The 56697-nt window shown below is 38.3% G+C and carries 59 protein-coding genes, 9 tRNA genes and 2 pseudogenes (1 of these 70 only partly in view); 49 read left to right on the top strand and 21 right to left on the bottom strand.

Annotation, left to right across the window (positions count from 1 at the left end; all coding sequences use genetic code 11):
- A protein-coding gene (gene tenA, locus AC1M9H_RS02910; RefSeq protein WP_481586851.1) for a thiaminase II crosses the window boundary here: on the bottom strand, positions 1 to 485 show its 5' portion. Its footprint begins 190 nt before the window's first position; only the first 485 of its 675 coding nucleotides appear in the window; its start codon is at positions 483 to 485; its stop codon lies beyond the left edge, outside the window.
- A 316-nt stretch (positions 486 to 801) separates the two neighbouring features.
- On the opposite strand from tenA, the gene AC1M9H_RS02905 reads away from it, so the two are divergent.
- The 4 genes from AC1M9H_RS02905 to AC1M9H_RS02890 all read left to right on the top strand — a co-directional run bounded on the left by AC1M9H_RS02905 (position 802) and on the right by AC1M9H_RS02890 (position 4610).
- Complete coding sequence (locus AC1M9H_RS02905; protein ID WP_179999088.1) at positions 802 to 1887, top strand: DUF475 domain-containing protein; 1086 nt, start codon at positions 802 to 804, stop codon at positions 1885 to 1887.
- Between the two features lie 172 nt (positions 1888 to 2059).
- Positions 2060 to 3424, top strand: a complete 1365-nt coding sequence (locus AC1M9H_RS02900; protein WP_035265762.1) for an MFS transporter — start codon at positions 2060 to 2062, stop codon at positions 3422 to 3424.
- Between the two features lie 51 nt (positions 3425 to 3475).
- Positions 3476 to 4051, top strand: coding sequence for a single-stranded DNA-binding protein (gene ssb / locus AC1M9H_RS02895; RefSeq protein ID WP_092766486.1), 576 nt, complete (start codon positions 3476 to 3478; stop codon positions 4049 to 4051).
- A gap of 154 nt (positions 4052 to 4205) precedes the next feature.
- Positions 4206 to 4610 (top strand): hypothetical protein, encoded by a 405-nt coding sequence (locus AC1M9H_RS02890; RefSeq protein ID WP_481612721.1) that lies wholly within the window; start codon positions 4206 to 4208, stop codon positions 4608 to 4610.
- A 115-nt stretch (positions 4611 to 4725) separates the two neighbouring features.
- Here the strand turns inward: AC1M9H_RS02890 and AC1M9H_RS02885 are convergent, their stop codons facing one another.
- The 4 genes from AC1M9H_RS02885 to kynU all read right to left on the bottom strand — a co-directional run bounded on the left by AC1M9H_RS02885 (position 4726) and on the right by kynU (position 9413).
- On the bottom strand, positions 4726 to 5787 hold the full coding sequence (locus AC1M9H_RS02885; protein ID WP_481612720.1) for a porin: 1062 nt from the start codon (positions 5785 to 5787) through the stop codon (positions 4726 to 4728).
- A 164-nt stretch (positions 5788 to 5951) separates the two neighbouring features.
- Positions 5952 to 6701 (bottom strand): alpha/beta hydrolase, encoded by a 750-nt coding sequence (locus tag AC1M9H_RS02880; protein ID WP_481612719.1) that lies wholly within the window; start codon positions 6699 to 6701, stop codon positions 5952 to 5954.
- 17 nt (positions 6702 to 6718) lie between these two features.
- Positions 6719 to 8119: an amino acid permease gene (locus AC1M9H_RS02875; RefSeq protein WP_180028467.1), complete on the bottom strand. Its 1401-nt coding sequence runs from the start codon at positions 8117 to 8119 to the stop codon at positions 6719 to 6721.
- A 40-nt stretch (positions 8120 to 8159) separates the two neighbouring features.
- A complete protein-coding gene (gene kynU, locus AC1M9H_RS02870) occupies positions 8160 to 9413 on the bottom strand; it encodes a kynureninase (protein ID WP_481612718.1) in 1254 nt (417 codons plus the stop codon).
- A gap of 141 nt (positions 9414 to 9554) precedes the next feature.
- Between kynU and gigD the strand changes: the two genes are divergently transcribed.
- From gigD to ahpC, 9 genes and pseudogenes are all read left to right on the top strand, one after another.
- The gene (gene gigD, locus AC1M9H_RS02865) at positions 9555 to 10007 is read left to right on the top strand and encodes an Lrp/AsnC family transcriptional regulator GigD (protein WP_092766480.1); all 453 of its coding nucleotides are present in this window, start codon (positions 9555 to 9557) and stop codon (positions 10005 to 10007) included.
- Positions 10008 to 10526: 519 nt separating this feature from the next.
- Positions 10527 to 10603 (top strand) — tRNA-Met (locus AC1M9H_RS02860).
- A gap of 241 nt (positions 10604 to 10844) precedes the next feature.
- Positions 10845 to 11057, top strand: a complete 213-nt coding sequence (locus tag AC1M9H_RS02855; RefSeq protein ID WP_035267602.1) for a cold-shock protein — start codon at positions 10845 to 10847, stop codon at positions 11055 to 11057.
- Entirely contained in the window at positions 11054 to 11254 is a 201-nt protein-coding gene (locus AC1M9H_RS02850; protein WP_092766478.1) for a hypothetical protein, read from the top strand. Before AC1M9H_RS02855 ends, AC1M9H_RS02850 begins: the two co-directional genes overlap by 4 nt.
- A gap of 345 nt (positions 11255 to 11599) precedes the next feature.
- The gene (locus AC1M9H_RS02845) at positions 11600 to 11821 is read left to right on the top strand and encodes a hypothetical protein (RefSeq protein ID WP_035267598.1); all 222 of its coding nucleotides are present in this window, start codon (positions 11600 to 11602) and stop codon (positions 11819 to 11821) included.
- 319 nt (positions 11822 to 12140) lie between these two features.
- Complete coding sequence (locus AC1M9H_RS02840; RefSeq protein ID WP_481612717.1) at positions 12141 to 14225, top strand: catalase; 2085 nt, start codon at positions 12141 to 12143, stop codon at positions 14223 to 14225.
- Positions 14226 to 14460: 235 nt separating this feature from the next.
- Positions 14461 to 14894, top strand: a pseudogene (locus tag AC1M9H_RS02835) (uroporphyrinogen decarboxylase/cobalamine-independent methonine synthase family protein); the annotation flags it as partial.
- Between the two features lie 112 nt (positions 14895 to 15006).
- A complete protein-coding gene (locus AC1M9H_RS02830) occupies positions 15007 to 15501 on the top strand; it encodes a flavin reductase family protein (RefSeq protein WP_481612716.1) in 495 nt (164 codons plus the stop codon).
- 421 nt (positions 15502 to 15922) lie between these two features.
- Positions 15923 to 16486, top strand: a complete 564-nt coding sequence (gene ahpC, locus AC1M9H_RS02825) for an alkyl hydroperoxide reductase subunit C (RefSeq protein ID WP_481609752.1) — start codon at positions 15923 to 15925, stop codon at positions 16484 to 16486.
- A 45-nt stretch (positions 16487 to 16531) separates the two neighbouring features.
- Here ahpC and AC1M9H_RS02820 read toward each other — a convergent pair whose 3' ends face one another.
- Positions 16532 to 17455, bottom strand: a complete 924-nt coding sequence (locus tag AC1M9H_RS02820; RefSeq protein ID WP_035267593.1) for a LysR substrate-binding domain-containing protein — start codon at positions 17453 to 17455, stop codon at positions 16532 to 16534.
- A gap of 122 nt (positions 17456 to 17577) precedes the next feature.
- The gene (gene ycaC, locus AC1M9H_RS02815; protein WP_035267592.1) at positions 17578 to 18204 is read right to left on the bottom strand and encodes an isochorismate family cysteine hydrolase YcaC; all 627 of its coding nucleotides are present in this window, start codon (positions 18202 to 18204) and stop codon (positions 17578 to 17580) included.
- A 300-nt stretch (positions 18205 to 18504) separates the two neighbouring features.
- Between ycaC and AC1M9H_RS02810 the strand changes: the two genes are divergently transcribed.
- From AC1M9H_RS02810 to AC1M9H_RS02800, 3 genes are all read left to right on the top strand, one after another.
- Positions 18505 to 19374 carry a pirin family protein gene (locus AC1M9H_RS02810; protein WP_035267590.1) on the top strand — a complete coding sequence of 290 codons (870 nt, stop codon included), beginning with the start codon at positions 18505 to 18507 and terminating at the stop codon, positions 19372 to 19374.
- Between the two features lie 447 nt (positions 19375 to 19821).
- Complete coding sequence (locus AC1M9H_RS02805; RefSeq protein ID WP_481612715.1) at positions 19822 to 21120, top strand: FAD-dependent oxidoreductase; 1299 nt, start codon at positions 19822 to 19824, stop codon at positions 21118 to 21120.
- Positions 21121 to 21128: 8 nt separating this feature from the next.
- Complete coding sequence (locus tag AC1M9H_RS02800) at positions 21129 to 21968, top strand: SAM-dependent methyltransferase (protein ID WP_481590132.1); 840 nt, start codon at positions 21129 to 21131, stop codon at positions 21966 to 21968.
- Positions 21969 to 22017: 49 nt separating this feature from the next.
- Here AC1M9H_RS02800 and AC1M9H_RS02795 read toward each other — a convergent pair.
- From AC1M9H_RS02795 to AC1M9H_RS02785, 3 genes are all read right to left on the bottom strand, one after another.
- Positions 22018 to 22093 (bottom strand) — tRNA-Thr (locus tag AC1M9H_RS02795).
- Positions 22094 to 22270: 177 nt separating this feature from the next.
- The gene (locus tag AC1M9H_RS02790) at positions 22271 to 22498 is read right to left on the bottom strand and encodes a hypothetical protein (RefSeq protein ID WP_035267585.1); all 228 of its coding nucleotides are present in this window, start codon (positions 22496 to 22498) and stop codon (positions 22271 to 22273) included.
- A gap of 206 nt (positions 22499 to 22704) precedes the next feature.
- Positions 22705 to 22795, bottom strand: a tRNA-Ser gene (locus tag AC1M9H_RS02785).
- 123 nt (positions 22796 to 22918) lie between these two features.
- Here AC1M9H_RS02785 and AC1M9H_RS02780 point away from each other — a divergent pair.
- Positions 22919 to 24799, top strand: a complete 1881-nt coding sequence (locus AC1M9H_RS02780) for a potassium transporter Kup (protein ID WP_481607229.1) — start codon at positions 22919 to 22921, stop codon at positions 24797 to 24799.
- Positions 24800 to 24870: 71 nt separating this feature from the next.
- Here AC1M9H_RS02780 and AC1M9H_RS02775 read toward each other — a convergent pair whose 3' ends face one another.
- The gene (locus tag AC1M9H_RS02775) at positions 24871 to 25233 is read right to left on the bottom strand and encodes a hypothetical protein (protein WP_481597201.1); all 363 of its coding nucleotides are present in this window, start codon (positions 25231 to 25233) and stop codon (positions 24871 to 24873) included.
- Positions 25234 to 25533: 300 nt separating this feature from the next.
- Between AC1M9H_RS02775 and AC1M9H_RS02770 the strand changes: the two genes are divergently transcribed.
- Together AC1M9H_RS02770 and AC1M9H_RS02765 are read left to right on the top strand one after the other, a co-directional pair.
- Complete coding sequence (locus AC1M9H_RS02770; RefSeq protein ID WP_481612714.1) at positions 25534 to 26577, top strand: DNA/RNA non-specific endonuclease; 1044 nt, start codon at positions 25534 to 25536, stop codon at positions 26575 to 26577.
- Between the two features lie 72 nt (positions 26578 to 26649).
- On the top strand, positions 26650 to 26895 hold the full coding sequence (locus AC1M9H_RS02765) for a hypothetical protein (protein ID WP_179999072.1): 246 nt from the start codon (positions 26650 to 26652) through the stop codon (positions 26893 to 26895).
- A gap of 39 nt (positions 26896 to 26934) precedes the next feature.
- On the opposite strand, the gene AC1M9H_RS02760 is transcribed toward AC1M9H_RS02765, so the two are convergent.
- On the bottom strand, positions 26935 to 27945 hold the full coding sequence (locus AC1M9H_RS02760) for an AraC family transcriptional regulator (RefSeq protein WP_481591882.1): 1011 nt from the start codon (positions 27943 to 27945) through the stop codon (positions 26935 to 26937).
- 199 nt (positions 27946 to 28144) lie between these two features.
- On the opposite strand from AC1M9H_RS02760, the gene AC1M9H_RS02755 reads away from it, so the two are divergent.
- The gene (locus AC1M9H_RS02755; protein WP_180028773.1) at positions 28145 to 28780 is read left to right on the top strand and encodes a sterol desaturase family protein; all 636 of its coding nucleotides are present in this window, start codon (positions 28145 to 28147) and stop codon (positions 28778 to 28780) included.
- Positions 28781 to 29047: 267 nt separating this feature from the next.
- Here the strand turns inward: AC1M9H_RS02755 and hisF are convergent, their stop codons facing one another.
- Entirely contained in the window at positions 29048 to 29806 is a 759-nt protein-coding gene (hisF, locus tag AC1M9H_RS02750) for an imidazole glycerol phosphate synthase subunit HisF (RefSeq protein WP_035267573.1), read from the bottom strand.
- A 114-nt stretch (positions 29807 to 29920) separates the two neighbouring features.
- On the opposite strand from hisF, the gene AC1M9H_RS02745 reads away from it, so the two are divergent.
- From AC1M9H_RS02745 to AC1M9H_RS02730, 4 genes are read left to right on the top strand one after another with little or no spacing between them, the layout of a single operon-like run.
- On the top strand, positions 29921 to 30871 hold the full coding sequence (locus AC1M9H_RS02745; RefSeq protein ID WP_481612713.1) for a homoserine kinase: 951 nt from the start codon (positions 29921 to 29923) through the stop codon (positions 30869 to 30871).
- Between the two features lie 24 nt (positions 30872 to 30895).
- Positions 30896 to 31519 (top strand): DUF1294 domain-containing protein, encoded by a 624-nt coding sequence (locus tag AC1M9H_RS02740; RefSeq protein WP_481612712.1) that lies wholly within the window; start codon positions 30896 to 30898, stop codon positions 31517 to 31519.
- 29 nt (positions 31520 to 31548) lie between these two features.
- On the top strand, positions 31549 to 31941 hold the full coding sequence (locus AC1M9H_RS02735; protein ID WP_481612711.1) for a DUF4870 family protein: 393 nt from the start codon (positions 31549 to 31551) through the stop codon (positions 31939 to 31941).
- A 26-nt stretch (positions 31942 to 31967) separates the two neighbouring features.
- Entirely contained in the window at positions 31968 to 32282 is a 315-nt protein-coding gene (locus AC1M9H_RS02730) for an antibiotic biosynthesis monooxygenase family protein (protein ID WP_092766466.1), read from the top strand.
- 2 nt (positions 32283 to 32284) lie between these two features.
- Here AC1M9H_RS02730 and AC1M9H_RS02725 read toward each other — a convergent pair whose 3' ends face one another.
- From AC1M9H_RS02725 to AC1M9H_RS02715, 3 genes are all read right to left on the bottom strand, one after another.
- Complete coding sequence (locus tag AC1M9H_RS02725) at positions 32285 to 33172, bottom strand: DMT family transporter (RefSeq protein WP_481612710.1); 888 nt, start codon at positions 33170 to 33172, stop codon at positions 32285 to 32287.
- Between the two features lie 53 nt (positions 33173 to 33225).
- A complete protein-coding gene (hisA, locus tag AC1M9H_RS02720) occupies positions 33226 to 33957 on the bottom strand; it encodes a 1-(5-phosphoribosyl)-5-[(5-phosphoribosylamino)methylideneamino]imidazole-4-carboxamide isomerase (RefSeq protein WP_035267561.1) in 732 nt (243 codons plus the stop codon).
- 129 nt (positions 33958 to 34086) lie between these two features.
- Positions 34087 to 34848: a hypothetical protein gene (locus AC1M9H_RS02715; RefSeq protein WP_179999052.1), complete on the bottom strand. Its 762-nt coding sequence runs from the start codon at positions 34846 to 34848 to the stop codon at positions 34087 to 34089.
- A gap of 556 nt (positions 34849 to 35404) precedes the next feature.
- Here AC1M9H_RS02715 and AC1M9H_RS02710 point away from each other — a divergent pair.
- Positions 35405 to 35833, top strand: a complete 429-nt coding sequence (locus AC1M9H_RS02710) for a helix-turn-helix domain-containing protein (protein ID WP_228133253.1) — start codon at positions 35405 to 35407, stop codon at positions 35831 to 35833.
- Between the two features lie 50 nt (positions 35834 to 35883).
- Here AC1M9H_RS02710 and hisH read toward each other — a convergent pair whose 3' ends face one another.
- Both hisH and hisB read right to left on the bottom strand, forming a co-directional pair.
- Positions 35884 to 36501, bottom strand: coding sequence for an imidazole glycerol phosphate synthase subunit HisH (gene hisH / locus AC1M9H_RS02705; protein WP_035267559.1), 618 nt, complete (start codon positions 36499 to 36501; stop codon positions 35884 to 35886).
- Positions 36501 to 37094, bottom strand: a complete 594-nt coding sequence (gene hisB / locus AC1M9H_RS02700) for an imidazoleglycerol-phosphate dehydratase HisB (protein WP_035267557.1) — start codon at positions 37092 to 37094, stop codon at positions 36501 to 36503. Before hisB ends, hisH begins: the two co-directional genes overlap by 1 nt.
- Before the next feature lie 93 nt (positions 37095 to 37187).
- On the opposite strand from hisB, the gene AC1M9H_RS02695 reads away from it, so the two are divergent.
- The 4 genes from AC1M9H_RS02695 to AC1M9H_RS02680 all read left to right on the top strand — a co-directional run bounded on the left by AC1M9H_RS02695 (position 37188) and on the right by AC1M9H_RS02680 (position 38934).
- A complete protein-coding gene (locus AC1M9H_RS02695) occupies positions 37188 to 37565 on the top strand; it encodes a GNAT family N-acetyltransferase (RefSeq protein ID WP_035267556.1) in 378 nt (125 codons plus the stop codon).
- Between the two features lie 172 nt (positions 37566 to 37737).
- Positions 37738 to 37813 (top strand) — tRNA-Phe (locus tag AC1M9H_RS02690).
- Between the two features lie 136 nt (positions 37814 to 37949).
- A tRNA-Phe gene (locus AC1M9H_RS02685) sits at positions 37950 to 38025 on the top strand.
- Between the two features lie 132 nt (positions 38026 to 38157).
- Positions 38158 to 38934 carry a class I SAM-dependent methyltransferase gene (locus AC1M9H_RS02680; protein WP_481586833.1) on the top strand — a complete coding sequence of 259 codons (777 nt, stop codon included), beginning with the start codon at positions 38158 to 38160 and terminating at the stop codon, positions 38932 to 38934.
- 6 nt (positions 38935 to 38940) lie between these two features.
- Here AC1M9H_RS02680 and AC1M9H_RS02675 read toward each other — a convergent pair whose 3' ends face one another.
- Entirely contained in the window at positions 38941 to 39363 is a 423-nt protein-coding gene (locus AC1M9H_RS02675; protein ID WP_179999046.1) for a GNAT family acetyltransferase, read from the bottom strand.
- A 270-nt stretch (positions 39364 to 39633) separates the two neighbouring features.
- On the opposite strand from AC1M9H_RS02675, the gene AC1M9H_RS02670 reads away from it, so the two are divergent.
- Positions 39634 to 40101: a hypothetical protein gene (locus AC1M9H_RS02670; protein ID WP_481612709.1), complete on the top strand. Its 468-nt coding sequence runs from the start codon at positions 39634 to 39636 to the stop codon at positions 40099 to 40101.
- A gap of 216 nt (positions 40102 to 40317) precedes the next feature.
- On the opposite strand, the gene AC1M9H_RS02665 is transcribed toward AC1M9H_RS02670, so the two are convergent.
- Both AC1M9H_RS02665 and argH read right to left on the bottom strand, forming a co-directional pair.
- Positions 40318 to 40587, bottom strand: coding sequence for an oxidative damage protection protein (locus AC1M9H_RS02665; RefSeq protein WP_035267550.1), 270 nt, complete (start codon positions 40585 to 40587; stop codon positions 40318 to 40320).
- 28 nt (positions 40588 to 40615) lie between these two features.
- Positions 40616 to 42046, bottom strand: a complete 1431-nt coding sequence (argH, locus tag AC1M9H_RS02660) for an argininosuccinate lyase (RefSeq protein WP_051586571.1) — start codon at positions 42044 to 42046, stop codon at positions 40616 to 40618.
- Between argH and AC1M9H_RS02655 the strand changes: the two genes are divergently transcribed.
- The 19 genes and pseudogenes from AC1M9H_RS02655 to AC1M9H_RS02565 form a co-directional block, all read left to right on the top strand.
- Entirely contained in the window at positions 42037 to 43191 is a 1155-nt protein-coding gene (locus tag AC1M9H_RS02655) for a sensor histidine kinase (protein WP_481612708.1), read from the top strand. The genes argH and AC1M9H_RS02655 overlap by 10 nt on opposite strands.
- Positions 43192 to 43243: 52 nt before the next feature.
- The gene (locus AC1M9H_RS02650) at positions 43244 to 43981 is read left to right on the top strand and encodes a LytR/AlgR family response regulator transcription factor (RefSeq protein ID WP_481595778.1); all 738 of its coding nucleotides are present in this window, start codon (positions 43244 to 43246) and stop codon (positions 43979 to 43981) included.
- A gap of 95 nt (positions 43982 to 44076) precedes the next feature.
- A complete protein-coding gene (gene hemC, locus AC1M9H_RS02645) occupies positions 44077 to 44997 on the top strand; it encodes a hydroxymethylbilane synthase (protein ID WP_481612786.1) in 921 nt (306 codons plus the stop codon).
- Positions 44998 to 45006: 9 nt separating this feature from the next.
- Entirely contained in the window at positions 45007 to 45789 is a 783-nt protein-coding gene (locus tag AC1M9H_RS02640; protein WP_481612707.1) for a uroporphyrinogen-III synthase, read from the top strand.
- Complete coding sequence (locus AC1M9H_RS02635) at positions 45786 to 46625, top strand: hypothetical protein (protein WP_481612706.1); 840 nt, start codon at positions 45786 to 45788, stop codon at positions 46623 to 46625. The genes AC1M9H_RS02640 and AC1M9H_RS02635 overlap by 4 nt, the downstream gene beginning before the upstream one ends.
- A 2-nt stretch (positions 46626 to 46627) precedes the next feature.
- Positions 46628 to 47821 (top strand): heme biosynthesis protein HemY, encoded by a 1194-nt coding sequence (locus AC1M9H_RS02630; RefSeq protein WP_481590122.1) that lies wholly within the window; start codon positions 46628 to 46630, stop codon positions 47819 to 47821.
- Positions 47822 to 47830: 9 nt separating this feature from the next.
- Positions 47831 to 48247 (top strand): acyl-CoA thioesterase, encoded by a 417-nt coding sequence (locus AC1M9H_RS02625; protein WP_035267539.1) that lies wholly within the window; start codon positions 47831 to 47833, stop codon positions 48245 to 48247.
- Positions 48248 to 48373: 126 nt separating this feature from the next.
- On the top strand, positions 48374 to 48697 hold the full coding sequence (locus AC1M9H_RS02620; protein WP_035267603.1) for an H-NS histone family protein: 324 nt from the start codon (positions 48374 to 48376) through the stop codon (positions 48695 to 48697).
- A 166-nt stretch (positions 48698 to 48863) separates the two neighbouring features.
- The gene (gene gspN, locus AC1M9H_RS02615) at positions 48864 to 49607 is read left to right on the top strand and encodes a type II secretion system protein N (RefSeq protein ID WP_092766456.1); all 744 of its coding nucleotides are present in this window, start codon (positions 48864 to 48866) and stop codon (positions 49605 to 49607) included.
- Complete coding sequence (locus AC1M9H_RS02610) at positions 49607 to 50443, top strand: type II secretion system protein N (protein WP_481595780.1); 837 nt, start codon at positions 49607 to 49609, stop codon at positions 50441 to 50443. Before gspN ends, AC1M9H_RS02610 begins: the two co-directional genes overlap by 1 nt.
- A 42-nt stretch (positions 50444 to 50485) precedes the next feature.
- The gene (gene gspD, locus AC1M9H_RS02605) at positions 50486 to 52873 is read left to right on the top strand and encodes a type II secretion system secretin GspD (protein ID WP_373683353.1); all 2388 of its coding nucleotides are present in this window, start codon (positions 50486 to 50488) and stop codon (positions 52871 to 52873) included.
- A gap of 69 nt (positions 52874 to 52942) precedes the next feature.
- A complete protein-coding gene (locus AC1M9H_RS02600) occupies positions 52943 to 53617 on the top strand; it encodes an FHA domain-containing protein (protein ID WP_092766454.1) in 675 nt (224 codons plus the stop codon).
- A 58-nt stretch (positions 53618 to 53675) separates the two neighbouring features.
- Positions 53676 to 54347 (top strand): phosphoglycolate phosphatase, encoded by a 672-nt coding sequence (locus tag AC1M9H_RS02595; RefSeq protein WP_481612705.1) that lies wholly within the window; start codon positions 53676 to 53678, stop codon positions 54345 to 54347.
- 117 nt (positions 54348 to 54464) lie between these two features.
- Positions 54465 to 55958 (top strand): anthranilate synthase component I, encoded by a 1494-nt coding sequence (gene trpE, locus AC1M9H_RS02590; protein ID WP_481612704.1) that lies wholly within the window; start codon positions 54465 to 54467, stop codon positions 55956 to 55958.
- Positions 55959 to 56056: 98 nt separating this feature from the next.
- Positions 56057 to 56132, top strand: a tRNA-Thr gene (locus AC1M9H_RS02585).
- A gap of 53 nt (positions 56133 to 56185) precedes the next feature.
- A tRNA-Tyr gene (locus tag AC1M9H_RS02580) sits at positions 56186 to 56269 on the top strand.
- Between the two features lie 34 nt (positions 56270 to 56303).
- Positions 56304 to 56379: transfer RNA gene (locus AC1M9H_RS02575), tRNA-Gly, on the top strand.
- 14 nt (positions 56380 to 56393) lie between these two features.
- Positions 56394 to 56468: transfer RNA gene (locus AC1M9H_RS02570), tRNA-Thr, on the top strand.
- A 149-nt stretch (positions 56469 to 56617) separates the two neighbouring features.
- Positions 56618 to 56697, top strand: a pseudogene (locus AC1M9H_RS02565) (hypothetical protein); the annotation flags it as partial.

Below are 56697 nucleotides of genomic sequence, written 5' to 3'. Positions count from 1 at the left end.
GTGTCAATCCAAGCTTGATAAGGATTATTTGCAATATTACGTTTAAGAATGTCTTTGCCCACTTCAGCATAAATCCAATAGCACGGCAGTAATGAAGCTAAAACGACAGGATAACTCTCTGACCATGCAGTAGCTGTCAGAAATGAGGTGTAATGATGGCAAGCAGCAGTCAAAGGTGTATTTTCAAAATCAGCTTTAGTGATGCCGAATTCGTGCATAAAACCATTGTGCAGTTCACGTTCAACCACAATTGCTTCATTAGCGCCTTGCGTAAATTGAATAATGGCATCGGAGTCATATGCTTTAGCACCACAAATAGCCAATGCTCGACCATAGGCAACTAGGTAATGCGCATCTTGGATGACGTAATGGCAAAAAACTTCTCGATCGAGTGTTCCAAGCGCCAGCTCTTGGTTAAAAGGGAGTGCTAATGTTTTTTGATATAAATCGTAGTTTCGTTGCCAAACGGCTTCTGAAAAACGCATAAATCCATCCTGAATAAAATCATCTCTAGGTATCATCTAAGATCATATCAATTTGTCGTTACAAAACTAGCTTGAGCGATACATCATCTTCAACAAAAAAATCATACGAAGAACTTTGGATTAATTTTGAAAAATCGTCATAATTAGCACAGTTTAATTGAGTGTCATTTTGCACTAGAAATCAGACATTCAATTCATAGAATTTTTACAAATCACTAAGCACAGACTTCGTTTAATATTCGTCATATAAAAATTCTAAGTTTATGTTTTGTAAAATTTTTATTGATTCACATCATTTTTATAAGGTCGCTAGATTATGTGGAAACATTTTGGTTTCTCTATCGTATTCACGATCGTGTGTCTTGCGCTGTCTGCCTATTGGGGTTATACCCATGGTCCAGAAGCTGGCCTCAAGACCATGTTCACCGTACTGACCATCACTGCAATTTTAGCTGTGATGGAGGTTTCACTTTCTTTTGATAATGCTGTTGTCAATGCTTCAGTGCTTCGTCATTGGGATCACTTTTGGAAAATGCTTTTCCTGACTGTAGGTATTCTCATTGCAGTATTTGGTATGCGTTTAATCTTCCCAATTGTGATCGTCGCGGTCACAGCGGATATGGGCATGATGGAAGTTGTCAATTTGGCATTAAATGACCCTAAAGAATATTCGGCACGACTGATGAATCATCATCCTGAAATTGCAGCATTTGGTGGTGCATTCTTATTGATGGTATTCCTTAACTTTTTCTTGGATGATGGTAAAGACACGCATTGGTTCAAATGGATTGAGCGTCGTTTAGCGAAATTGGCATCTGTACCTGCACTATCTGTATTTGTTGCTTTAGTGGCTTTACTGATCATGGCAGCTAATGTTGATGAAGCTAAACGCTTAGTCGTGACTATGGCGGGTATCTGGGGCATCGTCATTTATATTGGGGTACAAGTACTGAGCCATTTGCTGGGTGGTGAGCCTGAAATTGATGAAAATGGTAATGCAATTGGTCACGATAGTAATGGTGTGCCAACAGGCGTAGTCAAAGCAGGTATCGGTGGGTTCTTGTATTTAGAAGTATTGGATGCATCATTTAGTTTTGATGGTGTGATTGGTGCTTTTGCCATTACTTCAGATGTTGTGGTGATTATGTTAGGTCTCGCGATTGGTGCCATCTTTGTTCGTTCTATTACCATCTATCTCGTTGAGAAAGGCACTTTAGATGCTTACATCTATTTAGAACATGGTGCGCACTATGCAATTGGTGCATTGGCTTTCATTATGATTGCGAGTGGTACAGGCGTACATGTTCCTGAAGTGGTTACAGGTCTGATTGGTGTAGCATTTATTGTTTGGGCAGTGATTGCATCTATTCAATATAAGAAGCGTCAAGCGCTACAAGGCTAGATGAATAAATCAAAAAAGCACAGCACAAGCTGTGCTTTTTTTGGCTTAAGGCTTTTGCCCTAGGGAAAACAGATGGTGTTGATCTTTATTTCAAATAAAATTCATGCCTGTTCATCAGCCGAATATTCTATAATCAAAGTAGACATAGAAATCACGCGATTACCTAAATTTTATGATGAATGCCTTAGAACGCCGTTCCACATTTGCATTGAGCAGCATTTTTGCATTGCGAATGTTAGGTCTGTTTATGATTGTCCCGGTCTTTTCTGTTGCGGGACAGGCTTATGAATATGCAACACCTGCTTTGATTGGTTTGGCCGTAGGTGTGTATGGTTTGACTCAGGCAATACTACAAATTCCTTTTAGTTTGATTGCAGACCGTTATAGCCGAAAGCCGCTGATCGTATTGGGTTTATTGTTGTTTGCCTTGGGTGGTGCAATCGCAGCAATGTCAGACACAATCTATGGTGTGATTATAGGGCGTGCAATAGCTGGGGGTGGAGCTGTCTCTGCTGTCGTCATGGCGTTATTGGCAGATGTTACGCGTGAAGAAAATCGTATGAAGGCGATGGCAATGATGGGGATGAGTATTGGTCTCTCTTTCGTTATTGCATTTAGTTTAGGGCCATGGTTGACCAGCGTGGTGGGTATTTCAGGCTTATTCTGGGTGACCACACTCATGGGATTACTTGCCATTGCAATGCTATTTCTTGTTCCCAAAACAACACGTCATCATAAAAATTTTCAGCAAGGTTATCTCACTCAGCTAAAACAAGTTTTGAAAATGGGCGATTTAAATCGCTTACATGTTTCTGTGTTTGCTTTGCATTTATTGCTGACGGCGATGTTCATCTATGTGCCTTCTCAATTGATTGACTTTGCAGATATTCCTTTAGCTCAGCATGGTTTGATCTATCTTCCCTTATTGGTAATCAGTTTATTTTTTGCTTTTCCTAGTATCATTCTTGCTGAAAAATATCGAAAAATGCGAGGTATTTTTCTGACTGCGATTGCTGGGATCATCGCCGGTTTGATCGTGATGATTTTTGGATTTGAATCGAAATACATTTTGTTGCTTGGTTTAGGTCTTTTCTTTATTGCCTTTAATGTGATGGAAGCACTACTGCCATCTTGGTTATCGAAGGCAGCACCTATCCAATCCAAAGCGACAGCAATGGGTGTAAATGCCAGTGGTCAATTCTTAGGTGCTTTTTTTGGCGGTATACTGGGTGGGCAATTGCTGATGTTAAATAACACTGCTCTAGGCTGGGGGGTACTGACAGGAATTGCCATTCTTTGGCTGTTGATTAGTTTTGGATTAAAGCAGCCACGTTATTTATCATCACTGATTTTGAGTTTGCCCAAAGTCCAAGAAACAGATGAATGGACTTCTCAGTTACTGGCAATTCGTGGTATTGAAGAGGTCGTGGTGATGACTGATCAACAAGTGGTCTATGTCAAAGTTGATAAGCAGCAGTTAGATGACACTGCGCGACAACATTTAACGCACTTGTTGGGTAAAGAGGTAGCCATTTAATCATAACTCTTATAAAGTAAAACATAGAATCGAATAGGAAGATTAGAGCACATGCGCGGCGTGAATAAAGTTATTTTAGTTGGTACTTTAGGTAAAGATCCTGAGACAAAAACATTTCCCAATGGTGGTTCATTAACGCAGTTTTCAATTGCGACAAGTGAATCTTGGACAGATAAAAACTCAGGTGAACGCAAAGAACAAACAGAATGGCACCGTATCGTCTTACATAATCGTTTAGGTGAAATTGCACAGCAATATTTACGTAAAGGTTCAAAAGTTTATATTGAAGGCTCTTTACGTACCCGTCAGTGGACAGACCAAAATGGTCAAGAACGTTACACGACTGAAATTCGTGGCGAACAAATGCAGATGTTAGATTCTAATAATCGTCAGCAAAGTGAAAATGGTGGTGAAGGTTATAATCAACCACGTTTTAATAACAACCAAGGCGGTGGTTATGGCAACCAAGGTGGTTATAACAATAATAATCAAGGTAGCGGTTATGGTAACCAAGCTGGTTATGGTAATAACAACGTTAACCAAGGCTTCCAAAAGCCACAAAATCAACCAGCGCCGAAGCCAATGGCGACAGCACCATCTGATTTAGATGATGATTTACCGTTCTGACACATACCTGAGAGTAGTTTTTGTTAAATTTTAATGTTTTTTATTATTTAACAATGAATTAAATAGTTAAAAACCCTTTGTATAACAAAGGGTTTTTTTGTTTTTATGGTGATATAGTAAAACGTTTGTTCATAGTTGAATTAGGGATAGTTGAATGAAAGACGGGATTATATTTTTAACTTGTGTGCTGTGTAGCAGCATGAGTTTAGCACAATCACCACAATGGACCATGTTTGATCGGGATGATGGGGGCTGGTCTTATATTGATAAAATGACCATTAAATCACTCGATCAAGCCTCGCATATTTTTGAAATTGACTATAAATATGTGTATGAACATGGCGTGCCCTCATTAAACATCAAACCAAAGGGCTACATACAAGCCGTTCATCAAATTGATTGTCAAAATAAAGCCAGAGCCTTTGTAAAAAGCCAGCGTTTTACGCCGCAAGGTAAAGCCGCAGATGATAATAATTCATTCGGTACGATTTATTTTGAACCCATGTCAATGCAACTTTCTAAAAATATTAAATTAATTGAGATGTTGTGTATCAAATAAATTGAATCATTTTAAAGAGCAGAGCATTGTGACATTATATTTGAATCAATGTGTCATCATTCAAAGCCTATGAGCATATCAAGGCTTTGCATGATAGTTACTCTAAAATTAGAATTTACCATTCATAACGTAAACGGAATAAATGCATATCTGGGGTTTGGAACGTATCATGTGTATATAAACGTTCATAATCAAATCCAAAACCATGGTTAAATCTAGCTGCTATACCAACACCGAGATCACGGCGTTTAAACTCTGAGCCACTGGTATATTCAAGTTGATTTCCCATGATATAGGGCTGAATGAATTTGATACCGTATTCTTCAATCTTGAAGTGCTGTCCCGCATAAAATTCAACGCCATAAGCCTCAGTATTCAGCAATGATTGAAGTTGAAAATCGCTCGATTCACTGTAAGCATCAAAATTTGGAACTAGATTTTTATACCAACCAGCGCCAAAGCTAAGCATCCATTTTCCATCAAAATAAAATAATGAACTTGCCCAAATTTCTTGCTTTAAATCATGTTTATCTTGTTGATTATTCAGACTAGCATCGTTGTACTTCCATGAGGTCGCCCAACTTAAATTTTTATTTAAATGTACATCAACTGCCAATTCGGCACCATTTTTACGTTGATATTGCACATCCGTATCTGCGACCGTCGTACTATCCTTGAACAAATAGCTGGCATATAAGTTTGCTTTATCCATTTTGAACTCATAACGTAAAGTTTTATGAGCTGCTTGCGTACCATCTGTATAAGCGACAGGGCTCCACGTTTGGGGCTGAGCCAAGGTTGAGTAATTCCATAGGTCAGTTTTGGCACCTACAATGTCGTAATAAATACTATAGATTTTTCCAAATTTAACGGTACCGTATTCTGAATCTCGCAGACCAATATACGCCTGTTCGGTGGTGATGTTTTCATCAGAGGAACGGTAATGACCGTCCCAATCCAGCATCTTGGGAAGATTGATATAGTTTTGATAGCCTGCAATTAAATGCAAACGTTCATTCCATGCATAATCAGCATTGGCATAAATACGGCTATTTGAGCTATAGCCATCTCTGCGATATTTCTGATTTTCGTTAGATTGATCGTAATGATCGAAATTTAAGGCTTGTAGGCGAATACTACCAGACGTGGTGAGTTTTAAACGATCGGATTCACTCACAATTTGCTGTTCATCAATGAGTGTTATCTCGGCAAATGTAAGATTTGAAAAAATAAAGGTGCAGGAAAGCAATAGCTTGTAAAAGCATGGTTTTGACATAGTAACATCCGTGTGACTAAATATAAATTAAGCTGGTGATTCTGCTGATTAAAGCTGAGTAGAAATTAGGTTGTCTTTGTCGATTGAAAATATCGTTCCAAAATGGAGTAGTGGTTAGTGTCTACAAAACTCAAGAGATGCGTGAATTCAGGCTCTAGTTGCTGTCGAATTTGATAATATTTTTGGCTCTGCCATTTCAGTTCTGGTAACTCATCGAGTCCATACGCAATCGTACAGGGCTTCGCAAAGTGTGTAGAATGTTCAACTGGACTTAAGTTTTTAATGTCTAGCTCAGATAAATTTAGCGCCTTGTTTAAATGCGTTTCTTGAATCGGTTTTAGGTCATAGATACCACTGAGTAATACCGCTGACCCAATCAGGGGGTGATCTAAATTTAAAGCAGCCAAATGGGCACCGGCAGAATGCCCAACCACAATGACATTGGAGCTGATCCAAGTTTGTTTGTGGATATAATCGAGCGCTTTGCGAATTTGTAGATTAATCAGATTTAAACTACTTTGAGGCGCTAAATCATATTCAACCAACACACATTGAGCATTTTGCTTTAAAACAAATTCAGCAACAAAGGCAAAATCCCTTTTTTCACACCATTGCCAATAACCACCATGTATAAAAATAACAGTAGTATTGGTGGCAACAGGTGTGGGGAAAAAATCCAGTGTAGATCTTCGCTGAAAGTCGTACTGTAAATCGGCAATATGATGGTGTTGCATATAAGTCGCTTGGCTCATTTTTTGAAAATCAGACAAGATCTGATTTTCATCCACCACAGTTTTCGAGTTGTCATAGAGCATGATTTACAGCTCCTTTACTAGGCTTGTTCATTTTCAGTTAATTGATGCTTTAAGGATGATTTCTTCATTTGATAGAAAATGATTAACATCACGATAAAAGGCACGCCAAACTGGAGAGTTGATTTAAATTCTTGCGTAAACCATGTGGTAAGCGTGATTGCAAGAATGGCAAACAAACCGATAAAGGAAATATAACGACTACCAGGAATGCTGTATTTGAGGTGGATATTATTTTTTGCCAAGTTCTTTCTGAAGAAGTAGTGTGTGGCAAAGATCGCCCCCCAAGTAAATAAAGCTCCAAACATGGACAGTGCAATCATGATTGGAAATGCTGATTCGGGATTAATGCTATATACAATACTCGCCACGGCAATACCTGTTGCCGAAAGTAGCAAGGCATTGATGGGCACCCCATTTTTACGAATTTTACCAAACAGCTTAGGTGCATCTCCTGAACGTGACAAACTGAATAACATACGCGTTGAGATATATAACATGCTGTTCATTGCGGACAGTGCTGCCACAATCACAATGAAGTTTAAAATATGATCAGCAAAAGGAATGCCGACAATTTGCATAACAGACACGAAAGGACTGGTTGCACCTGGTGCTATCAATTGAGTCCATGGAACGAGAGTGACAATTAAACTCAGCGATAGTAAATAAAATAGAAATAAGCGAATCGCAGTGCTTTTGAAAGCGTATTTAACTGCTTTTTCAGGATCATTGGCTTCACCTGCAGCAACCGCGATCATTTCGATACTGAGATAACTAAAAATAGAAATAATGACACCAATCCAAACACCTTTAAATCCATTTGGCATAAAGCCATCATGTGCAGTGAGATTGTGAGTTAGCGCTTGATGAGGATTTGGATCTTGCGTCAAAATACCTATTGCCAACAGAATAAACACAATGATGGCAAACACTTTGATCGTCGAAAACCAATATTCAACTAAGCCAAATGCTTTGACACTATAAGCATTTACTGCGAGAAGTACGGTTGAAAAAAACACGATCCAAATACCTGAACCGACATGAGGAAACCAAAGTTTCATATAGTCAGCCACGGCGGTAATTTCTGTGCCTACAGCCAACACGATACATGCCCAGTAGCTATAACGAACTAAGAAACCAGAAAGTGGATTTATATAATGTTCAGCGTAAGCACCAAACGAGCCTGAAGTGGGGTGTTGTACAGTCATTTCTGCCAAGCAAGCCATTAGTGCAAAAGCAATTAATCCGCCGATCGCATAGCTTAGAATGACAGCAGGTCCTGCAAAACTAATGGCAAATTTACTACCCATGAATAGACCGGTGCCAATGGCACCGCCTATTGCAATCATGCCCATTTGTTTAGCGGTTAATTTTTTATGTAATCCTGCTTCGCGTGTTTGAATTTTATCGAAGTTACTCATAAGCCCTCCTGGCCATGGTGATATAAAGTGAGTAACTGAATTAAGTTACTTGACCTCGCACCGAATATTTTTCATTTTTCCATTCTTCATTCAGCATCACTTGTTTAAGATGTTGAACAGCATGCCAAATGTCTTCATGGCTTAGGTACAAAGGTGTGACCCCAAATCTGAGCACGGCTGGCTCTCGGTAATCTCCAATCACACCACGCGCAACAAGCGCTTGGACAATGGCATAGCCGTGTTCATGGCAATAACTCACATGACTACCGCGCTGTAAATGATCGATTGGTGTAATTAACTCAAAACCAAATTCAGCACATTCCTGTTCAACCAATTGAATAAAGAGATCCGTTAAATTTAGAGATTTTTCTCGGATCTTTTGCATGTCAGTTTTTAAGAACACATCTAAACCACATTCGATCAAACTCATGGACAAAATGCTTTGGGTGCCACATAAAAAACGACGAATGCCTTGAGCTGGCTCGTAGTGATCAGCCATATCAAAAGGACGTTGATGCCCCCACCATCCTGAAAGAGGTTGCCAAAATTTATTTTGGTGTTTTGCATGTACCCAAATGAGGGCAGGAGAACCTGGTCCACCATTAAGGTATTTATATGTGCAACTTACGGCAAAATCACTTTGGGTCTTGTTTAAATCGATTGGAACAGCGCCTGCAGAGTGGCATAGATCCCAGATGACCAAAGCGTTATGTTGATGAATCGTTTGGTTGACCTGTTTCATGTCATAGAAATAGCCTGAGCGGTAATTGATATGTGACAACACCACAACTGCCGTTTGATGGGCTTTCAGAGTGGTTTCTAATTCATCAGGATGTTCGATTAAAACCAGTTGGTAGCCTTTTTGAACAAGGTCAATATAACCTTCAATAATATATAGGTCAGTCGGGAAGACGTCCTTTTCCGCAATAATTACTTTACGTTCAGGAGCGATTTCAGCTTGGATTTTGACAGCAGCAGAGAGTGCTTTAAATAAGTTGAGTGTGGTTGAATCAGAGATCACCGTTTCGCCTGGATTTGCCCCAATGAGCTGAGCCACCTTATCACCTAACCGAGTCGATAATCCCCACCAATCCGCTTTGTTCCAGCTATTGATGAGATCTTCTCCCCACTCTTGACTGACCACTTCGTGAGCACGTGTTAAAGCAGATTTAGGGCGTGCCCCAAGGGAATTTCCATCTAAATAAATGGTGTTCTCAGGTAAAGCAAATTCATTCTTTAAGTGGCTTAGTTTGTCTTGAGCATCCCATGCTTTGCATTGATCTAAGGTAATCATTTTTAACCTAACTTAGTCCGTGTTATTTCATTCGATTTTATCACGGCATTTTTTCATATTTATCCGATAATTATGCTTGAAATTGTTCTAAAACTGGATAGTATTCGAATCAAATATAAAAAATCAGGATGATATTTAGGAATGAATTTAGACCTTATTGATCATAAAATTTTAAGACTATTACAACAAAATGCACGACTAAGTCATCAAGAATTGGCAGATTTAGTGAATCTTTCTGCTTCAGCATGTCATCGACGTGTCAAAATTTTAGAAAATAATGGAGTCATCGAAAAATACCAAGCAAAAATTAATTATGAAAAATTGGGTATTCAAGTTGAGGCGATTGTCGAGATTAAACTCAATCAGCTGACCGAATCAGATCATCAGCACTTTCTGAGTCAGATTCGTAATTTTGATGAAGTGATCAATGCTTTTATCATTACAGGGGATTCGAATTACGTTCTCTTTGTGGCCACCAAAGATTTAAATGGGTTTTCCCAGTTTATTATTAATAAGTTAAACAAAATTAAAGGCATAGCCAACATTAATTCTAAAATTATTCTTGAAAAAGTGATCGAGAAGACCTTCATGTGATCATTAATTTTTTTTGAAAAAAAAGTGAATCCGTATTTTAAAATCAACCTCGAATTGATTTTACAAGCGATATTTTTTTTATGAGTTAAAACACATAAAACTGCTATTATGGTTCATCTTTTTTTTTAAAATAATTCTATGAACGAACATTACAAATATATATACACCAAATTTAGTTTTTTTGGTTCATTACCTACATATAAGGTGTTTCTGAATGAACAAAATAAGATCGTAAAATGGGTCTTTGCTGATAACTCTTTTATCTATGGGTATATATCTGATTGGGCATTGAATCATTCTGGTTTAGATGTGGGAAAGGCTACTTGGGCTGAAGAGTCGATATTATTACTAAATAATGAAAAATTTAAACTCAATTTGTATAGGTCTTTACATCAAAAATTTAAAACAGAATTATCTGAATAATTTATCTAGTAACGATAATGATTTTATAGTTTTTGATAAAAATAAATTATTTAGATTGCTATATATCTCAAATTAGCGTACAAATGCACTTGTTGATGCGGGATGGAGCAGTCTGGTAGCTCGTCGGGCTCATAACCCGAAGGTCGTTGGTTCAAATCCAGCTCCCGCTACCAATTAAAAACTAATTTAAAAGTTTACAACCTAATTGCGGTCGATCTGTAGTTAGGTTTTTTTATTAAAGAAAATTAAATCAATAAATCAATTAAATATGTGTTATATTGGTTTTCTAGAATTATAATTTTATTGTTTACTAATTTTATTTTGATCTGATATTAATTACATCTTTCATTCTATTAAAAGTCTATCTTCAAAATTTTTTTCTAATTATTCATTACATAATATAGGAAATAAATGATGTCTAATTTAACAACTGGTACAGTTAAGTGGTTCAACGAAACTAAGGGTTTCGGATTTATCGCTGTAGATAATGGTCAAGATGTATTTGCTCATTTTAGTGAAATTCGAGCAAATGGTTTCAAGAATCTAGTCGAAGGACAGCGAGTTCAATTTGTTGTACAACAAGGTCAGCGTGGCTTACAAGCAAGTGATATTGTAGCTATTTCATGAATACCTCATTAATTGAGGTGAAAGATCAGTTTGAAGTTAAATATGCAGTGATAGGTACATTTAATACTTCGCAGCATGCTTCGAACTTATCTCAAATAAATATTAAATTTATCACTGTTGATAATGAAAATATAAGACCTAGTTTTGATTTAAATTTTCATAGTTTAAATACTGGTAAAATTTACCAACTCATTTAAATATTAAAATTAAACCATAAAGTATTTTTTATGGTATAATCGTTGTTGATCGAATCCGTAAGCGAAACGGAAGTGTTTAGATAGAACTTAGAATTGCGTATTCTCAACTTATAGATTTTAATATCTATGATGTCTAAACAGTTAACGCAGAGCATGAACTCGCACCATGCCGATCTTAGAAGTCCACAATCTCATTGTGGGCTTTTTATAATTAAATACATGCTAATGTAAAATTGTAATTTGAATTATAGGCTTGAGCCTCTTCGATATCAGAATCCATACTCTCGATTTAAATATTTAATATTATTTTTAATTTTACATGAGCTCATGAATGAGTAAGTGAAAATGAATATCTCTAATGGCTGGACTACAGCAAAAGCAGTGAATGGTGAAACCATTCGAATTAACATTATCCCATTTCATAAAGTTCAAAATACGATGAGAGGACAAATTCTTGTAGAAGTTTCTAAACAAGTTGAAGTCGAATCAGGTGAAGTATTTGAAATAAACTTAGATGGCCGATCTTTTTTCTTGGGATTTAATAATCTATATAAGATTATGATTTAAAAATATTTTTCATAAAAGTCTAATGCGAAAAATTAGACTTTTATGGAAATAGAATCATAATACTAGTAACAGAATTATATAGATCACGATTAAGATTTACCCCATACATACCAATGATGATTTTATAAAAAATATCCGAAAATTATGTGAATAAAAGTTGGATAACTCATTTTTTAACATTGTTATTTTTAAGTAAAACTATAATGAGAATATCTTTTTAACATACTAAGATAAATTGCTGTACAAATAGTGACCTGTGTAAGTTCAATTTATAAAGCACAACTTATTATCTTAACAACTATGTAATAAGGAAAATAACATGAGTAAGAAAAAGATCAGTAGCAATGCAAAAATTCAACAGTTTGAACAGGATAGCTATGTCGACCCTAAAGGTAAAACACTTACGACTTCACTAGGGGTTCCTGTAGTTGATAATCAGAATAGTCTTAAAGTAGGGGAGCGCGGTCCTACACTGTTAGAAGATTTTCTATTACGTGACAAACTGATTCACTTTGATCGTGAGCGTATACCAGAACGAGTTGTCCATGCTCGAGGATTTGGTGCTCATGGATATTTTGAACCGTATAAAGGCAATGAAAAATGGACTAAAGCCAAATTTCTGATTGATACCAGCAATCCTACCCCTATTTTTGCGCGGATATCTACAGTTCAAGGTGGACGTGGCTCAGCAGATGTTGTGCGTGATGTTCGAGGTTTTTCTATTAAGTTTTATACGCAAGAAGGAAATTATGACTTAGTAGGAAACAATATTCCTGTTTTCTTTATACAAGATGCTATTAAATTTCCTGATTTTGTCCATGCTGTCAAGCCAGAAGATCCGAATGAAGTCCCGACTGGACAATCAGCACATGATACCTTCTGGGATTTCATTTCTTTAAATACCGAAACAGCACATATGACAACTTGGGTGATGTCAGATCGTGCTATTCCTCGTAATTTGCGTTCTATCCAAGGTTTCGGTGTACATACATTCAGACTTATCAATGCGCAAGGCAAAGCTCATTTAGTCAAATTTCATTGGACTCCAAAGCAAGGGGTTGCTCAAGTCGTATGGGACGAAGCATTAAAACTGAATGGCAAAGATCCTGATTTCCATCGACGAGATCTATGGGATGCAATCGAAAATGGAAATTATCCTGAATGGGAGCTAGGAGCTCAAATTTTCACGGAAGAAGAAGCTTCTGAATGGGATTTTGATGTTTTAGATCCAACTAAGCTTGTACCAGAGGAATTAGTACCTGTAACTCCATTAGGCAAATTTATATTGAACCGTAATACAGATGATTTCTTTGCCGAAACGGAGCAAGTTGCTTTTAGCCCAGCAAATATTGTATCTGGTATAGATTTTAGTAATGATCCTTTACTTCAAGGAAGATTATTTAGCTATACAGATACCCACCTACATCGTTTAGGTACAGCTAACTTTAACCAAATTCCAATTAATAAACCTGTATGCCCTTTTCATACCAATAGACGTGGTGGATTTGCTAACCATGAAGTTTACAAGGGAAAAGCAAATTATGAACCAAATTCAGTGGATGATAATTGGCCACGAGAAATTGGGCAGCAAGAGGGGGGATTTAGTTCTTATCCTGAACATGTGGAAGCAAGTAAATTACGTATTCGACCTGAAAGCTTTGCAGATCATTTCTCACAAGCGACACTTCACTATATGAGTTTGAAGAAGCATGAACAACAGCATATTAAAGATGCTTACGCATTTGAACTCTCTAAAGTTCAAGATGAAGAAATTCGTCAACGCGTGGTTGATCGAATTCTAGTAAATATCGATAAGGATCTCGCGACATACGTTGCAAATGAGTTAGGTTTAAAACTGTCTGATAAGCCAGCGATTAAAAAACAAAGTAAAGTTAAAATTTCAGAAAAACTTAGCATTGAGGCTTTCCCAGCATCAGATATTAAACAACGTAAAATTGCTGTACTTGTGCATAATGGTGCAAATGCAACTTCTGTAGATGCCGTGAAAGCATGGGCTGAAAGTGAAAATGCGGTTGCAGAAGTTTTAGCTCCAAGTGCAGCTCCAGTTAAATCTAAAGATGGAAAAGAAATAGCAGTAGATGGTCGACAAAATGGTGAGCCGTCAGTTACATATGACGCAATTGTTGTTATTGATGGCGATAATCTAGAAGCATTTAAGGCTGATGGAGTTGCAAAACACTATGTTCTTGAAACTTTTAAACATCTTAAACCAATTTATTTGCTTGGAGATAAAGAAAACCTTCTCGAATACTTTGGTATCGAACAAGATGATGCTATTTTTAGTAGTAAAACCTTTAAAGATCATCAAGATAAATTTAAGAAAGCGATACAAAATCACAGACTCTGGTCTCGAGAGGATATAGTAGCAAGTATCCCAGCATAAAAATAAGAGAAGCCTAGATTCACTATCTAGGCTCTTTTTTTTAGGTAGTCATGATAGGTTTATTGATCGAATTATTTTGATTGGTCTTAAGTAAATATACCGTGAATAATCTGAGCACAGTTCATCATAGAGCTTTTAGACTCGTAATTCGAGCGACGTTAGATCGCTACTTGATTGGTTTCTATTTATGACCTTGAGTAATTTGATACAAAGCTAATTTTGATTTGTCTAGAGAATTGCTATTCTTGAGCTAGCGCTTGAAAATTTGAAATGTGAAACCGCCATACATATTTGTTAAAGTTATTCTATGAAAGATAATAAAAATGGGAAACGAATTTTGAGTAATGAACGGCGTCCTTTTGAAACGTCACTCCCGATACTACAAAAATCTAAGTTGGGGCATCATTTCTTTAGAGTGCAAAACTCACGTATATCCATGGATCTTATTGAACTGATTCGTGGAAGAAAGTCATGATCGGTGCAATCGATGTGGCAACCAATCAAATTGAAACACTTGACGAGATGGTGAACACTTTGCGTAAAGTTTTGCAATTTGTCGATGCTGATAAGCTATACCCTTCAACCAACTGTGGAATGATACCACTGTCTCGTCACGAGGGACGTGACAAACTTGAAGCCTTAAGCACGGGTTCAGCGATCTTAAACTAAGAAATTAGTGCTTTAGCTGTGTTTATTTTCTACATTCAAGATGGATCATCTGTGCAATCACCTATATCCTAGGTTCGCACGAGTTTAGCAGTTTATATTTGAGAAGAGAAAAATGGTTGAAGCTTCAGACTACAGAAACGCAATGTCTTTATTAACCACTGCAGTCAATATTATTACAACAGCTGGTGAAACAGGACAGCATGGTTTCACGGCGTCTGCTGTATGTAGCGTTACTGATTCACCTGCTACACTTTTGGTGTGTATGAATCAATCATCCCGATCTCATCAGTATTTTATTGAGAACAAAGTTTTATCTGTCAATGTGCTCAGTTCTCAACATGAGTCTCTTTCAAATGCTTTTGCATCGAGTCAATTGAGTGCAGAACAACGTTTTGGATTAGCCCAATGGGGTAAATTGAAAACAGGTTGCCCGGTCTTAAAGGACGCTTTAGTCAGTTTTGATTGTGAGATTGAGCAAATTCAACAAGTGGGCACACACAGTATTTTTATTTGCCGAGTTGTAGCTATTCAACAAAGCTCGCAAGAGGAAAGTCTTGTCTATTTTAATCGATCTTATCATCAGGTGAGTGCAAAAGAGGAAGTTTAATGAGCTAGAGCAGCAAGATTTTTAATCGTTTCATATAATGATTATAGAAATAGATCAGCGCTTGATTAATGATCTCGGGAAAAGATGGTGAATCGTAAGCCTCGAACAGTGAGCTTTCATAGTGTGAGGTTAAGCCCAATGGATATTACTCGAATCGTTTATGATCATACAGAGTGAATGATCTTTCTCTTTGGGATGAAAAAAGACAAGTATTATTTTCAAAAATTTGAAACCAATTGAATAAATTTCAAAAAATAAACAGTGTTTTATATTTGATTCATTCTCTTAAAGAAATATATTAACTTTTAAATCTAGAAATTCGATTGTTTTTATAAATACTTTCGGTTTTACCAATCCAATCATCTTTTGTATTCTCTATTTCAACGAAGCAACACTCTCACGAAGAAATAGAGGAAAACACATGAGTTTAATCAATACTGAAGTCAAACCATTCAATGCAACTGCTTATCAAAATGGTGAGTTCATTGAAGTTTCTGAGCAAGATTTTAAAGGTAAATGGTCTGTTGTCTTTTTCTATCCTGCAGATTTTACATTTGTATGTCCAACAGAATTAGGCGATCTTGCTGATAACTATGCTGAATTCCAAAAGTTAGGTGTAGAAATTTATGGTGTATCTACAGATACTCATTTCACACATAAAGCTTGGCATGATACTTCAGATGTGATTGGTAAAATTCAGTATCCACTTATTGGTGACCCAACGTGGACATTGTCTAAAAGCTTTGATGTATTGATTGAATCTGAAGGTTTGGCAGATCGTGGTACATTTGTAATTGATCCTGAAGGAAAAATTCAAATTGTAGAGATTAATGCAGGTGGTATTGGTCGTGATGCTCAAGAACTTCTTCGCAAAGTGAAAGCGGCTCAATATGTTCATGCCCACCCAGGCGAAGTATGTCCTGCGAAATGGAAAGAAGGTGATGCTACACTTGCACCATCAATCGATCTTGTTGGTAAGATCTAAATTAAGTTGAAAAGTAAAGAACCAGCACGATGTGCTGGTTCTTTATTAAGAGGCATAACCTTCTTGATTTTGTGCTGCTTGTCGTAAACCTTCAACCAAGTGGTCGATGAGTTTTTCCATCACGAGTCGTTGTCCTTTACGTGATGCATAAACGAGTTGCACAGTCCCTATATTTGAGCACCAGTCAGGTAAGATGTGTATAAGCCGTCCTGCTGCCAAATCCTTTTGCACTGTAAGATAAGGTAGATCTGCAATACCTAATCCATCCATCACTGAATAATACACACCAGCCAAATCATTACTTTTAATACGTGGTTGTAATGGAATTTCAATGAGATCATGCCCTTCAATTCGGTGCAAATTCCATTGATAGTGTGTTTTTTGAGTTCCTAAAACAATTGTTGGAAAATCATTGATTTCAGTTGGATATTCTAAAACGCGACCCTGTAAAAGCTCAGGGGTTGCCACTAAACAATGAGTGGTTTTGATGACATCACGAACCACGATGGTGGAGTCTTCATTGGCAGAAAAATTAGTTCTGATCGCCAAGTCAATATCATCGTGCAATACATCTACGCGTCGGCTGGTTAATTCCATCTCGACTTGAACTTTTGGATAGCGCTTCAAAAAATCATTGAGTAAAGAGCGAATTTGATAACGCATCATTACGGGTGGGCAACTAATTTTAACTAGACCCTGAGGTTCACTTTTCTGTTTAAGTAAAACATTATGAGCGCAATCAACTTGGTTGATTACTTTTTCACATTCTTGAAAAAATTCTTGACCTAAAGGCGTTACTTTGAAATGGCGAGTAGAACGTTGAATGAGTGTGACATTAAATTTTGCTTCGAGTTCTAAAATACGTCGACTAAGCTTTGATTTAGTTATATTTGACGCGTCACTAGCAGCACTGAAACCGCCGTATTTAACGACCAAATAAAAATAGTAATAGTCATCAAATGAATGCAATTTTCACCTCGACGCCTGATCCGATAAAGTTTAAGCATAGGTTAAACTAAGCCGTTCAAGAAATCATCTTGGGTTTTGAATATGGTAAAAAAAAGCGACCCAAAGGTCGCTTTTATTAAATATTATTTTTTAGTGGTGTTCTTTACATAGCTAACCATTAAGTTTTTATAGTCAGGAATATGCTCACCGAATAAAGCACCTAAACCTTCGATATCATTACGCCAGTCACGATGTAACTCACCTGCAGCACCAAACCATGTCATAAGTTGAGCACCTGCTTGAGACATGCGGTTCCATGCAGCATCGCGCGTAATTTGGTTGAATGTACCAGATGCATCAGTAATCACGAATACATCAAAGTCTTCAGCAAGAGCTGAAAGTGTAGGGAATGCAACACATACTTCAGTCACAACACCAGCGATGATCAGTTGTTTTTTACCTGTCGCTTTAACAGCATTTACAAAATCTTCGTTATCCCAAGCATTGATTTGACCTGGACGCGCGATATATGGAGCATCAGGGAACATTTCAACTAATTCTGGAACGAGTGGACCATTAGGACCATCTTCAAAACTTGTTGTTAAAATTGTCGGCAAGTTAAAGTATTTTGCTGCTGCTGCGAGTGCTAAAACATTGTTTTTAAACTTATCAGGATCGATATCACGTACAAGAGAAAGAAGACCTGTTTGGTGATCGACTAAAAGCACTACTGCATTATCTTTATCTAAACGAACGTAAGGTTTGCCCATTATTATTAGCCTCTATGATGTTAGTAAGTGTGAATACGTATCAATGAACTCGTATTCAGTCACTAGATATATTAGACTGAAAATGAGATAAATTTGTGACCATTTTTAGGATAATTAGTCTTATTAATAGGAATATTGTAATCATGAATTTCAAATTTCAGTGAATAGTCACATATATGAATTAATTTAGATTATTATAATCATAAAAATAGGAATCTGTGTGGCAGTAAAGCTCTTTTTATTTTCTGTGCAAAGTCTAAAATGAGCGCATGTTCATCCTATCGAATATAGGAGTAAAAGATGAAAAGAGTAATTGGGGTTTATCGTAACCAACATACACATTGGGTTGGTGATGGTCTGCCAGTGCGTAACTTATTTTCTTATGATCGGTTAGGTCAAGCACTTAGTCCTTTTTTGTTATTAGATTATGGTGCACCACATCACTTTGAGCCAACGACACGTCAGTTAGGTGTTGGTTCACATCCTCATCGCGGATTTGAAACAGTGACTATCGCCTACCAAGGTGGTTTGGCACATAAGGATTCCAGTGGTGGTGGTGGTGTTATCGAGGCAGGAGATGTGCAATGGATGACTGCTGGGGCTGGATTGGTTCACGAAGAGTTTCATTCTCCTGAATTTGCTCAAAAAGGTGGAATTCTTGAAATGGCACAGCTTTGGGTCAATCTACCAGCCAAAGACAAAATGACTCAACCACGTTATCAAGCGATCACATCTCATGATATTCCAACAATTACCATGGATGATGATGCTGGTCACATCCGTGTAATTGCGGGTGAGTTTGGTGGTCATTATGGTCCTGCTGAAACATTTACTCCAATAAATGTGTGGGATGGTCAGCTTAAAGCTGAGTATGAAACATTCATACATGTTCCTGTAGATCACAATGTATTGGTTGTAGTGTTGAATGGTGAACTCGTAATTAATGGGACTCAAAAAGTTCTAGACAGTTCAATTGTGATGTTTGCTCGTGATGGTGAGGCAGCAATTCAATTGCAAGCATATAAAGATACACAATTTTTAGTGCTTACAGGTGAGCCACTAAATGAGCCAATTCAAGGGCATGGACCATTCGTCATGAACACCAAAGAAGAAATCATTCAAGCTTTTCATGATTTCAATAATGGTAAATTTGGTGAAATTGCACGTTAATTGGAACGACAAAAGCGGAAATATCATTTCCGCTTTTTTTGTGATCATCATTTTAAAAAATAAAGGACCTCTATCCCACACAACAGAGGTCCTTATACGCTGTAATTTATATTTATTTTCTAGATCACATTCTATTTGTGCTTCTTATTAATGTGATGTAGTTCTCATTTTCAAAACAATGATAATGCATTTTTTTTAAGCTGTAAACTAAAAAATTAAATTATTGGTGAAAATATCTATTTTGTTTTTAAACATATTTTTTGATTTCTTAAAAAATACAAGTGTATTAAATATTTAGCGTATGACGAATAGTGTCGCAAGAATTTTACGTAAATTCATTTGATTAAAAATTAATCAAAAACAAATAAAATCTGGAAGTTTTTAATAGCAAGTTTCAAAGTGTTCTATCGCATAATTAAAAAAATTTTTAATGCTTGGATCATAATTTTGAAAATTGCAGTGATTGGAAGTGGTATGGCAGGGTTGGCAACTGCGAGAATTCTCAAGGATGCTGGTCACCAGATCACAGTTTTCGAGGCGCTTCCAGGGCGTGGTATGGATAGTTATAGTCTTGAGTATGAAGGTGGGATTATTGATTCGCCATTACGTGTCATGAATCCAATGCTCTGGAAAAATACATTGAGTCTTGCCACACATTTGGGTCTCAATACTTTTCCAGTACGTACCTATATGTCATGTAGCTGGTTATTTGAAGATAAAATCGATACTTGGCTGACAACATCACGTTCACGCATAGGCAACTTTCCAATCATTAACAATCGAAAAGGATTAAAGCAATATGGCATCCGTTTAGTGAAAGGGATGTTACAACTTAGATCTGCATTGAAGCAGTTTTTTAAATCTAAAAATCAAGATATCACTTTAGATGAGTTCGTTAAATATAACCAAATAGAAGAAGTATTTTGGAATGGGGCAGTCATGCCTGTCCTATTTACCATTTGTACATGTGATGCAAAAACCATTGGTGAATGGCCAGCAAAACCATTGTTGATTTTCTTACGCCAACTGACGGATGGAGATGCACTCCTTCGAATTCAAGGTGGGACGCCAGCTTTCGTTGATAAATTGCTGGAAGATATCGATTTAAGAAGTGGGCAGCCCATTACTCGTGTACAAGAGCAGGGTGATTTAGTCTATGTGGAAAATGAAGCAGGTGAATCTGACTTATTTGATCGCGTGATTGTCGCGACACCAACAACAAAAGTTCATGAGTTTCTAGATGCTGAACAGTTTGCGGATGATATTGCACTTCTCAAACAATTTAAGTTTGTTGATGGTGAATTGGTCATTCATACTGATTCAGTGGTAATGCCTGTGAAGCGTAAAGATTGGTGCGTATTGAGTTATATGATGGATCGTAAATTTACTAAACAGCATTTCACTGTTTGGCTGAATTCGATTGAGCCAACATTAGTGGGTAAATCTCCTGTTTTTCAAACTTGGAATCCAGTAATTGAGATTGATCCTAAAAAAGTAATACATAAAGTGAAACTCACTAGAGCTGTTGTAGACCGACATACTCTACCACTAACGCATGAGTTGAATGCTCGTCACCAACAACAAGGTCGTAAAGTATTTTATTGTGGCTCTTGGTCATGTGATGGATTACCAATTTTGGAGTCAGCGGTGACTTCAGCAATGGATATAGCAAAATTACTCGATGCGCCGTTACCATTTTTAGGTTTAAAGCCTAAGGTACAGGTTGCACCAGAGTTAGGATATTAAGGGATTGAATGAAGAAGCTCCAAGCATGGATGAAAGCCCCTCGACATAAATATGCGATCAATGCAGCTTTATTGGGGGATTACCGTAATTGTGCTTGGAGTAATTTAGGTCTGTGGAAAACTGACCAGCTGAATTATCCACAAGCCTGCGAGTTACTCGCAATAACCCTTGCTCAATCTATTGATTTAAATTCAAAAGATAAATTAATTGATTTAGGTTGTGGACAAGGTGCTAGCCTAATTTTATGGAAAGAAAAATTTCAAATCGAATACTTGGAAGGAATTGAATTACAACAATATTATGTAAATCATACGCGTAAGTTTTTACCTCATGTCAATCGGATCTCGCAGGGAACATTTTTAAATTTAGAATCTAGATCATTTGAATTTAAATTTGATGCGGCAATTTGCATCGATGCTGCTTATCACAGTAATTTGAATTTATTTCTTCGTTCTGTAGATGGTATTTTGAATTCAAAAGGACGCTTAGCATTTCATTATCTTGCTTTGAATTCAAAGTTCTATACTTTGAGTCCTCTAGCGCAATTGAAAGTTAAATTATTATTAAAAGCAGCTGACGTTCAACTGAACCATTTGCACTCATTCGATGAAACACAATCAATCTTAGTGCAAACGGGTTTTAGAGATATACATATTCAAGATTTGAGTCACGAGGTATTTGCAGGATTTGCAACGTATATTCAGAGTGATATTTTTAAAAATAACATCCAAGCTCATTCGTATCACGTTTTAGATTTGGCAAAAATTAAGATGACAGCAAAGTTGTGTGCGAAACTTTATCAAGAGGGGATCGTGCGATATGTACAAGTGAGTGCAAGTAAAAAATAAATCATCAAAAACAACAAAGCCTCACTAAAAAGCGAGGCTAAGTATAAAATGGTGCCGGCACACGGATTCGAACTGTGGACCTACTGATTACAAGTCAGTTGCTCTACCAACTGAGCTATGCCGGCAACGTGGAGAGAATAATAGCGTTTTTTCACTAAAACGCAAGTCAAAAATTAATCGATTAATTAAAATTGTGCAGGATGAATTGTTTTTGCTTTATTTTTGATCGTCTTTTCTCCTCATTTTATAGTGATGCCCGTCATAGCGTGTACAGGCATCTTGAGAAAATTTTATAGGATCAGCTATTTGTTTTTTAGAATACGATCAAGGTCTTGTGCACACTCTTCAAGAGTATAAGCCATATCAAATTGCATTTGAGGTTTTAACTCTTGTGCTAATTTTCTCCATTGCTCAATTAATCTTAGCGCTTTTTGAATTTTGTGTTTATTCACATCTTTAGCGATAGTGGGTGTGTAGCCACCACGTTTTGCATTTTTAATTTGTTTTACATAGTTGGCGCTGTTATTCATATTATCTCCGGAATAGCAGGTTCTCTATTTTATAGGTGTGCAAAAATCATCTATTTGAATAACGTTGTTAGGTTGTTCAGCTCCTTAAGTATTGTTTTTATTAACTTAACATGATGTTGATGACAGTAAAATGAAGCGAGATACGTGCCAAAAGCGAAGTTTTAGGCGAAAAAAAACCGAATCATGAGATTCGGTTTTTAAAATTCTGGCGGTGAAAGAGGGATTCGAACCCTCGATACGCTATTAACGTATACACACTTTCCAGGCGTGCTCCTTCAGCCACTCGGACACTTCACCAAGGCGTGCGATGATAACTAAAAAAAAAGCAGATGCCAAGTTGAAACAATTGATTTAAAGAAAAAGTTTTTAGCCAGTGATATGATTGCCGAAAAATTCTGTCGAATGCATGAAGACTAAAATATGCAAAGCACTGCAAAAAAAGCCGCACTTCCTGCGGTAACATTGGCAGCATTAGGGGTGGTGTTTGGTGACATTGGAACCAGTCCTCTGTATGCATTGCGTCAATGCTTCCTTACGGCTCATATTGCAATTACTGAGGCAACCGTTCTGGGCATTTTGTCGCTCATTTTCTGGTGCATGATGCTCACCATCAGCTTTAAATATGTCTCAGTCATTATGAAGGCAGATAACAATGGTGAAGGCGGTATTATGTCGCTTCTTGCCTTAAATCTACGTTCAACTCGTATTGCAGATCAGCGCAAAATTTATCTGATTGCCTTGGGCTTTATCGGTGCATCACTTTTTTTTGGTGATGGTATTATTACCCCAGCAATTTCTATTTTATCCGCGATTGAAGGTTTAAGTATTGCGACTCCGATGTTTAATCAATGGTTATTACCATTGGCCGTCGGTATTTTAACAGCACTGTTTTTAATTCAGCGCCACGGCACGGCGACCATGGGTAAGTTCTTTGGACCAATCACATTATTGTGGTTTGCATCTATTGGACTATTAGGCTTATGGAGTGTTATGCAAACACCGTTCGTGTTGGCAATGATCAGTCCGCACTGGGCGTTTGGCTTTATCATCAACCAACCTTTTGTTGCATTCCTCACGATGGGTGCCGTCATTTTAACGATGACGGGGGGTGAAGCACTATATGCAGATATGGGGCATTTTGGTCGTATGCCTATTAAGCTTGCTTGGTTTGTGATTGTATTGCCAAGTCTAGTTTTTAACTATGCGGGTCAAGGTGCTTTACTTTTACGAGATCCAAATGCAATTGAGAACCCATTTTATCTGTTAGTCCCTGATTGGGCTTTATTTCCAATGATTGGTCTTGCAACCGCTGCTGCCGTGATTGCGTCTCAAGCGGTGATTACGGGCGTATTCTCAATGGTCAATCAAGCGATTCAATTGCGCTATTTACCGCGTTTAACCGTGCAACATACATCTGATGTTGAACAAGGACAAATCTATGTCCCGTTCATCAACTGGGTATTATTTATTTCAGTCATTATTCTCATTTTATTATTTGAAAATAGCGCGAATCTTGCCAGTGCCTACGGTGTAGCAGTGACCATGACGATGCTGTGCGGTACGATTTTAATTTCGATTTTAGCTTATGGCGTTTGGCGCTGGCCTGTTTGGAAAGTAGCCCTTTTTGCTGTGCCTTTATTGATCATCGACCTCATTTTTGTTGCTTCGACTTCTTTAAAAATTGTTGGTGGTGGATGGGTGCCAATCTTGATTGGTGCAATTGTATTTACCGTTTTAATGACGTGGAAAGATGGCCGTCAAATCGTACTTAATAAGCTTGAGTCTGATGCGTTACCTATTGATCTCTTTATTCAAAGTGTCAAGATGAGTGATGAAACGCTCATTGTTCCTGGGGATGCAATTTTCCTCACAGGAACACCCAATATCGTTCCACATGCGATGTTGCACAATATTAAGCATAATAAGGTTCTACACGAACGTAATATGATGATTACGGTCATTACTAAAGATGTACCATATGTACCTGATATTGAGAGAATTCGTGTAGAAAAGATGGATAATCGATTCTTTAGGATTTTTGTATATTATGGGTTTAAAGACCAACCCAACATTCCAGTTGCGCTGAAAGCGGCATATGAGCAGTTAAATTTTGAATTTGATATGATGCAAATTAGTTTCTTTATTTCACGTGATCGTCTGATTCATACCGTGGGAGAAGGAATGGCACCATGGCGTGAAAAATTATTTATTTCAATGCAGCGGAATACCAGTCCTGTGAGTGATTTCTATTTAATTCCACCAAATCGCGTGGTCGAAATGGGAAGCCAGATCGAAATCTGAGTAAGCGTTTGCTAAAATTTTGGATATAAAAAAACCGCCTCAAAGGCGGTTTTTTTATTAAGTCTAATACATTACTCAGCCGCTGGTGCTTCTACAGGCGCTTCTTCAGTTGCATTTACTTCAGGTTGAGCTGGAACTGCAGTTTGTGTTTGAGGAGCAGTTTCTTCTGCTTCAGCAGGTGGTAAGTTTCCAATAGGCGCTTTCGCATCAGCAGGCGCTTGTGTTGTAGCACCTTCAGAAATAACTTTCATCTGACCATTAGCTAATACTTCTTGTAAAGTACCAGGCTGACCATTCACTGTTGTTACGACTTTAGCTTTAGAAAGGCTTTCCAAAGTTTCGCCAGCTTGAACTGGTGGCTCAGCAAATGCACTTGCACTTGCCAAAGATAAACCCATTACTAATGCTGTCAAAGAAGTATGTGCTAATTTCATAGTGTCCTCACTTTCAATTCTTTTAATTTACTAAATAACTTTTATAGCATCTCACAAGTAATTGATGTAATTCAATCAAATACACGTAAAACCTTAAAGAGTGTTAAAAAACTATTCTATAAAAACAACAATTTGTTACTTATTTTGAGTGATATTTGAACGGAATGCGAAGATCCTTTATTCACTTGAAAATTCACTTGATGTACTTCAAATTCATAGCTTGTTAAGCTGTGGCCGGTTTTGAATAAAGCCCACGCATTGGGCCAGAAGTTGAACACGGAATGAATAGGTAATCTGAGTTTGAATAATATTGTGGTAAAAGCTGTATTAGGTATTGTTGCAGCAGGAAGCTTTGCAATTGCTTTCGGTCAAGAAAAGTTGTCTTCATATCTGCCATTTTCAGGTTCGGTTAATAATACAGCTTGTCTAAATCAATTTTATCGCCAAGAGCCACCTTATTTAATCAAAGAGAGCTTAAATAAAGATCGCTACCCATTATGCTTTAATGGATTCACCACTATGTATTCTGGTGTCTCAAAAACACCATTATGGGTAGCTGAATATCTGAATCCAGATCGGCTGAGCCAAAAAATAAAAAGAGAAGACAGTTTCCATGAGGAGACTCGTGTAGCAGAAAAGCATCGAGCATTATTGTCAGATTATCGTGGGTCGGGATATGACCGTGGTCATATGGCTCCAAATGCTGATATGCCAAATAAAGCTGCACAGTACGACAGTTTTTCTTTAGCCAATATGGTTCCTCAAGCTCCGCAGAATAACCAACAAATCTGGCGAGAAATTGAGGAAGCGACACGTGCAATCGTTATGAAGCAGAAACATGATGTGTATGTGATTACCGGGCCTGTATATAGTGGCAAAAAACTGAAAACCATTGGACGCGGTGTTATTGTTCCAACAGCGGTGTTTAAAGCCGTGTATATACCTAAAACAGGTGCTATTGGCGCATATTACGCTCCCAATAATAATTCACTACAGATGCAAGTGGTCAGTGTATGTCAGTTAGAAGAAGTGCTTGGCATGAATTTGTTTCCTCAACTTACATCTGAGCAAAAGCGAAATACTTATAAATTGCCATTAAAAGCCAATCAGGTCAAAGCCCAACAAGCCATAGAGTATTCGCACTGGGATGCCGAAAGCCAATGTGCAGTTGATATCTCAACAGATCAACTCAAAGCGCTGCAAAAAGAGTTTAGTAGTCAAAGCGTACCTGTCAATACAACCGCAACGAATCAAGAGGCTAAGATCGATGAACAAGCACAAGATGCAATCGTGAAAGAGTTGGTTCAAGCGTTGTTGCAATATTTATTACAAATCCTTAAATAAAAAAGCTCGAATTTGCCCTGAAGATTCATTTATCTTCAGGGATTGATATTTATAAACATAAAGAGATTTGCCATGTTTAAGCCTTTTGAAAATGGGACTGAGTCACATTCGATACATGATCTGACGCTTGAAAATGATCTTGATCGTGTGAGTATTTATGGCAACTTACAAATCACCAAAGATCAAGCCGGTTTAGCCGCTGCGAAAGCGTTAAAACAATATTTAGATGCAATGGTCATCTATTTAGAAGATCAAAAAAATTTAGCAGAAAAAATAGAAACGACGGCTGAGAATGAAATAGAAAATCCATTCTTGTGATTCATTAATCATCTTTAGAATGATGGCTTAGATTGACAATCATGAACTGCGAATATGATGTTGAATACGCCACTGCTGGGGCGTCATCTTCATCCACTGACGAAATGCGCGTTGGAATGCACTTTGTTCTGAATAACTGAGCAATAACGAAATCTCATGTAAGCTGAGATAAGGATCTTGTAAATATTGAATCGCTAGAAGTTTGCGGACTTCTTGAACGCGCTGCTGATAGGTATCACCTTGATTTTGTAAATGGCGCTGAAGTTGTCTGACTGACATTCCCACTTGTTCTGCGACAGTTTGAATTTGATAATTGTGTCTTTGGATTCCAATCAGAATGGCTTGCTGTAACCGCTCATCGATTTGTGTGTTATTGGGGAGTCGACTTAACAAATCTTGAGCTTGCTGCATCAGGAGTTTTTGTAAAGTTTGATCAGCTTGTTTAATTGGTGCTTGTAGGAGCTGGCTTGGAAAAGTAAGCTTGACATGAGGCTGAGAGAATTTTACTTTGCTCTGAAAAAAACGCTCATAAATCGCAACATTTTTTGGTGCTGGAAAGCGAAAGTGAATTTCTTGAATATGTAAATGCTCAATACCCGCATAACGTTTTAGAAATTCAACCAATAATGCCATCGCAATTTCATCCGTGATTTGTGTCGACAAATGCATCGGCAAATCTTCCCAACGTACGCTAAATACGCCTTGCTCCAGATCGACGGCGAGAGGTGTACCATCATAAATTAAACGATGATATTCATGATAACGGGTGAGTGCTTCTGCTAGGTTATCGCATGATAAAGCGATATACGCGATAATGCCTAAATGTTGTGGTTTGACCCATTGAGCAATTTCTAACCCTAACGCAGGTTGTGGGTGTACTTCATAAATTTCATTTAATATTTCACGCCAAATGCTAAAGTCAAAGCGTTCGGCTTGCTGAATACTTGCCAATTTTGCAGAAATAGGGAGACCGTTCTCTTCACAATAATTATGTAAGAGATGTCCAAGTCCACCATGAACCGAGCCTGAATAGTCCTTTATCTGCTGCATGTGATTAATACTTTTCTTGTTTTATCAATTGAAATCACGATGAGTTATTAAGCCTGTTTTTACAGTGCCATACAAGCGCTTTTTCTACCATACGACATTGAAAAATATGTCGTGATTTGTCAATGAAAATTTTATCTTGCGTCAATGGTTGAGAGCTTGAGTTAGATATATTGAAAGAAAAGAAACAGGGATTTTGAACATGATTAAAGGTTTTGTTGCAGGCTTAATCATTGCCAATGGATTTGAATGGGTCGCGCATAAATATGTTCTACATGGTGTACACCGTCCGGGTAAAGCGAGGTTTAGTCCTGTGCCTAAAAATATGGAATCTCATTGGGCACATCACCGTGAAGTTAGAACACAAGATTTCCATGATGAGGGTTATGTAGAGGGAATCTCAAATTGGCGAACAAAAAATGAAATCGTATCATTGGGGATTGTTGCTGCTGTATTTGGAACAGCATTTTATCCAATCTCGAAAGGCATGAGTTTATCCGTGCTTTATAGTGCTTGTAACTACTACTACACGCATCGCAGAGCTCACCTCGAACCTCATTGGGCAAAAAAGAAAATTCCTTGGCACTATGACCACCATATGAACGCCAATCAAGATGCAAATTGGTGTGTCACTAAGCCTTGGTTTGATTACATTTTAGGGACACGCGTCATTTCAACGCCAGATTTGAAGGAAGATAACCCTTTAGGGGTGCAGTTACCGTCTTTTATTTCAAAACGAGTCAATCATATCGTTGAACAATATTTCCCCGCAAAGTGGGTTGAGCAGAAAGCAGCGCGCTCCGATATTTCAAAAAAAGCTTTGGCTATAGTGGAGTAAGTCAGATTAGATATGGAATTGGCTGAATTGACGTCTGATTTGTCATGTTTGGTCAATAAAATATGTAGCTTTTGTCAAGATTTCGTGCAGATCTGTCATTTATGATATGAGATGAATAAATCGGAGAATGAAAATCTGATGGTAGAACTCTCCAGTTTATCGCTTTGCATAACGAACCAAGCGCTGTTTTTTCTTGGTTTTTAGGGCCTTCGGGCTCTTTTTTTTTGCAAAAAAAAGAGGCATTTGCCTCTTTTTTATGGGGCGTGATTAAAGACGCATTTCAATGCCTTGTTCAGCTAAATATTGTTTTGCTTCCGGGATGGTGTGTTGACCAAAGTGGAAGATAGAGGCTGCAAGCACCGCATCAGCCCCCCCTTGTAAAATACCGTCTGCTAGATGTTGAAGATTACCCACACCGCCTGAAGCAATCGTTGGAATCGTTACACGATCATTAATTTGACGCATCAATGCTAAGTCATAACCAGCTTTTGTACCATCTGCATCCATTGACGTAATGAGCAACTCTCCTGCGCCGTATTCTGCCATTTTCACAGACCATTCAATCGCATCGATACCCGTTGGTTTGCGACCACCATGTGTGAAAATCTCCCACTTATTTTCACCCGTTTTTTTTGCATCAATCGCAACTACAATACATTGTGCACCAAAACGTTGAGAGGCTTCTTGAACGAATTCAGGATTAAAGACAGCAGCTGAGTTAATACTGACTTTGTCTGCACCAGCGTTAAGCAATAAACGAATATCTTCAACTTTACGAACACCGCCACCTACGGTCAGTGGTACAAATACAGTTTCAGCCATACGCTCAACCGTACGGTAAGTGGTGTCACGCCCATTAGATGTTGCAGTGATATCGAGAAAAGTAATCTCATCTGCACCTTGTTCGTTATAACGACGTGCTACTTCAACTGGGTCGCCTGCATCACGAATATCAAGGAATTGAACACCTTTTACAACTCGACCGTTATCTACGTCGAGGCAAGGAATAATACGTTTAGCAAGCATAATTTTTTCCAAAAATAACAGCCGATTATGAAACTTACAGACTTTGGTGCTACACCTTGGTAGTCGGAGCAGGTATTCTATCAAAATAATGTAAGTTTTTTCGCAGGTTTTTTTATGTCGGTTTATACCACTTTGACTTTAAAGGAAGTTCAGGATTTTGCTACGCCTTATGGATTAGAGGTGATTGACCTGATTCCGATTCAAGGAGGTATTCAAAATACGAACTATTTTCTAGTTTGTGCAGATCAAACCGAATTTGTTTTAACAATTTTTGAAGATATGGATGAGCAAGGCGCAGGTGAACTCGTCCCTGTACTTGAGCATCTGGGTCATGCGGGTCTGCCTGTGCCTGTACCTTTGAAACATTCAGGACGTTCGATTCAGATCTTAAAAAATAAACCTGCACAAATTGCGCCTAGAATGCGTGGCAAGCATCCTATGCCTTCATCACTTGAACAGGTTCAGTCCATTGCTATTGCACAGGCTCAAATACATGTGGCTCTCGATAACTTTCCCTTAGAGCGCGCAGAGTATCGTAATCATGATTATTGGTTAAGTGTGGCTCAGCAGCTTCGACCTACGCTAAATCCAGCCGATCAAGTATTATTAAATAGTTTGTTAGGTTTATATGACGCTCTTACCGCAATGTACCCTGATCGTCCACGAGGTTTTATCCATTCTGACCTATTTAGAGATAACACTTTATTTGAAGGGGCTACTTTAAAAGGGATACTCGATTTTTATGAGTTGAATAAAGATGAACTTTTGTTTGATATCGCCATTACGATGAATGATTTCTGTACAGAATATCCAAGTGTTCATTTGAATGAGGAAAAGGCCTTAGCATTCTTGGAGGCTTATCAAAGTGTACGTGAAATGACCAGTGATGAAAAATCATGCCTAGAACTCTATTTAGCGATGGCAGCTGGACGTTTCTGGATGATGCGTTTGCTAGTGGCTCAAAAGAACAAAGAAATGGGGCGTGTTAGCGAGGATATTTTGCAAAAAAATCCTTTAGAAATGCGCAATATGCTGGTTGAAAGATTAAAATTTGTAACAGCTTAAAAATTTAAAAAATCTGGGGGAAATATGCGTGATCAAGGTCGTCTAGTTGAATGGTTTGATGAAAAAGGCTATGGATTTATTCAACCCAATGATTCATCCAAAGATCGCGTTTTCCTTCACATTAAAGATTTTGCCAAACCAGGCCCAAGACCGATTCCAGGTTGTGCTTTGGAGTATATCGTTCAATTGGATGGTCAAGGTCGATTTAAAGCGAAACAAGTAACATACTTAAAAGCGACTCAGGCAAAAAAAGTAAAAACGAAGCCGCATCATTCACCAGTCACTCAACAAAAAATGCAACCGATGCAAGTAGCGATTATTGCTTATATCTTGACGCTTGCTACATTAGTCCTATTGGGGCTATTGAGTATGATGGTGGTGTTGGTCATTTTATTGATGAACCTGATCACCTATGGCTTATATGCACACGATAAAGCGGCGGCTCAACAGGGGAGTCAACGTGTACCAGAAAATACATTACATGTGGTTTCTATATTAGGAGGATGGCCGAGTGCTTGGCTTGCTCAGCAACGCTTGCGTCATAAAACACAAAAACAACCATTTCGAAAAATTTATTTCTGTACTATAGCGTTTAATATACTGATTATTTTATGGATAATTTCACCATTTAATGGTTTGAAATTATAAAGCCTCAAAAAAATTAAAAAGGTGACTTTATGAATTATACAGCTGATCAAGATCCAAACCGCAGCTTAACGATTTTACTTTATATCCTGTATATCATCGCTATTTTTTCAGCAGGTATTTTGGCGGTTATTGCGCTAATTATTAACTATTGGAAACGATCAAAGGTACAGGGCTCAATTTTTGAAAGTCATTTTACTTGGCAAATTCGTACTTTTTGGTGGTATTTAATTTGGAATATCATCGCGTTCCTGCCGTTTTTATTCTTATTCTTCACGGGTGACAATGCTAATGCCTTTGCTGGTGTAGCACTGGGTGCAACAACATTCTGTATCGCAGTGATTGGTTTGTCATGGGTTTGGATTGTTTATCGTGCGATCAAAGGAATTATTAAGGTCAATGATAACGAGCCAATGTATCAATAATTAAAACTCATGAATGAGGTGGTGTCATGATTATTGAGCATGTTCATTTAAATATCAAAATGAACCAGAGTGAGGCATTCGAAAATGCTTTTAAATTAGCTAAAGACATTATTTCACCAATGAAGGGGCTAAATGCGGTTCAGCTGATTAAAAATACGAATAATGAACATGCTTATATTTTACTGATTTACTGGGACAAACTTGAAGATCATACGGAAGGTTTTAGGCAGTCAGAGGCGTATTTAAAATGGAAGGAACTCTTGCATCCCTTTTATACGCCTATGCCTGAAGTGCAGTATTTTCAACCATGTATGATGTTAAAGCTAAAAGAGCCCCAATAAGCTTATTCTTTCTTCTTAAATTTTGGTCTCCACTCACTGGTAATTACACCGAGCACAACCAACACGCCACCTAAAATTGAGAGCATAGCTAAACGCTCACCTGCTAATCTCCCAATCAAAGCCGCCCAAACAGGTTCGCCAGAATAAATAATGGCAGCCTGTGAAGGATCAACCACGCGTTGAGCCCAGTTCATGACTAACTGAATGATTGCACTTGCAAGTCCTAAACCTACAATAATCGCAACGAAGATCCAGTTAAACTCAGGGAGTTGTGTTTCACCCACCAATGGTGCCATTAGAAAACAAATTAACGATGCAAAAATGAGTTGTAATATCGTCACTCGGCGTAAATTGACTCGAGGCGCAAAGTAACTAATGAGAATAATTTCAAGTGCAATCGCAATTGATCCTATCAAGGTAATGATCTGACCAAATTCAAGCCGAATAGCACCAAACCCATTGCCTGTTAAGAAAACTAAACCTACAAAGGCGAGTCCTGCCCCTATCCATGTCATGACATGTGGCCTTTTGTTAAAGAGCAACCACAATAAGATGGGAACCAACGGCACATAAAGTGCTGTCAAAAAGGCAGATTCGCTACTGGTGATGGTCTGTAAGCCAATGGTTTGCGTTCCATAGCCAATTGCAATCACTGTTCCAATGCAAAATCCTGCCCAAATATCTTTGGCACTAAAATTTTTACAATATTGAAGTGAGATGAGACCAACAGCCAGCGCAGCTGCTGCAAATCGAAAGGCAACGAAAAGCACTGGTGTGCTGAAGCTCAATCCATATTTGACTGTTATGAAACTGGCACCCCAAATCATCGTAATTGCAATAAGGGCAAGTTGTGGTGTTTTGGTTTTGATGGTAGGAGATAAATTCAACATATTTTTTAAGTAAGAAAAAAGAGGTCCTAAGACCTCTTTAGAAACATGCGCTATTAGAGCGCTTGTTCATCAAGTAATAATTGAGCTTCACGAAGATTTAAAGTGCCTTCATAAATTGCACGACCAGTAATCGCACCTAAAATACCAGGCTGACCTTTTAAGTTGCGAACGTCGTCAAGATTGGTCACACCGCCTGAAGCGATCACAGGTAAACCTGAATAAGTCGCAAGATTAACTGTTTGTTCGATATTCACACCTTGCATCATGCCATCACGTGCAATATCTGTATACACGATACTAGATACACCAGCATCTGCAAAGCGTTTAGCTAAATCAGTTGCTTTTACGTCAGTTACATTTGCCCAGCCATCAGTTGCGACCATGCCATTGATTGCATCAATACCGACAATGATGTGGCCTGCGAATTTTCTACAAGCTTCCTCAACAAACTCAGGTTCTTTGACTGCTTTTGTACCAATAATGACGAATGATACACCTGCATCTAAGTAGTGTTCGATAGTTTCAAGAGAACGGATGCCACCACCAATTTGAATTGGCAGTTCAGGTTGTGCTTTTGCAATCGCTTCCACAACAGGTTTGTGAATAGGTGTACCAGCGAAAGCACCATTTAGATCAACTAAATGTAAACGGCGAGCACCAGCGTCTACCCAATGTTGTGCTGTTGCCACAGGATCATCAGAGAAAACGGTATCGTCTTCCATACGACCTTGTTTTAAACGGACACATTTACCATCTTTAAGGTCAATTGCAGGGATAATCAGCATGCTTTCGCTCCTTGCCAGTATTCTGGAGTTTATTCGCAGCAATCTTAGCAAAGAAACATCAAATGAGCGAAGTAACAATGAAAAAAAACCGTCAGAACAATGTTGACGGTTTTTAATACGAACTTTGAATTAAATGTATGGTGTTGTATCTAAGTTAGAGATTAGATCAAAGCTAGTTGGTGTGATACTGGTTGGGATTGCACCTAAAGCATTTGTGATCTCTCCCGTGAATCCTACAAGATCACCCACGACAGGAATCGATGACAGAGCATCTGTTACAGGTGCTAAATCATCCAGTAAATTATCCAATGTTCCTGAGACGTCTCCTAATGTTCCTGTGACACTGCCTAAAGGATCATCAATGAGACCAGTCACGAGATCAAGAGGTTTGGTACTTGCGACATAATCTCCCGTTTCACTCACGAATCCCAAAAGATTTGAAGAGGTTTCTCCGACAACATCTACGACAGCACCTAAACCTGGCACTTGGCTTAGCAGGTCGGTCACGGGATCGGCTAAACCAGCGACTTCACCTACAACATTTGAAACATCTTTGATGGTTTGGCCTACAGTTGCAGTAGTGCCATTCAATGCAGTATTAATGCCCCCTAATAGATCTCCCTTCGAAAAATCATCAGCGATAGCGTGTAAGCCTCCGCTTAAATTTCCTAGTAAATTATTTTCAAGATTGAGTACCGATTCCACTGTATCTCCGATCAGTGGCAATTCTGTTAACTTATCCGTTAATGGTTTGGTCAGCGTCCCTACTGTGTCAACAACGGTATCTACAACTGTCGTTACGGTTTCTAGAATAAAACCAACTGCTTTCGTAATTCCCTGTAAAGCAAGGCTTAGAACGCCACTGATTTTTCCAGTAAAAAGTTTAAACATGTGCAGATTGCTCCAAAATATATGTGGTTAGTGTTGGATCTTTGTTGTTTCAGCAAGTTCATAATTAACAAAGAAAAAAATTTCAGACAAATCGAAAAAAAACAATATAAGTGGAATAATTTTGAAGATATGCCGTAAAAACAGCAACTTAATACAACACAAGGGTAATGTTTAAAAATGTTAACAAAATCAATTATTTATTGTGGTTTAATTTGGTGCTTGATAGAATAAATGTACACTTATAATGCATGAATATTATCGAGTAGCATGGTGTAAATACCTAAAATGCCAACTTGTTCGATTCGTTGATTGATTTTGTGAATTTTGTGAATTTTTTTAATGATTAAAATTGGTGCTCATTGTCTTTACATAAGTTAACAATTAATCATTGGGTCAATTTATTTTTCTTTTTAATTCAAACTGAGTAATGAGAAAAATTAGATCACACTTTTATTTGTGAATTATCTATATTGAAAATAATTTCAATTTCATCTGATTTGTTTGGCAATATTAGACTCAACTGCATAGGCTTAATGTTAAATTGAAACTGCAGACAGTGAATAAGATTTGGACAGAAGCGATGGCAGTTCAAGAAGATGATTTATTTAGCGAAGGTGCTAAAAAACTTAGAAAATTGATCAAAGAGAAAAACATTAAACCGACTGATGTGGTGAATGCATTGGGAGTCTCTAAGGAAACGCTGTCGAAATGGGTGCAAGAGTCAACTCCTGCCAATGCTCAACATCTAGTTGAATTAGCGAAAGTACTGAGTGCTGCAGAACGATGGGTTTCAGACGCTAAAGATGGTAAAAAATCAGAAAGTTTTAAACAGTATCCTTTGAAGGATGAGTTGGCTTTAAAAGATGCAACGCCAGAACAATTAATTTCAGAACTTAAAAGTCGTTATGCTGCGCTGAATCTAAAAGCAGAAATTAAAGTAACTGTTGAGCCAATTGAAGGTGGCTTTGTCGTAAAAGATATTTAGAGTAAAGTCTGAAAAAAAGCTCACTGAAAACAGTGAGCCTTATTATGGCTTTAAATTTTCCACTCTACAAAATTTTTCAACAACTGTAAGCCAGCTGTATGACTTTTTTCTGGATGGAACTGCGTAGCAAACAAATTATCTTTATGGATTGCGGTGCAGAATTCCAAACCGTAGTTACATGTCGCAGCAATGATCTCAGATTGTTTCGGTTCAACATAGAAACTATGTACGAAATAGAAACGAGCATCTTGATCAATGTTGTTCCACATTGGATGGCTTGGATCTGCTTGGTGTACCTGATTCCAACCCATATGGGGAACTTTTAAACCTTCAATATCTGGAAAGCGTTTAACAGCACCATCAAAAATGCCTAATGCATCTGCACCACCATTTTCTTCAGAGTGTTGCAGCAGAGCTTGCATGCCGACACAAATCGCAAGGACAGGCTTGTTGAAAACGGCATTGCGTACAACCTCGTCAATGCCAGCCTCGTGCATACCTTGCATGCAATCACGCATTGCACCAACGCCTGGGAACACAATTTTATCTGCTTGAGCAATCAGCTTAGGATCATTGGTCACATCAACGGTTGCACCAACATGCTCAAGTGCTTTTGCTGCTGAGTGAAGATTTCCCATGCCATAATCAAGAAGGGCAATACGGGTCATTACAAAGTACCTTTGGTTGAAGCTACAGTATTTTCTGCACGTGGATCTACTTCACACGCCATACGAAGTGCTCGTGCAAATGCTTTAAATACACTTTCAATTTGGTGATGGCTATTTTTACCTTTCAAATTGTCTATGTGGAGTGTCATTAATGCGTGATTCACAAAGCCTTGGAAAAACTCAGAGAATAGGTCGACATCAAAAGTACCAATGCGCGCGCGCGTAAATGGAATGTCCATCCATAAGCCAGGGCGGCCTGATAGGTCAACAACGACACGACTCAAGGACTCATCAAGTGGTGCATAGAAGTGACCATAGCGACGTAAACCTTTTTTGTCACCTAAAGCCTGTGCAAATGCCTGACCAAGGGTAATACCACAGTCTTCTACTGTATGGTGATCATCAATTTCTAAATCGCCGTCGCAATGAATATCGATATCAAATAAACCATGACGCTTGATTTGGTCGATCATATGGTCTAAAAATGGAACACCTGTATTGAGGGTGCCTTGACCAGTACCATCAAGATTCACGCGAACACGAATTTTGGTTTCGTTTGTGTTTCTTACCACTTCACTGATACGTTGCGTCATAGACACGTTCCTCAAAAACGTTAAAAATGATGAATGTAGATTTTCGATGTCACGAAAGTGACAGCATATTAGATTGCTCAGGAGGGTTAATCAATGCCTATAACCGTACATGCAATAACTTCGCTTGATAATGTTGAAGTTCGTGAACAGCTTGAGCGCTTATATGACACCAGTCCAGAATTTAGTGACGGACAAGATGCCATTGAACAACTTGAGCAAAACTTAGCTCAGTATACCTTACTTTACACGGCAGAATTTAATACAAAGATCATTGGGGCCATTTGGTCAACTGGACAAGGTGAAAGTCGAACGCTTGAAAATATCGTAGTTCATCCGGCTAACCGTGGACGTGGTGTCGCAGAGCGCTTAGTGAGTGAAGCATGTCGAATGGAAGAAGAGAAAGGCGTTAATCATTTTGAGCCTGGATGTGGTGCAATACATCGTTGTTTAAGTAGTTTGGAAAAAATTTAAAACTATTGTTCGATTTTAAATATTAAAAGTCAGTCAATACTGGCTTTTTTTATTGGATTTGTATGTATTTACATCGAATAATCTAAATGTTGTTTTAAAAACATCCATTTGTTTAAATATCCCAAAAACTTGCTTGACTATATCGAGATGAAACTGTTTAATACGCGACATCGGCGTGATAGCTCAGTTGGTAGAGCAACGGATTGAAAATCCGTGTGTCCCCAGTTCGATCCTGGGTCTCGCCACCATATTCTTTTAAGAATTTGTATTTTCAATCTCTGATCCCATCAGAGATTTTTTTTTGGGTAAAATTTACTCGAACAAATAAAAAATGCATGATTTTTATTGACTATTGAGCTCAGTTACGGCTTAATACACCCCATCGGCGTGATAGCTCAGTTGGTAGAGCAACGGATTGAAAATCCGTGTGTCCCCAGTTCGATCCTGGGTCTCGCCACCATATTCGAAAAATCCTCAACAATGTTGAGGATTTTTTTTGCTTATAAAATAATACAAAATGAATCGAAGTCATTCATCATCCATTTTTTTTGATGTGCTAAGGTTGATTTCTCGATCAAATTCAGAATAAAAAATGAAAGACCTATTTTCTGATCAAAGTGAGCTTTATCAACAAGCTCGTCCAAGTTATCCACAAAGTGTGATTGACGAAATCTTCAAATATGTTCAGAACTATGAAATGGCTTGGGATTGCGGGGCAGGTTCAGGACAATTCACCCGCTTATTGGCTCCGCATTTTAATCAAGTCATTGCAACGGATATAAGCGCAGCACAACTTCAGCAAGCCCCAGCAATAGATAATGTAATTTACCGAATTGATAATGCTGAACATAGCAATTTTAAAGCACAATGTTTTGACCTGATTACAGTTGCCCAAGCCATTCATTGGTTTGACTTCGAGTTATTTTTTCAAGAGGTCTATCGAACATTGAAGCCCCAGGGTGTCTTTGCAGTGATTGGATATGGGCTTATTGAAGTGGAGAATGAGGAGCTTCAAAGCTGTATTGAAAAGCTATATCACCAAGTATTGAAAACATATTGGGAGAGTGAGCGTCACTATATTGATCTGAAATATCAAACGATTCCATTTCCTTTTGAAGAAATCCCGACCTGTGAGCAGCACATGCATTGTAAATGGCGGATTGATCAATTGATTGATTATTTAAATACATGGTCAGCTTTAAAGAAATATCTTAAACAAAATACGCAAGCCAATAATCAGGCGACACAAATCTTAAATCAGATGAGCCAATATGCCTTAACTTTGAATAATGATACCGGTCATAAATTTAATATTCGATTCCCAATATTTTTACGGATCGGTAAATTGATAAATGCTCCTGTTTTATAAAATTTCTTAATGGTCGTGAATGAGTCTTTTAGCAAGGCATACAACTTCTTTTTCGTCATATCCCAATTGTTCATAAAAGTTTTGAATATCAATAAATTCTTTTTGCACTAAAAGCTGAACTTCTGGACAACCAAGTGCAATCAATCTTTTTTCCAAATGTTGAATCAACGCTGTAGCAACACCATTCCGTTGATGATTGGGATGTACCGCGAGGTAATTGATCCACCCGCGATGACCGTCGTAACCACCCATTAATGTTGCGATAATGAACTGATCTTTCACAGCCACCAAGAATAAGTCATCTTTTTGTGCAGCCTTCCTAAAAATATCAATTTCCGGATTATTCCATGGTCGTGTTAGATCACATCTTTCCCAGAGTTGAATGATGTCTTCTAAGTCAGTCTCAATATAAGGACGAATGATAAACATGATGCGCTCAAATGGTGGTTAATTTTAATACAGAGATTAGCCTACTCTGATGAAATTGATAACTCATAATCATCTTATGTGTCTATTTTCTGCTTTACATTTATGCAGTCTTTTTTAGATAGCAAGATAAATATCAATAAAAAAGATTTGTCTGTGACGTGAGTCTAACAACTCTTGTTAAGTAAATGATATTTAAGATAAATGGTAGTTGTGTTTGGCTGAAATGTTTTTAAAGATGGCTTTTATTACGTTCAGTGAGAGCGATGGGGAATGAGACAATTTAAGCAAGTTTTGTGGGGAATCTGTGCTTGGGGTCTTTCGAGTATGAGTTGGGCGGCACATCCTAACAATGGGCATTTTAAATTACTGCCAGACGATCAGTTAAGTTTGGTCAATGCTTTAGGTATTGAGGAATCTCAAATTCGTGAAATTACATCTTTTAAATCTCAGGATTTAAACCATTTAGAAAATTTTGTGAGTGATAGAAAAAGGATTCATTATATAAAGGATGAAGAGCAACCTTTTAAAGCGCTTATGGACTTAACATCTATGAACTCTTTACAATTCAATGGACAGGTTTTGGAGCAGCGGTTTGATCTTCAAAATCGGCAGATTTACATTAAATTTGGCCCAATTCGTGTTGACCGAATGGAGATGCAGTTAAATATGGATGGAGTTTACCAATTAGGTCATATTTTAAATCCACCACAAGCACTTCTTTCGTCAGCTAAATTTTGACTCCATTGATATTTATTTGATGTCCCATAAAAAAGGACCTCTATTACGCAGATTCTTTTGGGATTAAAGCCTGTGCACACCTTCTGTGTTTTTCTTGCCTAATTTTTAAAGTAACGCATAAAAAAGAATCCCCAAAGATGGGGATTCTTTTTAGATTAAAGCCTACGCGGACTTCGTCCTTATCTTACGTAAAAAAGAAAAGCAGTGCTTTCTTTTTTACTCAGGCTTTAGGCCTTCAGCTTTTTCTAAAGTTTCATCATTGTTGAAGAACTTTTCACGTTGTTCTTCAAGAAATTTCTTTGCATCAGCTTCAAAGACATTTAAACGTTTTTCATTGATTAAAGTAGTTTGATGCTTTAACCATTCGCCCCATGCTTGCTTAGAAACACTATCAAATAGTTCCTGACCTTTAGGACCAGGGAATGGTGCAAAATCCAAACCTTCCATTTCTTTTTGATACTTACGGCAAAATACTTGGCGAGACATATCAATACTCCAAAAATATAATCAGAAATTAAGCGTAAAGAGCTTCTAAACGCGCATGAGCACGCTCAATTGCTGCTTCAACTTGAGCAGGTGCTGTTCCACCGATGTGGTTACGTGCATTGACAGAAGCTTCTAAAGTTAATGCTTTTTCAAAGACGTCAGCTTGAATTAAATCAGAGAATTGTTGAAGTTGTTCAAGCGTAAGTTCTGATAAATCCTTACCTTCTTGTACGCCAAGCGCAACTGCTTTACCGACGATTTCATGTGCATCGCGGAATGCAACACCATTTTTCACTAAGTAATCAGCAAGGTCGGTTGCTGTTGAGAAACCACGCAGCGCAGCTTCGCGCATTTCAGGAATATTTGGAACAAGTGCAGGAATCATGTCTGCGAAAGCCATCAAAGAGCCTCGAACTGTATCGATAGCATCAAATAGTGGTTCTTTATCTTCTTGGTTGTCTTTGTTATATGCCAAAGGTTGACCTTTCATGAGGGTAAGTAGACTCATTAAGTCGCCATATACACGGCCTGTTTTACCACGAACAAGTTCAGGTACATCAGGATTTTTCTTCTGAGGCATAATCGAAGAGCCTGTGCAGAAGCGGTCAGGAATATTCACAAACTTGAATTGTGCAGATGTCCAAAGAATTAATTCTTCAGACATGCGAGATAAGTGCATCATGATGAGTGATGCCGCAGCATTAAACTCAATACCAAAATCACGATCAGATACAGCATCTAATGAGTTTTCTGCAACTGCTTCAAATCCTAAAAGTTCTGCTGTATAAGCACGATCGATTGGATAAGTGGTACCTGCAAGCGCAGCAGAACCTAAAGGCATGCGATTCACGCGTTTACGGCAGTCAATCAGGCGTTCTGAGTCACGTACCAGCATTTCAAACCATGCCATTAAATGATGTCCAAACGTCACAGGTTGTGCAGTTTGAAGATGGGTAAAGCCAGGCATAATTGTATTTGTATTTTTAGCAGCCAAACCTAGAATGCCTTTTTGCAGTTTGTGTAATAACCCTAGGATGGCATCAATTTCATCACGTACATACAAACGAATATCCGTTGCTACTTGGTCATTACGGCTACGACCTGTATGTAATTTCTTCCCTGTAATCCCAATACGTTGTGTTAATCGAGATTCAATGTTCATGTGAACATCTTCTAAATCAATACGCCATTCGAAGTTGCCAGCTTCAATGTCCGCTTTAATTGCGGTTAAGCCTGCGATGATGTCATCACGCTCTTGTTCAGTGAGTACACCGACTTTTGCCAACATCGTTGCATGTGCGATTGAACCTGCAATATCTTGTTTATAAAAGCGTTGGTCAAATTGGACAGATGCTGTAAATTCAGCGACAAAGGCATCAGTTGCTTCGGAAAAACGACCGCCCCACATACCTGAAGTTTGGGCTTGTGACGGATTAGAGGAATTAGAAGATGTGGTCATGTCGGCTCAGTAAAAGAAAAAGCAGTAATTTTGCATCCAGTATAACAAATTCAAATCAAGATGCCGAAGTCTTGCCTATGGATAATTCTTCAAAAGATAAACAAGAATTTATCGACGCCAATTTCTTTGTACGTATTGGGCAATGGCAATATTTTGCAGAGTTATTTATTGCCAGTATTTTTTTGGCGTTATTGCTGTGCCTAGCAGAGTCACAGTCTTGGTCAAATTTACAGACATCACAAGTGATCAAGTATGTGCTTTATATCAATTGGGTGGTATTGGTCTTTATTGCCGTAATTGATTTATTTAGGGCGTTTTGGCAAAAACTAACCACTTGGCAGTCTGCGATTTATACATTTGCACTATTAGAACTCATTATCCTATTCACTACTTGTAGTTTGAATTTTCTGTTTTTTTGGGGGAGTAACTTTTCTTTACAAAAATTTTCATGGTTACTTTTATTTGATCATGTGATTTTACATATGAGCTATGGCGTATTGTTGATCACTTTTTGTTTACGATATATCTATGTTCGGGGTGAGTGGTTAAAGCAGCAACAAGGTGAATTGAATGCTCGAATTCAAGCCATGCAAGCAAGAATACATCCACACTTTCTTTTTAATAGTTTAAATAGTGTGGTGAGTCTGATTGGGAGTGATCCAGATAAAGCAGAGCAAATGCTGATCGATCTTTCAAGGTTGTTTAGAGCAAGCTTTCAAGAGCTTAAAGTTGTCACATTAAAAGAAGAAATCCAATTGTGTGAACATTATTTGGCGGTTGAAAAGCTAAGGTTGGGTTCGAGATTAAATGTGGAATGGAATATCTTACAACCAGAGCAGTTGGGCCAAGCAAGTATCCCTTTTTTAACTTTACAGCCTTTAATTGAGAATAGTATCTTTCATGGGGTAGAGAAAAAGTTAATTGATGCAAAGATTGTCATATTGGTTGAAATATTACAAAATCAAGTCACTATAGTCATTACTAACCCTTATATAGCCGATAAAATGGCCAATAGGGAGGGGAATGGTATTGCGATAGAAAACGTGAAACAGCGTTTGAAAGCACACTATGGGTATACGGTACAGTTTAGGAGTCATGCAGGTAATGGAATTTACACGACTGTAGTCCAGTACCAATATAAATAAAATCAAGTTAATACATTAAAATAAGCAACGTTAACTTGAGCAAGGAGGAACAATGGACATCCTAATTTGTGATGATGAGCCACTCGCGGTTGAGCGCTTATCTCGCTTGGTCACTCAATTGGGGCATCAAGTTGTTGCAACTGCGCACCATGGAAAAGAAGCTTTGACCTTAGTACAACAATATGAGCCTGATGTAATTTTACTTGACATCCAAATGCCTGAAATGGATGGTTTGACATGTGCTCAGCATCTTTCACAGCTAAACCCTATGCCCGCCATTGTTTTTTGCACGGCCTATGATGAGCATGCTTTGACTGCGATTCAGGCACAAGCGAAAGGCTATTTATTAAAACCGATTATCAAATCAGAATTAGAAAATACACTGAATAATTTAACTAAACTTACTCAAGCTCAAATGTCAAATATAGAACAAAAAGAAAATATGGAAGAAAAACATCAGCGTCAGCAAATCGCTGCGAAAACCTATCGTGGTCTTGAACTCATTCCTATCGAAAATATTTACTATTTTCTGGCTGATCAGAAATACGTAACAGTACGACACAAAAACGGCAGTGTGTTGATTGATGAGACTTTAAAAGATCTAGAGCGTGAGTTTTCAAATAAATTTATACGAATTCATCGAAATGCGCTGATTGCATTGGATTATTTGGATGGATTGGAGTTGGTTGCTTCAGGCCAGTATCAAGTTCGTTGTCGTGAACTTGAAGAGAAATTGGCGGTCAGTCGCCGTCACTTACCTTTGCTTAGAGAAAGAATGCAAAATATTTAGTTGCCTAAAATTATAGACATTGCCGAACAATTTACTTGCAATTTTGGGACAGCAGGGTAAGTTTAGGATGTCTAAAGTTTGGCAGCATTAAAATGATCAAAACCTTAAAAATTGCAACTCGTCAAAGTCCATTGGCTTTATGGCAGGCGGAGCATATTCGTGAGCGACTTGAGACCCTACATTCTGGTCTAAAAGTTGAGTTGGTTACGTTTGTGACCCAAGGCGATAAAATTTTAGACACCCCTTTAGCCAAGATTGGTGGAAAAGGTTTATTTGTTAAAGAGCTTGAGGCTGCATTACTTGATGGTCGTGCAGATCTTGCTGTCCATTCAATGAAAGATGTGCCGATGGCGCTCCCAGAAGGATTAAGTCTTGCCGTGATTTGTGAGCGAGAAGATCCTTTAGATGCTTTTGTTTCGAATAATTATAGCAAGTTTGAAGATTTGCCCCATGGTGCCAAAGTGGGAACTTCAAGTTTGCGTCGTAAATGTCAAATTTTAAAGGCCCGTCCAGATCTTGAGATTATAGATTTACGTGGAAATGTAGGCACGCGACTATCTAAGCTTGATTCGGGGCTTTACGATGCCATCATTTTGGCAAGTGCAGGCTTAAAACGTTTAGGTTTAGCAGAGCGTATTCGACACACGCTGGATGCACAGACGAGTTTACCCGCAGTTGGCCAAGGTGCATTAGGTCTTGAGTGTCGAGGTGATGATGCACGCGTATTAGAGTTGATTCGACCTTTATTACATACAGAAACTGATGCGTGTGTTCGTGCAGAACGCGCATTTAATGCTTATTTGGAAGGTGGATGTCAGGTACCGATTGCGGGATATGCGACTTTAAATGATCAACAGATTCAATTAGAGGGGCGCGTAGGCAGTGTGGATGGTCAAGCATTATTGGTTGCTAAAGTAGAAGGTCCAGTTGAACAAGCTGAAACGTTGGGTATTTCACTTGCAAAAGTTTTGATTGACCAAGGTGCTGCTGATTTATTAAAAGCACTGTATAAATAAAACAATGAAATGAAGTTTATCAATACTCGACCTGCAGATCGTGCTAAGCCTCTCAATGAGGCACTGGCACGTGCAGGATATGAGCCTATCGAGTTATCTGTACTAGAGTTGGCTGCTGTTCATTGGAGTGATGAACTTGATCAGCGCTTTCAGCAATTAATTTCAGCACAAGTGATTGTGGTCGTCAGTCCAACAGCCGTTGAAGTTGGCATGCAGTTTCTCGAAAAATCGGGACTTAGATTGACCGATTTAAATCATATCAAATGGATTGCCGTTGGTCGAAAAACAGCTGAAGCCCTAAGTCGATATGGTGTTAAAAGTTTAGTTCCAGATGTTGAAACTTCTGAAGGAATGTTAAGTCTTCCTGTTTTAACACAAAATACTGATCTCAAACGTATTGCGTTTTGGCGGGGTGACGGTGGCCGTCAGTTCATGATGCAGCAGTGTCGTGCTGCTAAAATTGAAGTATTTAATTTTGTTTTATACTCCCGCTACTGCCCAAGTGATGCTCAAGATAAATTTAAACATCTACTTGAAGCATTCAATGCAAATCCACAACCTTATGCTGTATTGATTAGTAGTGAAGCCAGTTGGAAAAATTGGCTGAGTTTATGCAAAAATTATCCTGTATTTATGCAACACGGTCATTACTTGGTTTTGGCGGATCGGTTATATCAGATCGTGTGTAAGTATCAACAGACCTCAAATACTAAATTTCAAATCACTCAAATTGCGGACTTAATGCCAGATACGATTTTGTCGCAGCTTGAAAGTGAACATAGGCACTCATGAAGAAAATTTTATATCTATTCATTTTAGGCTTAATCATTTGGTTGATTAAACTCAGCTATGATCATTTTTCATTACAAAAAAAAGTTGAGTTGCTACAACAAACTCAACATAAATCAGAGCAATTAGTGGCAAGTTTGAATGATCAGTTGGTAGCAATTCAGCGCTCAAATCAGCAGGTTTCGTCTCAATCCAATCCACCTCAGCAAAACAAGAATCAACAAGAAATTCAATCTGAAATCAATCCAATCAAACTCTTAAGTCAAAAATTAGAGCTAATTCAATTTGCCTTAGATCAACATGAGTTTGTATATGCGCTTGAGCAACTCAATCAACTGGATCAATTGGTTGAGCGCTTGGCTTTGGCAGATACATTGCAGGTTTCAATGCATCGAGCTGTTGAGCATGATCAAAAAATGATTCAACAATATGTTGTGGCAAAAAATATTCAAATGGCTCAGTTAGGAGACTTGCTTGAAAATATTGATGCAAATTTGAAAAATGAACAACAAGTACAGCACCTCACGAGTGATAACTCTTCGCAATCCTCATGGTTTGAGCGTGTATTCAAAGTTGAACGCGTTGATGAACAGATGCCGGTATTACTTAATCGAAGATTAGTTTTAAAAGAAGTTCAATTGAGAGTGTTATTTGCTCAAAGAGCACTACAACAAGGACAATACATTGATTATCAAAATGCACTGACCTCAATTATCGATGAACTGGATCAACTGCCTGATGCTGTGGCAATCAAAATAAAAAATAAAGTGAAACATCTCAAACAAGCACAACTTTTACCTGTCCCTAAATTGAACAGTAAAGCAATTTTAGAGGGCTAATCATGAAACATATTTTTATAGTTTATGCATTAGTTGGTTTAATGATATTAGCCGTGTTAAGTGTGCTGAGTTATCAAGAAGGGCCAGGTTATATTTACATACTTTGGCACGGTATTCAGATTCAAACGAACCTCTGGTTTGTTTCATTTTTTCTTCTATTCGTTGCTTTATCTCTTCATCTTTTATGGTTTTGGGTTGGAAAGATGAGATCAAGAGAGCAGCGTAAAATTCAACAAGTTACAGACTTTTCAAGGTTACATACGTATGAAAAATTAGGTGTTTTGTGGGTTTTGGAGGCCAACACAAAACAGCGAGAATATTTACAACCTGTGTTTGAGAACTCAGGATTACTCAAAGAGGTTATTCAGTCTCGTATATGGTTGAAGCAAGATCGTATTGATGATGCGTTGAGTGTTTTACAACAAAGTCCTGCAGATGCTTTTGAATTGGCTGAACTCCAGCGTATTGAAATTTATTTAGCTCAAGAGCTTCCAGATCAGGCTTTAACCCATTTAGAGTTTTTACATGGTCATATGCTGTCACCTTGGTTAAAAGATCTTGAAGATGCTTATCAGCATAAGTTGAATCATCTATGGGGTAGATTTGCGATTCAATATCCATGGCATTATTTAAAAGCCACGCAATATGGTCATTTAGATTTGGAACATAAAAAGAAATGGCTTTTAAAGCTACTCAATGATTTTGACAACGTTTCAAATACAGATTTAGAGCTTATTCAAATTCGGTATGCTCAAATGAGTGATCAAATTGTGTCGTCTTCATATGGTATTAAATCGTTATGGTTAAAACTTATTTCTCGCATTCCTGAGATGGCTTTTGATGAAACTCAACTTTCTTTGTCTTTATTAGAAGAACGGTTCGATCAGGATATTTTTTATTTATGGTTTCAACAACAATTGTTAAAACAAAATCCTGATTATGAAATGCTTGAAAACCAGATTGATCATTTTGAAATGAAATATCCTGGATTACCGATTTTGAGTTTTTCTAAATGGCATATTTATACTGCGACTCATCGTGAACAGGATGCTGAGGCATTATTGCAATTATATCCTGATCACCCTTTAATGAACTATTTAAGAATTAAATCTGTATTAAAAGGCGATGCTGTATTAACTCAGCAATTGAACAGTGTCTTTGAGACCCATAATAAATTTATTCAATTTAAGTTATGAGAATGCTGAATGAAACAAATGAATGAGTACAAAGTCATTACCCATCAAAAAGTCGCTTGGGGTGATATGGATGCTTTTGGACATGTCAATAATGTGATTTATTATCGCTATATTGAAACTGCTCGAATAGAGTATTTGAATCAATTAGAAATCTTAGCGTTAGATATTAATACTGTTGTGGCTTCAAATAGTTGTAAATATCTTAAACCAGTGTTTTATCCTGATTATTTACGCATTGGAACTAAAGTGGTTGAATTGCGTAACTCTGCCTTCAGGATGGAATATACAGTTTGGAGTGAGCAACAGAATGAAATTGTGGCAATTGCTGAGGCCGTTATAGTTTGTGTGGATAAAAATACAATGCAAAAGGTTTTGATTCCAGAGCATATTAGAGAAAAAATAATAGAAATAGACTCGGTTAATTAATGTGTTAAATTATTTGTTTTATTTATGTATATTAAATAACATGATGGATTGATTAAAATAATTTATAACAATAAGATGGCGCTTTATAAATCTAATAATGATATTGAATTTTTTGGAGTAAATGTTATGCCTGATATTAGTAATTTATCTGTTGAAGAGTTAAGAAAGTTAACTGCTGAAGCCCAAGCTTTGATCGAGTCTAAGAAAGATCAGGAAATTGAAGATGCTTATCATCAGATTACTCAAATTGCTGAATCAGTGGGTATGTCTTTAGAGCAATTCATTGAATATGGTGCACAAAAGCGTAAGAAAAGCACGCGTAAATCTGTAGAGCCTCGTTATCGTAATAAAAATAATACTGCGGAGACTTGGACAGGGCGTGGAAAGAAGCCACGTTGGTTGGTTGCAGAGCTTGAAAAAGGTGCCAAATTAGAAGATTTCCTTATCTAATTTCACTGATTTGTCATGTAATGACACTAATATTAAAAAAACCAAGCAAATCTGCTTGGTTTTTTTATAAGTGAATTGGAGAAGTGTAAAATTTATGCATAATACCAAGATAGAAAATTTTCAAACATTTTGCGGTTAATTAGACTTAGATGTTGGTATACATGGAATGATAAAAAAATCAAAAAAAATGGTGTGGTTAAGCGTCGCTATCTTCGCTTTTTTATTATTTGTTTTTTTACAAGTTCCAGCATCGTGGCTCATTGCTAAATTTTATAAAAATAATCAAATTTTAAAAAATGTCAGTGGCAATATCTGGCAAGGTCAAGCAGATTGGCAAAAAGGAAATCTTGCAGGTTCTGTCATCTGGCAAACACGTCCTCTCGATCTGATTTTATTAAGAGCTGGTGCCAACTTAGAAATACATAGTGGTCAGACGCAACTCAACGGTGTGGTGGGTTATGGGCTTGGAAAAAAAATAATTATCAAAAATATGAATGGAAATATTGCCCCTGAAACACTCAAAACATTTGTGGATTGGCAATGGCCTCAGAATAGTATTCAGTTGAAGGATGTAGCATTTCAATTCAAACAAAACGATGGTTTTGCAAAAACCGCCGGAGAGATGCAATGGGGTGGTGGTACGCTAACTTATACCTTTGCCCAGAAACAAGAACGAATGAATATGCCATCTTTAAAAGGGCAATTTTCAGACGAAGCTGGAAAACTGCTCATTGATGTACAAGATCAGCGCGGGCAAAAAATGGCCAACCTTAGTTTAGATCCTGCATTAATGTTGGATGCACAGGTGACCCAAAGATTATTAATGAATGTGCCTTCATATGATGGTAAAGCTGGTTTGGATACCTTTGTTGTCAGTACGAGACAGCCACTGCTGAGTGGAGGCTTCTAATGAAGGGATTCCAAGATAAGTTTTCACAAATTTCATTTAAAGATTTAGATCGAATTGCTCCGCTTACTTTATTTATTCTGATTTTAATCTTAATGTGGAAGCTCGCTTCATTATTTTGGTTGGTGGTTGCACCACCGCAAGTCATGCAAGTTGAGCGAGTCGCATTAGGTTCGCAGCAACCTCCTGTTCCGAATATATCGAGTTTCTCTTTGTTTCAAGAAACAGGTGCGCAAGTGAGTGGTGCTGATGCTAATTTAGCGCTTACGTTGCAAGGGGTTGTGGTTTCGACGCCAAGTAGTCAATCTTCAGCCGTGATTAAAGTGCGAGAGGTTGCTGATCGTTATACCATTGGACAAACTTTGGAAGGAAGTTCTTATCAGCTTTCAGAAGTATATTGGGATCATGTGGTATTGAAACAGCCGAGTGGTGCGACGACTGAGTTGAGATTTACTGGAATAGAGAATCTTAATCAGCCACTGATACCTGATGCACAGCAAAATTCTGCTAACGTAACACCGAATTCTGGTCAAACGACCACTCAAAATGCCATTGGTCAGGCAATCAATCAAATTCAAGAAAATCGTGAACAATACTTAAGTAATATGGGTGTCAACACTGACAGTGGTCAAGGTTATGAAGTCACGGATCGAACGCCTGCATTTTTGAGAAGCAAACTGGGATTAAGACCTGGTGATCGCGTTTTATCCTTGAATGGGCAGTCAGTCGGTCAAGGACAAAGCGATGCACAACTGCTAGAACAGGCTAAACGAGAAGGTAAAGTTCGCATTGAAGTAAAACGAGGTGATCAAGTGATGACCTTCCAACAAGAATTTTAAAATGTGTAAATTTGCATAAAGTATTAGGAAATATAACAAGTTATGGATTTTTTAAATCGAAATCGGTCACTTTGGGCGATGGTCGCAGTAGCACCAGTATTGGCTGTCGCAAGTACCGCTGCGCAAGCGCAAACTTGGAAAATTAACCTGCGTGATGCAGATTTAACTGCATTTATTAATGAAGTGGCAGATATCACGGGAAAAAACTTCGCAGTTGATCCGCGGGTTCGGGGTAATGTGACGGTCATTTCAAATAAGGCTTTAAACAAAGCTGAAGTCTATGATTTGTTCTTGGGTGTGTTAAACGTTAATGGCGTTGTTGCTGTACCTGCGGGTAACACTATCCGCTTAGTCCCTGACAATAATGTAAAAAATTCAGGTGTGCCTTTTGATGCCTCTCGGAACGCACGAGGTGATCAAGTGGTCACTCGTGTCATTTGGCTGGAAAATACTAACCCCAATGATCTAATACCCGCGTTAAGACCACTCATGCCGCAATTTGCGCATTTGGCGGCGGTACAAGGTACAAATGCGCTTATAGTCTCAGATCGTGCGAATAATATTGCACAGCTTGAAACGATTATTCGTAATTTAGATGGAACGGGACAAAACGATATTGAGGCTATTAGCTTGCAGTCTAGCCAAGCTGAAGAGCTGATAGTTTTGTTGGATTCAATGTCTTCTACGGGGGGTGCCAAAGACATTTCAGGTTCTCGAGTACGTATTATCGCAGATGCACGTACTAATAGGATTTTGATCAAGGGTGATCCAAGTACTCGTAAACGCATTCGTCAAATGATCGAAATGCTTGATGTTCCTTCAGCTGATCGCTTAGGCGGTCTAAAAGTATTTAAGCTTAAGTATGCAAGCGCAAAAAATTTGGCTGAAATTTTACAAGGTTTAGTATCTGGTCAGGCGGTGAATAGTACCAGTAATTCAAATAGTTCAAGCTCCAATTCAAGTGCTAGTAACTCATTAATTAATAATACCTCGAGTAATACGTCTTCAAATGGGAGTGTGAATACCCCAGCGATTAATTTGAATAGTGGTTCAAATCAAAATCAACAAGATATTACAAGTTTTAATAGTAATGGCGTGAGTATTATTGCTGATGGTGCACAAAATGCATTAGTGGTAAAAGCAGATCCTCAACTCATGCGTGAAATTGAATCTGCTATTCATCAACTTGACGTGCGTCGTCAACAAATTCTCATTGAGGCTGCTATTGTTGAAGTTGAAGGAAATGACGTAGATCAATTGGGTGTTCAGTGGGCACTAGGTGACATCAGTAGCGGTATTGGTGTAATCAATTTTGATAAAGCGGGTGTAGGGCTGAGTCAATTGGCTTCTGGATTCCTTGGTAATGTAGCTACGGGTGCTGGTTTGATTGGAGCTGGTGCTTCATTGGCCTTAGGTGAATATAAAGAAGGTGCGAATGGATCGCGTAAACTGTATGGCGCACTGATTCAGGCATTAAAGACCAATACTAAGTCGAACTTATTGTCTACACCGTCGATTGTCACCATGGATAACGAGGAAGCTTATATCGTTGTGGGTGAGAATGTCCCATTCCAGACAGGATCTGTGACAACAACAGGTGGAACAGCAAACCCTTATACTTCAATTGAGCGTAAAGATGTTGGTGTTACATTAAAGGTCATTCCGCAAATTGGTGAAGGTGGAACAGTTCGTCTTGCTGTAGAACAAGAAGTATCCTCGGTGAAGCCAGATAGTGGTGAGGCGAAAGACTTGGTGACCACTAAGCGTGCCATAAAAACCTCGATTTTGGCTGAAAATGGTCAAACAATTGTACTGGGTGGTCTGATTTCAGATGATACTAAGTTAACGCGTCAAGGCGTCCCAGGTTTAAGCTCGATTCCTGGTTTGGGTAGACTGTTTAGAGCAGATGCAAAGAATAATGTGAAACGAAACCTACTCGTTTTTATTCATCCAACAATCGTAGGAGATACGGCTGATATTCGTAGATTGTCACAGCAACGCTATGATCGTTTATACAGTTTGCAGTTAGCACTGGATGGTGATGGGACATTTAAGAAGTTACCAGATAATGTTGATGATATCTTCCAACAGCGGTTGCCTGTATCAAGTACTCCTCAACCCGTCAAGCCTATCGTAGTGCCATCAACGCCTCAAGCAGTAGAGCCACAGGTACAGCGTTATACTGCTCCAACAGCGCAGTCTAAGCCAGTAGGGCGTGTGATTGAACGTCCAAATGTCATCGTGACTCAGGATCCTGTGGTGAAATCAACGCGAGTGCTGCCAAAGCCTGTGATTTACAATCAAGTTGCCACAACAAATACAAACAATGCCCAAGTCGTGGTGGAAACCCCTGTCGCGATTGAGCCAAAACAAGATGTGCAAAGAACACAAAATACGGTCACAACCACGACATTGAGACCGTCTCGATAACATGCGTTCAATGTGAATCTCGAAAACAGCCATGTTAAAATGTCAAAACTTGAATAATGGATCGAAACTATGACTTGGAAATTACAAACAATTACTGGCGAATTTGCGGGTAAAGAAGTTGATATCGATCGAGACATGTTGGTGGGTCGTCATCAAGATGCAGATATTTTGATTCAGTCTGCAGATGTATCACGCCGTCATGCTGCTTTGTTTCTAAAAGAGCAGGTGCTCACTGTTCAAGACTTAGGTTCGTCAAATGGCACGTTTATTAACGATACAAAAGTTGCTGAAGGCGAAACTATTGTTAAAGATGGCGATATTCTGCAATTCGCTAGCCATAAATTTTCAGTTTTAGCACCTGCGCAATCTGCACAAACATTACAAGATGTTCAGCAGCCTAGCGAAGCAATCGCAACAGCTGAAATTTCTTCAAAGGTTGCAGTAGAGAAGACAGCAGCAGCTGAAATGCTTGAGCAGGGTATGCCTGATCTGAAAGAGCGAGATAGCTCAGTTCAGCTTACTCGAGATGGTATGCCTCAAAATGTAGGAATTCCTAAACCAGCGCCAATTCCTGAGGGAGTTGATGTTAATACAACTGTCAATAAGCATGAAGCGTGTGAGGTAAATATTCCTGCAGCTTGTACGGAAAAAGAGTTGGAAACTCAAAAAAATGCCAATATTGGCTTAATGGCATTATTGGTGTTAGTGATTGTGGCACTGGTTGCCTGGTTTATTTTCAACTAAGTTGCATGTGATTTTTTAAGGCATGCTTTCGCATGCCTTTTTTGTTAGGTTTAAAATAATGAATATTGCGAATTTGGAACAGCGTGACTTAATTCTTTTTGATCTGGATGGAACCTTGGTTGATTCGGCATTTGATCTATATCGTGCCATGAATATGAGTTTGAATGTATTAGAACTGCCTTTGGTCACAGAAACTCAAGTTCGAAATTGGATTGGCAAAGGCACTTCATTGTTCTGTCAGAGTGTTTTAATGCATCTGACTGGCCGTGTAGAGCCTTCTGAGCATCAACAATTATTGGATACTTTTTTAGAAATTTATAATGCAGAGCCGTGCGTGGATACGCGTCCATTTCACGGCATTATCGAATTTTTAGAGTGGGGTCGAGCTCATCAAAAAAAAATGGTGTGTGTTACGAATAAGCCGGAATTACCCGCTAGAAAAATATTAGCTGAATTAAATATGGATCACTATTTTGTGGATACGGTGGGTGGAGATCGTTTTGAGGTGAGAAAACCAGATCCGAAACCTTTGTTGCATTGTGTTGAAGCCTTTGGAACTGTTGTGGCAAATACCTTGATGATCGGTGACTCATCGAATGATGTAGAGGCAGCGCGCCGTGCGGGTATTGATTGTATTGTCGTAAGCTATGGTTATAATCATGGTGAAGATATTCAGTTATGTAAGCCGCAACAAGTAGTTGATGATTTAACTGTGTTGATTTCTAAATAAGTTGTAATAAATAAAGAAGGGTAGAGGAATGAATAGTTTTAATGTTTTTCGATGGCGTCTCTCAGCGCAGACCTTATAGAACATTCAATATGCATCGAAAACTACAGAGAATTCCTCATGACAACGTCAACTCAATTTCAACAACTTCAATCACAAGGTTTTAACTTAATTCCAGTTTATCGCCAACGCTTAGCTGATACTGATACTCCATTGTCAGTATTTGCACGTTTAAAACAACATCAACAAGCTTATTTATTTGAGTCTGTAGAAGGTGGTGAAAACTGGGCGCGTTATTCCATTATTGGTCTAGGTGAGTCAACCGTATTCTCTTGTAATGCAGGACAGTTAACAATTCAGAATGCTGACGGTCAAGTCGAATCGTTTGAGTGCCAAGATCCTTTCCAGTATATCCGTGACTTTCAATCGCAGTTCAAAGTGCCATCAAAAGCAGAACTTCCAGATTTGCCTAACTTTACAGGGGGCTTGGTGGGCTATCTAGGTTATGACGCGGTACGTTATATTGAACCGCGCTTAAATAACGTTCCTGATGCTGATCCTGTTGGATTGCCAGATTTATGGCTCATGTTGTCTAAAACAGTTGTAGTTTTTGATAATTTAAAAGACACGCTATTTATTATCGTACATGCGGATACACAGGATGCGGATGCTTTTAATAAAGCACAAAGCCAGCTGGATGAAATTGAATCATTACTTGCCACACCGGTGAGCTTGCAGGCAAAGCCTCACACGGCCCCTTATTTTGAATCATTAACAGGTAAAGAAAAATTCTTAGAATCGATTGAAACTGTTAAAGAGTACATTCGTGCGGGTGATGTGATGCAGGTGGTTCCTGGTCATCGCATGGTATCGGACTTTGATGGTGATCCTTTACAAGTATATCGTGCATTACGTCATCTTAATCCTTCACCATATCTGTTTTTAGTACAAGGAAAGACGCTTAGTGATGAAAAGCCATTTTATATTGTGGGCTCATCACCAGAAATTTTATCGCGTTTAGAAAATGGGGTGGCGACTGTGCGCCCATTAGCCGGCACACGACCACGCGGTAAAACCAAAGAAGAAGATTTAGCGCTGGAAAAAGATTTACTTTCCGATGAGAAAGAAATCGCAGAGCACTTAATGTTGATTGATTTGGGTCGCAATGATATTGGGCGTGTATCAAAAATCGGTAAAGTGCAAGTCACTGATCAAATGGTGATCGAACGTTATTCACATGTCATGCATATTGTTTCTAATGTGCAAGGGGAAGTTGCGGAAGGCGTAGATGCTTTGGATGTTTTTAAAGCAACATTCCCTGCAGGAACACTTTCTGGGGCACCAAAAATTCGTGCTATGGAAATTATTGACGAAGTTGAGCCAGTAAAACGTGGAATTTTTGGCGGTGCTGTTGGTTATTTAGGCTGGCATGGTGAAATGGACATGTCTATCGCAATTAGAACCTGTGTTATTCGCGAAAATAAGGTTTATGTACAGGCTGGTGCGGGTCTTGTTGCAGACTCAAATCCTGATTCTGAGTGGAATGAAACCCAAATAAAAGCTCGCGCAGTGATCAAAGCGGTTGAATTATCATCAAACGGATTGATTTTGTGAGTTTTTAGGGTTTTTTTTGAAAAAAACACTTGCACGGATTTCAAGTTTTGCTAAACTGCACACCGTTCCGATACGAAACGTACGAAACACTAAGAAACGCCGGCATAGCTCAGTTGGTAGAGCAACTGACTTGTAATCAGTAGGTCCACAGTTCGAATCCGTGTGCCGGCACCATCTTAGAGAGTTTAAGTAGTCGAGTAAAGAACAACACTGAAGTAAGTGTAAATGGTGAGATTCCCGAGCGGTCAAAGGGAGCAGACTGTAACTCTGCCGCGTAAGCTTCGAAGGTTCGAATCCTTCTCTCACCACCAATTTTAAAACTTCGATCTAGTGTCTTACCAATATGCGGGAGTAGCTCAGTTGGTAGAGCGGCAGCCTTCCAAGCTGCATGTCGCGAGTTCGACCCTCGTCTCCCGCTCCATCGAAGTATTAAATGCTCTTATAGCTCAGTGGTAGAGCACTCCCTTGGTAAGGGAGAGGTCTCGAGTTCAAATCTCGATAAGAGCTCCAGATATACAGTTTAGTAGAAATTTCTACAAAGTTTTAAAGAAAGCAGGCTTATTAGTCTGCTTTTCAAGTATTTAAAGTGTCATTTTTTTGGCGACAGGTCGATACTGAACAATCTTAGAATTGTGTTCGACGTAAACGAGGAAGATCTCATGGCTAAGGCTAAGTTTGAACGTAATAAGCCACACGTTAACGTGGGCACAATCGGTCACGTTGACCATGGTAAAACAAC

The organism is Acinetobacter sp. ANC_7512, assembly GCF_056779935.1.
Note: the sequence above shows the minus strand (reverse complement) of the source record. Positions and strands in the feature narration are given on the sequence as shown.

What these genes read in the sequence shown, in the direction of transcription:
- AC1M9H_RS02890 (WP_481612721.1), top strand. Translation starts at nt 4,206, where the DNA reads ATGAAAGACGGGATTATATTTTTAACTTGTGTGCTGTGTAGCAGCATG.
- AC1M9H_RS02640 (WP_481612707.1), top strand. Translation starts at nt 45,007, where the DNA reads ATGAAGTTTATCAATACTCGACCTGCAGATCGTGCTAAGCCTCTCAAT.
- AC1M9H_RS02675 (WP_179999046.1), bottom strand. Translation starts at nt 39,363, where the DNA reads ATGTTTATCATTCGTCCTTATATTGAGACTGACTTAGAAGACATCATT.
- AC1M9H_RS02875 (WP_180028467.1), bottom strand. Translation starts at nt 8,119, where the DNA reads ATGAGTAACTTCGATAAAATTCAAACACGCGAAGCAGGATTACATAAA.
- AC1M9H_RS02905 (WP_179999088.1), top strand. Translation starts at nt 802, where the DNA reads ATGTGGAAACATTTTGGTTTCTCTATCGTATTCACGATCGTGTGTCTT.
- AC1M9H_RS02780 (WP_481607229.1), top strand. Translation starts at nt 22,919, where the DNA reads ATGCAAAGCACTGCAAAAAAAGCCGCACTTCCTGCGGTAACATTGGCA.
- AC1M9H_RS02630 (WP_481590122.1), top strand. Translation starts at nt 46,628, where the DNA reads ATGAAACATATTTTTATAGTTTATGCATTAGTTGGTTTAATGATATTA.
- AC1M9H_RS02670 (WP_481612709.1), top strand. Translation starts at nt 39,634, where the DNA reads ATGAGACAATTTAAGCAAGTTTTGTGGGGAATCTGTGCTTGGGGTCTT.
- AC1M9H_RS02765 (WP_179999072.1), top strand. Translation starts at nt 26,650, where the DNA reads ATGTTTAAGCCTTTTGAAAATGGGACTGAGTCACATTCGATACATGAT.
- AC1M9H_RS02695 (WP_035267556.1), top strand. Translation starts at nt 37,188, where the DNA reads ATGCCTATAACCGTACATGCAATAACTTCGCTTGATAATGTTGAAGTT.
- AC1M9H_RS02620 (WP_035267603.1), top strand. Translation starts at nt 48,374, where the DNA reads ATGCCTGATATTAGTAATTTATCTGTTGAAGAGTTAAGAAAGTTAACT.
- ssb (WP_092766486.1), top strand. Translation starts at nt 3,476, where the DNA reads ATGCGCGGCGTGAATAAAGTTATTTTAGTTGGTACTTTAGGTAAAGAT.
- ycaC (WP_035267592.1), bottom strand. Translation starts at nt 18,204, where the DNA reads ATGGGCAAACCTTACGTTCGTTTAGATAAAGATAATGCAGTAGTGCTT.
- hisB (WP_035267557.1), bottom strand. Translation starts at nt 37,094, where the DNA reads ATGACGCAACGTATCAGTGAAGTGGTAAGAAACACAAACGAAACCAAA.
- AC1M9H_RS02775 (WP_481597201.1), bottom strand. Translation starts at nt 25,233, where the DNA reads ATGAAATTAGCACATACTTCTTTGACAGCATTAGTAATGGGTTTATCT.
- AC1M9H_RS02810 (WP_035267590.1), top strand. Translation starts at nt 18,505, where the DNA reads ATGAAAAGAGTAATTGGGGTTTATCGTAACCAACATACACATTGGGTT.
- AC1M9H_RS02665 (WP_035267550.1), bottom strand. Translation starts at nt 40,587, where the DNA reads ATGTCTCGCCAAGTATTTTGCCGTAAGTATCAAAAAGAAATGGAAGGT.
- AC1M9H_RS02680 (WP_481586833.1), top strand. Translation starts at nt 38,158, where the DNA reads ATGAAAGACCTATTTTCTGATCAAAGTGAGCTTTATCAACAAGCTCGT.
- AC1M9H_RS02715 (WP_179999052.1), bottom strand. Translation starts at nt 34,848, where the DNA reads ATGTTTAAACTTTTTACTGGAAAAATCAGTGGCGTTCTAAGCCTTGCT.
- hisF (WP_035267573.1), bottom strand. Translation starts at nt 29,806, where the DNA reads ATGCTTGCTAAACGTATTATTCCTTGCCTCGACGTAGATAACGGTCGA.
- argH (WP_051586571.1), bottom strand. Translation starts at nt 42,046, where the DNA reads ATGACCACATCTTCTAATTCCTCTAATCCGTCACAAGCCCAAACTTCA.
- gspD (WP_373683353.1), top strand. Translation starts at nt 50,486, where the DNA reads ATGGATTTTTTAAATCGAAATCGGTCACTTTGGGCGATGGTCGCAGTA.
- AC1M9H_RS02760 (WP_481591882.1), bottom strand. Translation starts at nt 27,945, where the DNA reads ATGCAGCAGATAAAGGACTATTCAGGCTCGGTTCATGGTGGACTTGGA.
- trpE (WP_481612704.1), top strand. Translation starts at nt 54,465, where the DNA reads ATGACAACGTCAACTCAATTTCAACAACTTCAATCACAAGGTTTTAAC.
- AC1M9H_RS02610 (WP_481595780.1), top strand. Translation starts at nt 49,607, where the DNA reads ATGAAGGGATTCCAAGATAAGTTTTCACAAATTTCATTTAAAGATTTA.
- kynU (WP_481612718.1), bottom strand. Translation starts at nt 9,413, where the DNA reads ATGATTACCTTAGATCAATGCAAAGCATGGGATGCTCAAGACAAACTA.
- AC1M9H_RS02635 (WP_481612706.1), top strand. Translation starts at nt 45,786, where the DNA reads ATGAAGAAAATTTTATATCTATTCATTTTAGGCTTAATCATTTGGTTG.
- hisH (WP_035267559.1), bottom strand. Translation starts at nt 36,501, where the DNA reads ATGACCCGTATTGCCCTTCTTGATTATGGCATGGGAAATCTTCACTCA.
- AC1M9H_RS02790 (WP_035267585.1), bottom strand. Translation starts at nt 22,498, where the DNA reads ATGAATAACAGCGCCAACTATGTAAAACAAATTAAAAATGCAAAACGT.
- AC1M9H_RS02900 (WP_035265762.1), top strand. Translation starts at nt 2,060, where the DNA reads ATGATGAATGCCTTAGAACGCCGTTCCACATTTGCATTGAGCAGCATT.
- AC1M9H_RS02730 (WP_092766466.1), top strand. Translation starts at nt 31,968, where the DNA reads ATGATTATTGAGCATGTTCATTTAAATATCAAAATGAACCAGAGTGAG.
- AC1M9H_RS02840 (WP_481612717.1), top strand. Translation starts at nt 12,141, where the DNA reads ATGAGTAAGAAAAAGATCAGTAGCAATGCAAAAATTCAACAGTTTGAA.
- AC1M9H_RS02625 (WP_035267539.1), top strand. Translation starts at nt 47,831, where the DNA reads ATGAAACAAATGAATGAGTACAAAGTCATTACCCATCAAAAAGTCGCT.
- AC1M9H_RS02850 (WP_092766478.1), top strand. Translation starts at nt 11,054, where the DNA reads ATGAATACCTCATTAATTGAGGTGAAAGATCAGTTTGAAGTTAAATAT.
- AC1M9H_RS02595 (WP_481612705.1), top strand. Translation starts at nt 53,676, where the DNA reads ATGAATATTGCGAATTTGGAACAGCGTGACTTAATTCTTTTTGATCTG.
- AC1M9H_RS02725 (WP_481612710.1), bottom strand. Translation starts at nt 33,172, where the DNA reads ATGTTGAATTTATCTCCTACCATCAAAACCAAAACACCACAACTTGCC.
- gspN (WP_092766456.1), top strand. Translation starts at nt 48,864, where the DNA reads ATGATAAAAAAATCAAAAAAAATGGTGTGGTTAAGCGTCGCTATCTTC.
- AC1M9H_RS02755 (WP_180028773.1), top strand. Translation starts at nt 28,145, where the DNA reads ATGATTAAAGGTTTTGTTGCAGGCTTAATCATTGCCAATGGATTTGAA.
- AC1M9H_RS02745 (WP_481612713.1), top strand. Translation starts at nt 29,921, where the DNA reads ATGTCGGTTTATACCACTTTGACTTTAAAGGAAGTTCAGGATTTTGCT.
- AC1M9H_RS02740 (WP_481612712.1), top strand. Translation starts at nt 30,896, where the DNA reads ATGCGTGATCAAGGTCGTCTAGTTGAATGGTTTGATGAAAAAGGCTAT.
- AC1M9H_RS02830 (WP_481612716.1), top strand. Translation starts at nt 15,007, where the DNA reads ATGGTTGAAGCTTCAGACTACAGAAACGCAATGTCTTTATTAACCACT.
- AC1M9H_RS02650 (WP_481595778.1), top strand. Translation starts at nt 43,244, where the DNA reads ATGGACATCCTAATTTGTGATGATGAGCCACTCGCGGTTGAGCGCTTA.
- gigD (WP_092766480.1), top strand. Translation starts at nt 9,555, where the DNA reads ATGAATTTAGACCTTATTGATCATAAAATTTTAAGACTATTACAACAA.
- ahpC (WP_481609752.1), top strand. Translation starts at nt 15,923, where the DNA reads ATGAGTTTAATCAATACTGAAGTCAAACCATTCAATGCAACTGCTTAT.
- hisA (WP_035267561.1), bottom strand. Translation starts at nt 33,957, where the DNA reads ATGCTGATTATCCCTGCAATTGACCTTAAAGATGGTAAATGTGTCCGT.
- AC1M9H_RS02600 (WP_092766454.1), top strand. Translation starts at nt 52,943, where the DNA reads ATGACTTGGAAATTACAAACAATTACTGGCGAATTTGCGGGTAAAGAA.
- AC1M9H_RS02655 (WP_481612708.1), top strand. Translation starts at nt 42,037, where the DNA reads ATGTGGTCATGTCGGCTCAGTAAAAGAAAAAGCAGTAATTTTGCATCC.
- AC1M9H_RS02735 (WP_481612711.1), top strand. Translation starts at nt 31,549, where the DNA reads ATGAATTATACAGCTGATCAAGATCCAAACCGCAGCTTAACGATTTTA.
- AC1M9H_RS02800 (WP_481590132.1), top strand. Translation starts at nt 21,129, where the DNA reads ATGAAGAAGCTCCAAGCATGGATGAAAGCCCCTCGACATAAATATGCG.
- AC1M9H_RS02855 (WP_035267602.1), top strand. Translation starts at nt 10,845, where the DNA reads ATGTCTAATTTAACAACTGGTACAGTTAAGTGGTTCAACGAAACTAAG.
- AC1M9H_RS02880 (WP_481612719.1), bottom strand. Translation starts at nt 6,701, where the DNA reads ATGCTCTATGACAACTCGAAAACTGTGGTGGATGAAAATCAGATCTTG.
- AC1M9H_RS02845 (WP_035267598.1), top strand. Translation starts at nt 11,600, where the DNA reads ATGAATATCTCTAATGGCTGGACTACAGCAAAAGCAGTGAATGGTGAA.